The following is a 45,521-nucleotide window of genomic DNA, read 5'->3' as shown; positions in this document are numbered from 1 at the left end:
GCAAATACGCACTATTTGCGAAACCAAATATCTGCGGTAATTACAGAAGGATTTATTCTGAGTTTCATTGGGACACTGCTATGGACAGGTGTACCTGGTTTACCTCGCCTCACGGTAGCAGGTTGGTTTGTCGCCGGAGCGATCGCAACTTTAAGTTTATGGTTAATAAGAACAGCACTAACGCGACGTGGTAACGAATTAGAGGTTATCTATGCAGTTGCAAGTGATCAATGGGCGATCGCCTTGTGTGGTTTTGAGTTGTTTGGTTTGACGCTGCACTCAGTGCTGATTTACTCAGGGTTCATTACTTCAGGATTTTTGTACTTAATTGCCACTGCGATCGCCTTGGCAGCCATTGTTTATCGCAGTTGGCAAGAACCGACAAATTGGGCATTTTATGGTGTAGGTTGGTGTTTGGAATTGTTGACTACCCAGGTGTTAGGCTTGGGGGAGGGTTCAACTGTTAGAATTGCGATCGTGGAGCGTGGCTTGCCAATCGCCAATATCGCTTTAGGTTTAATCGCTCAACTTGTCGGCGAGTGGTGGCGACGACGACATCAATTAGAAAGGCTTCCTAGCAGTTTTCACATTTTGCCCTTAATTTATGGTGCATTCAGTGTATTGCTGCGGGTGAACAGCTTCACCGAGTGGACTGGTTTGTATTCCTTGGGTGTAGCTTTAATTATCATTGGCGTGGGGCGACGCCGCGAGAACTTTAAACCCTTGCTGTATTTAGGAATCATTGGCGTATCCATTTCTGCTTATGAACTTTTGTTCTATCAAATGTTACAAGCTTCAGGAGGAGGATTAGGTGATGGATTAATTGCCATGTCTGCCCTTGGTGCCACTATCATGTATGCTTACCGCATCCTGTCACCAAGGCTTGTCAGCTACTTACGCCTGACTCCCCAAGAACTTAAAGGAATTGCCCATCTTCACTGGGCTTGGAGTAGCTGCTTATTAATGGCTGCTATTCCTCTTCCCATTGGAGTTAACCGTTTGGTGGGATTAGGAACGGGGGTATTTTTGATTCGTTATGCCATCTTTCAGGGACGAAATTCGCGCACTTCCCCCAGCATCTTGGGAGGAATCACCATCGCCGAGATGTGGGTTTACCTGGGCTTATTAGAAGTAGCTGGGATGAGGATTTATTGGCGCGAGACAGCAGTAGGGCGATTTTGGGCTGGGCCATTAGTTCCTTGGAATGGTGCGATCGCTTGTGTGCTAGCCTATTTTCTATATATTCTACCTTGGGAAAGTTGGGGTTGGTCTAAAAGACCTTGGCAGCAAGCCGCCTACATCATACCACTGATCATTTTATGGGAAACCAGACTGCAAACTTACCCAATTACCTTGGGACTCGCAGCTGGATTTTACATCTTTTTAGCAAAGGTGGGTGAAAACATTCGTTTTACCTATATTAGTGTGGCGTTAATTGATTGGGCGCTTTACCGTTGGTTTGATTCCTTACGCCTGACTGATGCTTTATGGTATGTAACGCCAATTGGATTATCACTGCTTTATATTGCTCAAGTAGATACCCAACTGAAACTACCAGAGTACAAAGTCCCTCGTCATATTCTGCGAGTGCTAGGTAGTGGTTTCATTTGTGGATGGGCAATTTTATTTGATCAAAATACAGCCTGGATACCTGGAATTTTCAGCCTCATCGCCATTTTTGCGGGATTAGCTTTACGAGTGCGGGCTTTTCTCTACATTGGTACAGCCACTTTTTTAATCACTACAATCTACCAATCGGTAATTTTCAGTTTGCAGTACTCCTTTTTAAAATGGGTTGTTGGCTTGCTAGTTGGCATTTTACTGATTTACATCGCCGCCAACTTTGAAACCCGTCGCGCTCAAATCACTTCCTTAATTCGTAGCGCCATTGATGAATTTCAATCATGGGAATAGGTCTAAGTATTAAGCTAAGGAGTAAAATCGATCATATTATGGTGGTTGCTCATTACCCACCACCAAATTTTAAAAAACTTTTTCCCTTTCCCCCAGTACCAAGTATTGAGTCCATGCGAACGGCGTTCTTCTCTTAACAATTTACAACACCAACTTTTATGTATGGCGGGGGACTCCGACGCTCGTACCTCGCTTGCCGCCGGCGCTATCGCCGCGACCAGTTGAACTAATTAGGCAAGCGATCGCCTAAATTCAAGATGCCTGTAAAATTAAGCAAGAGCGATGGCTTTACCAAAGCTTTCTCTACGAGACGCTCCGCGAACGGCTAACGCATAGAAGCACAAAACAATGACACGGATTCCATTAACAGAAGCTCAACTTCGTTTACCCGAACTGATTGCAAGTCTGCAACCCGGTGAAGAAATGGAGATTTTTTCCGGCGATCGCACTGTTGCCAGACTGATTGGTGAACTCCAACCACCTCGGAAGCCTCGCCAGCCAGGTAGTGCAGTCGGAACCCTAATCATTTTATCCGAAGACGAAACCCACTTGGAAGACTTTCACGACTATATGCCATGAAGTTTCTGCTCGATACTCAGGCATTTCTCTGGTTTGTACTCAATGATCGCGCCCTTAGTCAAGTCGCCTGTGATTTGATTGTCGATCCCCTCAATGACATTTTGCTCAGTCCTGCTTCCTATTGGGAAATTTCTATCAAAGTTAGTATTGGTAAGTATCAAATTCCTGGAAATTTTGAAACGTGGATAGAACATCAAATCCAAGTTAACGAATTGGAAATATTACCGATTAAAGTTGCTCATGCAGCCGCGATTGTGACTCTGCCATTCCATCATAAAGATCCTTTTGATCGGCTTTTGGTTGCCCAAGCACTCACAGAAAAGATTCCGATCATTAGCGTGGATGCAGTGCTAGACAATTATGCAGTCACTCGTTATTGGTAAGTACGATAACCTGTCAGGACTTACGCACTCAAAACCTGAAAGCTCGATCCCCCTAACCCCCCAATTGGGGGGGATCTGAAAAGCCCCCAATTTATCGGGGGTTGGGGAATCTCCTATGTACCAGGGCTAGTGCGAACACGTACCTCTTGATTTTTCGTTAGTCCACGTAGGTGGACTTAGTTGATGTAGTAGCGAATTATATTCGCCCATTACTTTTCAAACGACCTCTTAGTAAACGATGCAAACAATCTTAATTTTGACAGCAAATCCTAAAGACACTTCATCACTACGTTTATATCAGGAGGTGCGAGATATTGCAGAAGGATTAAAGCGGGCAAAAAACCGCGATCGGTTTGTTCTAGAATCAAAGTTTGCAGTGCGACCGAGGGACATCCAGCGGGCTATGCTGGATATTAATCCTTCTATTGTTCATTTTTCTGGGCATGGAACAGGAAATGAGGGTTTAGTATTTGAAGATGAAACAGGTTCGCCAAAGCTAGTCGATGGAGAAGCTTTAGCGGGACTATTTGAACTATTTTCAAAGCAAGTTGAGTGTGTTGTTCTTAACGGCTGTTATTCGGAAGTGCAAGCAGAGGCGATCGCACAACACATTAACTATGTAATTGGCATGAAAGAGGCGATCGGTGATAAAGCAGCAATTGAATTTGCTGTGGGCTTTTACGATGCTTTAGGAGCAGGAGAATCTATTGAGCGTGCCCACAATTTAGGTTGCGTTGCAATTCGGTTGGCAGGTATTCTAGAGCAATCCACCCCGGTTCTCAAGAAGAAGCCAAATATTGACCCTGAGCCGTCGAAAAACGAACACCCCCAAGACAATCAAATTTATACCATAGTAACTGCTGGTGAGCTGGATTCAAATTGGCGTCTTAGTATGGAGGAAAATTCTGCTGCTTTGGGTACTCGCGCCATTACAAAATGGACTCAGAGAGTAGATATAAATAGTGAATTTAAACTGATTTACAGGGCAACTAATGATGCTTACGAGATTCGTCCGAGAGTTGAAATTAATGGTGATGCCTGTCTCACGACTTATCCTGACGGTGTTCTTAAACTTGATAAGTGCGATTACACATTGTACCAACAATTTGCGATTGCCTGCAAACAAAAAGATACCGCTGGTAATCTTTCAGGATGTTATATCGTTAATAAACAGACCAACATACCGATTGGTACACTATGGGATAATCCAGATAAATCAAAGAACCCACCAAATAAAGAATTAGAATCTTTTACCTCTGATAATGCTCGTTGGTGGGTGTTTGTAGTTCAGAATAACTGCTAAGTTGCTGCGTATTTAATTTGTATATTGAAAGCGGGGAAGATACCCGCACCACAATAATTTTGCTTTTTGGTGTTATACAATTTAGCAGGGTAAGACAGCTGTCCTACCCTGCTAATGTACAAATAGTTCCTAAAAAGAAATTAGGAGAATCGGAATACTTTTTAATACAAAGACTTAATCCATTGCCATTCCTTCGTCAAACCCTCTGTGAGGGAGACTTGGGGCTGATATCCGAGAATTTTCTGTGCTTTAGATACATCAGCAGCTGTGTGGCGGGCGTCTCCCATCGCTTTTTCTATGTGGTTTCTTTTGATTGGTTTCCCCACGATTTCTTCAATCGTGTCCAAGACTTCTGCTAAAACTACCCTGCTACCACCGCCAATATTAAAAATTTCTCCCACTGCTTGGGGTGCGATCGCGGCGGCTAAATTAGCGGCGATAATATCACTAACAAAGGTAAACTCTCGCGTTTGCTGTCCATCACCGTAAATCGGAATCGCCTCATCTTGCAAAATCGATTTAAAGAACTTATGAAATGCCATATCTGGGCGCTGCTTGGGGCCATAAACTGTGAAATAACGCAACGTCACAGAGGGCACACCAAAGTTTTTGTGATACAGTTCACACAAAAACTCCGATGCTAGCTTTGTAATGCCGTAAGGAGAAACTGGTTGAGGACAAATTCCCTCGTGAGTAGGTAATGTTTCCGCATCACCATATACACTTGATGAAGAAGCAAACACTAACCTTTTCAAGTTTTTAGCATCCTTAGCTGCTTCTAGTAAAACTTGTGTAGCATTAATATTTCGTTCTGTATAACCTCGAAAAGCTTTACCCCAACTCGCTCTAACACCTGCTTGTGCCGCTTGATGGTAAACTACATCAACATCTTCTAGGAGTTTCTGCCAATCTAAAAATTGCATATCTCCTTCGATTAATGTAAAGCCAGGTGACTGATGTAAGTGTGCAACATTTTTGAACTTTAACATCGGATCGTAGTAATCATTGAATTCATCAATCCCAATTACTTCTTCTCCTTGTTGTAGCAATGTTTCTGCAAGATGAGAACCAATAAAGCCAGCGGCTCCAGTAACAATAATTTTAGCCATGTCGCCTATTTTGTGATATTTTCATTAATCTCGATATTCACAGGTTAATACTTATAACCAATAATCGTCATTACCTGAAGATGATTTTTTTTGACTCAATTATTGAAATGCTTAAAAACCCATCATAAATACTTAAATGTTCTATTTATTTGAGAATAATATCAGTATATTTATTTAAATATTGCTACTGAGTAAAGTTATAATTATATGAATTTTCTAATAGCCTATCTATCAAGTAAATATTAAGTAGGGTGTGTTACGGCTGCGTAGGACTTTGAGGGTTTGAGAAAGTCTAATTTAGCCGCAGGGCACCATATTTCCAGGTGCGGTACACGAGAGCGATAACGCACCCGACAATTTAAGGTTTACTTTATAAATGGTCTCTAAGATTTACTTTATAAATACCCTCTTACGCAAAATAATGAAAAAACGAACTGCATTCGCGCAGCGTCTCCCCCTGGGAGAAGGACACAAAAGACACAAAATAATAAGAGTTTCAGAGAGTTGTTGCGTAAGTCCTAAATTGATGAAAAGATTGATCCGCGAGAGCCGAATCGGCGATTCTCGTTTCCCAAGGAACGCACGAGGAAATCAGTGAAAGTTTTAGTTGTAGGTAATGGGGGGCGCGAACACGCTCTGGCATGGAAACTGTTGCAATCTAAGCGAATTGAGCAAGTTATCTGTGTACCAGGGAATGGGGGCACAGCAAGTATGGAACGTTGCCAGAACCTGCCCCTAACAGTAGATGATTTTGAGGGTATGAGCCGATATGCTCTAGAACATGGCATAACTCTGGTAATAGTTGGGCCAGAAGTCCCCTTGGCGAAGGGAATCACAGATTACCTCCAAGACAAAGGACTGATGGTATTTGGCCCAGTCAGAGCCGGAGCGCAAATTGAGGCAAGTAAAGCTTGGGCAAAAGCTCTGATGCAAGAAGCCGGGATTCCGACGGCACGGGCTGCGGTATTTACGGAGGCAGCAGCAGCGAAATCTTATGTCAGAGCTACGGGAGCGCCAATAGTCGTTAAAGCTGATGGCTTGGCGGCTGGCAAGGGTGTAACGGTGGCTGAAACGGTTGAACAAGCAGAGAGTGCCGTTGATGCGATTTTTCAGGGACAATTTGGCAGTGCTGGCGAATTAGTCGTCATTGAAGAATGTTTGATTGGGCAAGAGGTATCAGTTTTAGCCTTAACCGATGGGTTAACAATTAGACCCTTGCTGCCAGCTCAAGACCATAAACGGATTGGTGACGGCGATACGGGGGAAAATACTGGCGGGATGGGAGCCTATGCCCCAGCACCCATCGCTACACCAGAGTTGATGGCACGCATTCAAACAGAAGTATTAGAAAGAGCGATCGCCACCTTACGAGCTAAAGGCATTGATTACCGAGGTGTGCTGTATGCTGGGTTAATGATTGCACCCGATGGCGACTTGAAGGTTTTGGAATTTAACTGTCGTTTTGGCGATCCAGAAACCCAAGTGATTTTGCCATTGTTAGAAACACCCCTAGAAGAGTTGCTTCTAGCCTGTGTACAGCAGCGATTAAGTGAATTGCCGCCCATTGCTTGGAAAGAGGGAGCATCTGCCACTGTCGTTGCAGCTTCTGGTGGTTATCCAGGAGAATATAAGCAAGGCCAGGTCATTACTGGCATTGGTGAGGCAGAGGCAACAGGAGTAACTGTATTTCATGCAGGTACGAAGTTGAACCAGCAACAAGAAGTAGTGACAGATGGGGGGCGAGTATTAAATGTGACTGGAATCGGAGAAAATTTTGAGCAGGCGATCGCCCAAGCCTACGCAGGAATCAAATATATCCAGTTTGAGGGCATATATTACCGGAGAGACATTGGGCATAGAGTGGTCAGCATGAAGCAGGGGGAGGAAACCCGATAAGCGTTAAAACTTCCCACTGGCTAGCTACGGTCAACAGACACCACCACATTTTCAATGGAATCAGCAGCTATCTGTAAAAGTGCTGTGTCTTCTGTGTTGAGATCACGAACCTTGATTAAGTATTTTTGCAAACGAGGCTGACTTATACTTAAGCTATGCCCAAGTTAGACATTATCCATAACGCGGTAAAAAACGCACTCATCAAGGACGGCTGGGCGATTACAGACGACCCCTACGTAATTCAGTATCGAAGAACAACCTTATACGCTGATCTTGGTGCTGAACGCCCAATTGGAGCTGAACGAGATGGGCAAAAACTTGTTGTTGAAGTGAAAAGTTTTGTTGGCGCATCAAAAATACAAGATTTGAAAGAAGCTCTCGGTCAGTATGACATCTACCGTTATCTTTTGGAGGAAACAGCGCCAAAGCGTAAACTTTACCTTGCTGTTGGTGCGATCGCTCATAAAAGTTTTTTTAACCAGGATGTGATTCAACTCATCCTCCACAAACATCAACTTCCACTCATTGTTGTCGATATAGAAACAGAGGAAATCACACAATGGATAAATTAACTGAGTATCCCAAAATAATTAAGCGTATCCTGACAGAGTATATAGAACTATGTAACCGTTGTCACAACCAAGACATCGAAACATTCTTGATTATGGATGAGCCAAAGGGTCACTATATTTGGATAAACCTTGGTTGGCAAAATGGCGAACGCATTACTGGTATGACTGTCTACGTTAGGATTCGAGATTGCAAATTTTGGATTGAAGAAGATTGGACTGAAGATGGAATCGCAACTGACCTAGTTCGTGCAGGTGTTGCCAAGGAAGATATCGTGTTGGCATTTCATGAGCCTAAGATGCGGCAGTACACAGATTTTGCAGTAGCATCGTAGCGATCGCGCGCCCTGCTCAAAATCTCTACAAGTGGGATTTTTGTTAGACTGCTCATCTGTGCGTAATCAATAGTCACAAAAATCGGGTTAAACCTGTGAATCCTTAACTGGATATCAACTGCGATCGCCCAAATGAGGTAAATTCGTTAATACCACCTTAACAGGGATACCCCCTGATACTCCCCCATTCCTCATGCCCCTAACATTTTTGCCAAATTAACTGTTAATTTTTTAGTTGTTGGGCTTTATAACAAAGACTACTAACAACTTTATTTAAGATGCTAAGTCTGTTAAAAACAATTCGAGATCCGATCGCAAGTTGGTGGTCGGAGTTCACACTCCAGACCAAACTGCTGGCTGTAGCCACATTGGTGGTTTCCTTGGTGATGAGTGGTCTGACCTTCTGGGCTGTGAATACAATTCAGCAGGATGCGCGGATGAATGACACCCGCTTCGGCCGCGACTTGGGGCTGCTGCTTGCTGCCAATGTTGCTCCCCTAGTTGCTGAGAATAATCTGACTGAGGTTGCCCAATTTTCCCAACGCTTCTACAGCAGCACCTCTAGTGTGCGTTATATGCTTTACGCCGATGAAACCGGGGAAATCTTTTTTGGCATTCCTTTTTGGGAAGCTGAGGTAGAAAACTCACTCACTATTAAACGACGGATACAATTGCCAGAAGATTACCCTGGTGATGGCGAAAAGCCGATGGTACGGCAACACATGACCCCAGATGGGGCAGTCACCGATGTATTTATTCCCCTGATCGTCAATAAAAAATATTTAGGTGTATTAGCGATCGGTATCAATCCCAATCAGACTGCTGTCATTTCCACCAATTTTACCCGCGATGTCACCATTGCTGTTTTTATCACGATTTGGGTAATGGTGATTTTGGCAGGAGTGATTAACGCCTTGACCATCACTAAGCCCATTAAAGAACTGCTGGTGGGAGTGAAGCAAATTGCTACCGGCAATTTCAAGCAGCGCATTAATTTACCTTTAGGGGGCGAACTGGGCGAATTAATTTTAAGCTTTAATGAAATGGCAGAGCGATTAGAGCGCTATGAAGAACAGAACATTGAGGAACTGACGGCAGAAAAAGCCAAGCTAGAAACCCTAGTTTCGACGATCGCAGATGGTGCTGTGTTAATTGATAACAATATGCAGGTGATTTTAGTCAACCCTACAGCACAGCGAATTTTTGGCTGGGAAGCTGCTGATGTGGTAGGCCGCAATGTCTTACATCACTTACCCCCATCAGTACAAGTGGAAATCACCCGTCCTTTGTACGAAATGGCCGCAGGCGAATGCGAAAGCGCTGAATTCCGAATTTTTATTAACCAACCCACCCCGCGAACGATCCGCATTCTCTTGACTACAGTACTTAACGTCCAAAGGGAGAGCATTAAAGGTATTGCGATTACTATTCAAGATATTACCCGTGAGGTCGAACTAAACGAGGCAAAAAGTCAATTTATCAGCAACGTTTCTCACGAACTGCGAACACCTCTATTCAATATCAAAACTTATATTGAAACCCTGCACGACTACGGCGAAGACTTAGCTTTGCAAGAACGACAAGAGTTTCTGCAAACAGTCAACCATGAAACTGATCGCTTAACCCGCCTAGTTAACGATGTTTTGGATTTGTCAAAACTCGAATCTGGTCGCAACTACAGCTTCGATGGCGTAGATTTAGCCCAAGCGATCGAGCAAACACTGCGTACTTACCAACTCAATGCTAAAGATAAAGGTGTTGAACTTCTTCAGGAAGTTGCTGCTAATTTGCCGCTAGTAATGGGTAATTATGATTTGTTAGTACAAGTGTTTGGCAACCTGATTGGTAATGCCCTTAAATTCACAAAAGCCGGTGGAAAAGTAGCAATCCGCGCCTACCAACTAGATTTTAAGCCCAGTCATACCCAATCTTCTCCAGTGCGGATTGAAATTTCTGATACTGGAATTGGCATTGCCACAGAAGATCAACACTCAATTTTTGAACGCTTTTTTCGCGTAGAAAACCGAGTTCACACCCTAGAAGGCACGGGTTTAGGTTTATCGATTGTCAGAAATATCATCGACAGACATCGTAGTAAAGTTCATCTCGTGAGTGAAGTTGGCATTGGCACAACTTTTTGGTTCGATTTAGCCGCCTTTGAGGAAAAAGCGCCAGCGATACAAGTTGAACCGATTGCGGAAGCATCCAAAATCACTACAGGTTGAAGGTTCGGGATTGGTTATTAGACGTCTTGTGAAAGTCCCCTAACACCCAATACGCTTAGGTTAAGGATTTTCTGGAGAACCATAGTCCTGTAGAGACGTTGCATTGCAACGTCTCTACACTGTCCACTGGACAAATGCTGATGATATCGGCCAAAAAACTGGGAATCATAGGAATAATTCCAGCAGACTAGGCTCACTCAAACCACCAAAACCTATGACGACCGAAGCAAGCACTTCCTCTGATGTATTGCCTAAAATTCCCGGCTATGCCATCGTCGAGCAATTGTACTTAGGTTCTCGCACAGCAGTGTATCGAGCAGTGGAAGTAGCCAACGAGCGTCCAGTGGTAATTAAAGTGTTGCGGCGTGAATATCCAAGTTTTGGTGAATTGGTGCAGTTTCGCAATCAATATACCATTGCTAAAAATCTGCCTATACCAGCGATTGTCCAACCCTTGAGTTTAGAACCATTGGGGAATAGCTATGCTCTAGTCATGGAAGATTTTGGTGGTGTGAGTCTAAGCAAGTACACTCAGCAGCAGTCATTGAGACTGATAGAGGTATTAGCGATCGCTCTACAAGTCGCCTACATCCTCCATGATTTGTGTCAGCATCGGGTAGTACATAAAGATATCAAACCAGCAAATATACTAATTTGTCCAGAATCAAAACAAGTCAAACTCATCGACTTTAGTATTGCGTCCTTGTTACCGAAAGAAACCCAAGAGATTCAAAGTCCCAATATTTTAGAAGGCACATTAGCATATTTAGCACCAGAACAAACTGGGCGAATGAATCGCGGTATAGATTATCGGGCTGACTTCTATGCTTTAGGCGTGACTCTGTATCAATTACTAACTGGAACATTACCATTCACATCAGATGATCCGTTGGAGTTGGTGCATTGTCACATCGCTAAACTTCCTGTTGCTGTAGATATTATCAAACCCGACGTGCCGAAAATGGTGGCGGCGATTGTTGGAAAACTGATGGCAAAAAATGCCGAAGATCGGTATCAAAGTGCATTGGGATTAAAGTATGACTTGCAGCAGTGTTTGAGCCAGTGGAAAGAAACGGGGAAAATTGCTGAGTTTGCATTGGGAGAGCGTGATTTGAGCGATCGCTTTCTCATCCCCGAAAAGCTGTACGGACGGGAAAATGAAGTCAAATCATTACTCGCCGCCTTCGAGCGTGTTGCTGATGGCGCGTCTGAATTGATTCTGGTTGCTGGATTTTCAGGTATTGGTAAAACAGCCGTCGTCAATGAAGTGCATAAGCCCATTGTTAGGCAACGGGGCTACTTTATTAAAGGTAAATTTGACCAATTCAATCGCAATATTCCCTTGTCTGCATTTGTCCAAGCCTTGCGGGATTTGATGGGGCAATTGCTCTCGGAATCTGACACCCAACTAGCGCAATGGCAAGCTCAGATTTTGTCTGCTGTGGGTGACAATGGACAAGTTTTAATTGAAGTAATTCCTGAACTAGAGCAGGTGATTGGCAAACAACCTGCTGTACCAGAATTATCGGGGAGCGCGGCACAAAATCGGTTTAATTTATTGTTTCAGAAATTCATTCAAGTATTTACCACGGTAGAGCATCCCTTGGTCATGTTTTTGGATGACTTGCAATGGGCTGATTCAGCTTCTTTACAGTTGATCAAACTACTGATGAATGACAATGGTTATCTCTTGATATTGGGGGCTTATCGTGACAATGAAGTATCACCCGCTCATCCATTTATTTTAACAGTAGAAGAACTCAAGAAAGCCCAGGCGATGGTTAATACCATTACTCTCGCACCCTTAGGATTTGCTGATACTAATCATCTGGTTGCAGATACGTTGAATTGTTCGAGAGAACTGGAGCAACCCTTGACTGAGTTAATTGATCGCAAAACCAAAGGCAATCCCTTTTTTACTACCCAATTTCTCAAAGCTTTGCACAACGATGGACAAATTATTTTTGATCATCATCGTCGTTATTGGGAATGTGATATTGCTCAAGTCAAGGCGCTGTCAGTTACCCATGATGTGGTGGAGTTTATGGCGGTGCAGTTGCAGAAGTTGCCACCGGAAACTCAACAGGTGCTGAAGTTGGCGGCTTGTGTGGGTAATCAGTTCGATTTGGCGACTTTGGCGATCGTTTGTGAGCAATCTCAAACAAATACGGCAACGGCATTGTGGAAGGCTTTACAGGAAGGACTGATTATCCCCACGAGCCAGGTTTACAAGTTCTTCCAGGATGGGGAACAGGCTGACACTCACCATAATGTGAATCCCACCTATCGATTTCTGCACGATCGCATCCAACAAGCTGCTTATTTCCTGATTCCTGAAGACCAGAAACAACAGACGCATTACCACATCGGAAAACTACTGCTGAGCAAGCTTTCTGAGGTCGAACAAAGTGAGACAATTTTTAAGATCGTCAACCACATCAACCTTGGTCAATCTCTTTTAAAGCAAAAAGATGAAAAAGAGAAGGTAGCACGGCTCAATTTGACTGCTGCTCAAAAAGCGATCGCCTCTACGGCTTATGAAGCGGGTATCAAATATCTTGAAACTAGCATTGGTTTGCTGGAAAAAGATGATTGGATTAGTCAGTATGATTTGATGTTCAACCTGTATCGTAACCTCTGTGCAGCCCAATTGAGCAGCGCCAGCTATGAACAACTGAGTGCAACAATCACGATCTCGCTCAAATACATTTCTTCTCCGGTCGATCGCGCAGAGATTTATGTTTTTCAAGTCACTCAATATACCGTGCAGGGTCAATGTGAGAAAGCAATTCAAATCGGTCTAATCGGATTAAATGATCTGGGTATTGAGATTAAAGGCAAAAATTTGACAGAATTAGTTCGTGAAGAGTCTGCTGCTGTTGTCAGAAGCTTAGAAGATCATTCAATCTCCTCACTTTTAAATTTACCGATTGCGATCGATCCGGTTATTCAAGCCACGATTAAATTATTAATGACTTTAGAGCCACCAGCCTATATCACGGCTAATATCGAACTTTACAGTTTTAACGCTTTAAGAGCAGTTCGTCTTTCAATTGAACATGGAAATATTGCTGAGTCAATCCTGGCTTATGCAGACTATGGTTTCTATTTGGGCGTGATGGAAGGGCAATACCAGCAAGGCTACGAGTTTGCAGATTTGGCTGTGCAGCTTAGCTATAAACTAAATAGTCAATCTCAACATTGCCAAGCTGCATTTCTGCTCGGAGCTTTTATTCACGTTTGGACAAAACCCATAGCAGGGGCAGCAGCTATTAACAATAAAGGTTTTCTGGCAGGCATGGAGTCGGGAGAAATTCAGTTTGCCGCCTATAACTTGGTTGGCAACATTTTTAATCGATTATTTCAAGGTGAATATTTAATAGCCGTTGCAGCAGATATTGAAAGATATGGGTTACTGGCAGAGCGGCATCAGGAGGAAGTTTTGAGAGTGGCACTTGCTGGAGCTAAAATTTTTGTCACAAGACTCGGCTTAGCGCAAGCACAGGAAGACGATCAGTCGTTCAGCAAGGCAGAAGCCATAATCCGTCAAGGTGAAACATCTCAAACACTGCTTTCAGTTTGTCTTTATTACATCCTCAGAATCTATCTTGCCTGCTTAACAGCAAATTTCGAGCAAGGCTACCATTATTTCATCGAAGCGGGAAAAATCTTAACTGCTGCCCTAGGATTCACAACTTATAGTGGCTATTACTACTACGGTTCTCTGATTTTACTCAACCTGTATCCGGGTCTATCTCAAGCAGAACAAAGTAAAGCTTTGGAACAAATTCGATCGCATCAAGAGCGCCTGAAAACCTGGTCGGATAACTGTCCAGAAAACTTTCTACACAAATATCTTTTAGTCGAAGCAGAACGCTGTCGGGTGCTGGGAAGTAAAAGCGACGCGATCAACCTCTACGATCTCGCTATTTCTGGAGCCAAAGCCAACGGTTATATCCAAGAAGAAGCCCTCGCCAACGAACTGGCGGCTAAATTCTACCTCAACTGGGGCAAAGAGAAAATTGCTGCCAGCTATATGCAGGATGCCTACTACGGCTATGCTCATTGGGGTGCAAAAGCCAAAGTCCAAGACCTAGAGCGCCGCTATGCCCATCTACTCGCGCCAATTTTGCAACAGCAGCGTACATCCTTGTCGGCAACAGAAACAGTGTTTGCACCAGATTCTCGAACCGAGCTTCAGGCTTCTGGCACTCATTCCTCCACCTCTGGCAACACCAGCATCTCTACTACCATCGACTTAGCAACCGTCCTCAAAGCATCTCAAACCCTGTCTAGTCAGATTCAACTCAACAAGCTCTTGGCAACATTACTACATCTGGTGCTGGAAAATGCCGGCGCAGACAAAGGTGCATTACTGATGCCTCGTGACAACCAGTGGTTTGTAGAAGCTATTGCCCCTGTTGATCAACCTGCACGAGTAGAAAGCATTATTTTGTCCAATAGTCAAGAGATTTCCCACGTCTTGATCAACACTGTTAAACGCAGTCTGCAACCAGTGGTGATTGTAGATGCAGCCATCCATCCCACCCTAGCAAAAGATGCCTACGTCGTGCAGCACCAACCCAAGAGTATGCTGTGTACGCCAATTCAGAACCAGGGTAAACTTGTTGCTATTTTGTATTTGGAGAATCATGTAACAGTTGGGGCATTTACGAGCGATCGCGTCGAACTGTTGAACATCCTCTGTGCCCAGATCGCAATTTCTTTAACAAATGCTCGACTTCACATTCAGGAACAGGAAAAGTCTCAACAATTGCAAGAATCCCTAGAACAACTTCAAAAATCGGAAACACATCTGCGACAATTATTTGAAGGTTCTGCTGATGCTATTTTACTGTTGGCAGATGGGATGTTTATTGATTGCAATCCAGCGACTGTTAACATGATGCACTGCCACAATAAACAAGAGTTTCTCTCGCTGCATCCATCCAAACTTTCGCCAGAACTACAACCCGATGGTCGTGCTTCGTTTGAGAAAGCCAATGAAATGATTGCCACTGCTTTTCAAAAAGGCACTCATCGGTTTGAGTGGATGCATCGTCGTGTTGACGGTGAAGACTTTTGGGTTGAGGTTGTGTTGACAGTCATGTCTTATAAAGGCAAAACAATTCTCCACACAGTGTGGCGGGAAATTGGCGATCGCAAAGCCTCTGAGACGCTGATTCAAGAAAAAAACAAAGCCTTAGAGCAAGCACTCACTCAACTCCAACAAAGCCAAGCCCAAGTTGTGCAATCTGAAAAAATGTCGGCTTTAGGAAATCTCGTCGCCGGTGTAGCTCACGAAATTAATAACCCCATCGGATTCCTCAATGGCAGTATCAACAATGCTCAAGATTATGTGCAGGATATGATTGGTCATCTTGCCCTATATCAGCAACATTATCCTGATCCTGCCGTACCTATTCAAGAAAATGCTGAAGATATTGACTTAGAGTTTCTCTGTCAAGACTTACCAAATTTGCTCAATTCGATGACTGGTGCAAGCGATCGCATCAAAGGTATCAGTAACAGCCTACGAACTTTTTCCCGCGCTGATACAGAATACAAAGTTAGTGCTAATCTCCATGAAGGCATTGATAGCACCTTGCTGATTCTCAAATATCGGCTCAAAGCTAATGAACATCGCCCTATGATTGAAGTTATTCAAGATTATGGGGATTTGCCAGCAATCCCATGTTTCCCTGGACAGTTAAATCAGGTGTTTATGAATATTCTGGCGAATGCGATCGATGTTTTTGATGAAATAGCTCAAACCCAGTCTTTTCAACAACTCCAAGCTCATCCCCAGCAAATCACTATTCGCACACAAGTGATTGCCAATCAAGTACAAATTACCATTCAAGATAATGGTAAAGGTATGAGCGCAGAGGTGAAAGGCAGGATTTTTGACCATTTGTTTACTACTAAAGCTGTAGGTAAAGGTACAGGATTAGGATTGGCGATCGCTCGTCAAATTGTCGTGGAAAAACATGGTGGGGCGATCCTTGTTGATTCCACTTTGGGGCAAGGGACAGAATTTACGATCCAACTGCCGATAAGATATTATTAGCAAGTAGGAATAACCATCATTAGGCAGGGGACTTAAACCCCCAAAGTTCGTTAAAGAATCTGCCTCTCTTTAGAGGGCAGAATGTCAAAAATCAAGACCTTAATATAACAAACAACAAACAGACCAATAATAAACCCAATACTAACAGCAAAGCCTGATTGCGCTTTAGCCAACTTTTCACATTTACTGCAAAACTGTTAGTGTAACGCTGCTGTTCCAACTCTAACTTTGTCTCTTCAATATTTTGGTAGAGGGTACACTCTTTGGCGTAGGGACGGTGGGGAAAATTGCAAGTATCATCAGCGTCATAGGTGCAGGTGTCGCACAGATACTTGTCCCCAGTGGCGCGGTGCAATGGAATACCGGGATGACCGTAAGCTTTGAGTGTTGTCCGGCAATAGGGACAACTAATAGCTTGACTATTAACAAGTTGATGGCAGTGGGGACAAGATACAGTAGCCAAAACCTTTAGCGCAAATAGGTAAACACTTTGATTCTAGCCATTTACAAGGCTAATGGGGAAATACATACCTAGCTAGGACTTACGCAACTGGCATATTATTTTTAGTTTGTAGTGAGGACTTTAGTCCTCAAAATCAGGGCTGAAGCCCTTACTACAAACTAAAAGCTTTATATTTTTTGTGACACTTGCGTAAGTCCTACTAGGGTGTTAATTTTGAATTTTCCCCAGAATGCTACCTGCGATCGCCTCTGTCCCATCTTTATGCCCGCAGGCACCAGGGTTTTGGGTATCATACCACTGACAATCTTTCGACAAAAGGGATGTATCAAGGACTCGGAATTGCTTTAATTGGAGGGTTAGCATTTTCCACCATCCTGACCCAGACTGTGGCTCTGGCATTGATGGCCCTGTTCCACGATTTAAATTCTCATCAGCAAAGAGGAACATTTCAATGATAGAAATGACCATGCAATCGTCAATCGCCAGCTTACATCCCCACCCTGTAGAGGGATGGGGTATTACGGTGTTCTGATAAACGTTTCAACCTATATGAGGTTTAACTCTGAGTTTTACCTGTACCTTACTCCCTAGGGCTTAGGCTTAGGCGTAGGCGTAGGCTTACTTGTACCTACACCTTGAGCGATCGCTATAGCTTGATTAGCTTTAACAATAACGTTAGCTATTGCTCTGAGACTAGGAGTACTCGCATCAGCAGAAGCTTGAGCCTGACCCAAAACGGTTACTGCTTGAGCTAACGCCGTAGCCGTTTCAAAATTATCTCCCTTCTTAGATGAACTTTCAGCTTTAGCTACAGACCCTACGGCAGCTTGAAGCTTCGGTAAAACAACATCTCTGAGGTTTGATGGGATGTTTACTGGTATGGTTCGTGCTACTGTTTGAGTTTGAGATACTACTGTATCTAATGCCTTCACCACAACGGCAACGGCAAAACCTACCGATATACTGTCCTTATTATTTTGAGCGATCACCAAATCGGCGTTACCCAATCCATCGCCATGACCTAAGTCTTTACTATTAGATGACAATGATAATGCCTGACCGGAAGAAATTACCAGCAAGCTCATCACTAGAAGAGGTACTTTACTAAAGTAATTGTTTTTCATTCTGCCCATCTCCTGATTGAAAAAACTAGAGGGTAGCCCCATGCTCTCTGAACTCAAGGGTTCGGTGGAACAGGGGAAACCCTCCCGTCAAAGTAATGCTTTATAGGTTGAATTGTGGTGACAAAAGTTGTTCTTCAATTCAACTGTCTCTTCATCTTCAATACATAGCGGTTCTCGCTTGGGTGCAGTACAGTTTTGACCTCACTTCCATTCCTCTCTCCTAACAGGAGAGAGGCTTTGAATCCTACTCCCCTTCCCTTGAAGGGAAGGGGCTGGGGGTTAGGTCTGTATTCCATGCAATTGAGAATCGCTATAGTTCACTGATCATCTCGACCCCATCCATTTTCACAAGACAAGTTTGCATAGTAGCTCACGTTCTTGGATTTGGATAAAGTCGAGATTAGAGGATGTTTTAAAGGTTGATTTTTGTCTATCTTGGCTATTAGAAATTGCAGGCCACTTGCTTCTCCGGCCGGAGACGCTGTGTAAACAACTCTCTTAACGCCTCCAAGGCTATTGCTTGGCTACACGAAACAAAAGCTGCTGACCCAGGTTAGAGAACCCTTGATTTGCATTAGTCCACCCAAGTGGACAAGAGCTTGTGTAGTAGCGAATTATATTTCCCAATGATTTTTAAAACATCCTCTTACTTTTACTTAGCAACGCTCTCAGCAATAGCAGTCGCATCGCCTGCAGCTGTTTTTGCAGCAGCTAGTGATCTAGCAACACTATTATTGGGACTAGTGGATTCAGCAGTGGCTAGAGCCAATGCATTACCAATAACTGATGTTGCTTTCGCTAGCGACTCAGCAGTTGCTTGTTTGTCACTTGAAGCAGTTGAAGTAGAAGTAGCAAGAGCATCACCTATTAAAGCTGAGGCGTCAGAGATAGCCTTAGCTACAGCGAGTTTATTTTTGCCACCAACAGCAGTCGCAGCAGCAGAAGCAGCAGCGTTACCCAATGCAGCTTGCGCAAGGGCTATGGATTTTGAGAACGCTACCAAATCCGATGCTTTTTTAGGAGGAGCTGGTTTAGTTGCTGGTTTTACAACTGGTGTTGGTTTTACAACTGTTGCTGTGGCAAAGGTCGAACCAGATAAACCAACGAGAGAAGCGAGAGTTAAAGCAGCAACTTTGCGGAAATTTCTGTTAATCATCTTTTTAGCTTTTGAGAGTTGGACTTTGATTTATGTAAAACTACTTGCACTATCGATTCCAGCAGTTTTTTGACCCTGGCTGGAGTTTTCTCGCAATCAACAGCAGGTATTTGCTCTTGATAAGCACTGTGCTTTTGTTACATGACTTTATCCTAGCATAGTTTCGTAAGTACGCAAGCATTAAATAATTAATTTATCTTATGTAATATAGCATAATTCCGGAGTAAAACACATTTTGTACTTGACTATCAGACTTAAATTGCGTATTTAACGGAGAAAGCCCATGTATAAACTCATAAATGGTCTGACTTGAAAATTTTCCCTTGGCACAAAGTAGTATTCAGAGTAGTTTCAGGCAATATTCTGTTTCTCAGCTAGTAATTATACGCAGAAAATATAAAGCATTTATGTATTTACCTATTTTTGTACTGAAATCCTGGGGGTATGAATGAATGACGGACATCAAGATTATGCGTAGGTGTAGCCAGCTTTTGGCATCGCCTGTCCAAAAAATTGTGTTTCCAACCCAGATTTATAATGCTGTCTGGGTTCTAAATTTTGTCTAAGATTTTTTATGCCACTAAAGTAATAAAAAAGCATTAAACCCATATACTGTGCTTCAAACTGTAATATACAATTACTTCATAAATAACTACTAAAATTAAGCAAATTTTTACGTATTAACACGTATTTTGTGTGGCAATACCCTGCTTGTGGTTATATGGCGTAGGCACGGCCCAACCTAGCGATCGCTATCTTTGGTAATCTAAATATATTACAATATGAAGTACAAAATATGGGGTAGTTCAGAATACCCATGAATAAAATTACAGCTATTTTCAGGTCAATAGACCACGGGGTAGGGGCACAGCAACGCTCATACGCCTTGGCGAAGGTCATTCGCGGCTATAGAGCCAAAGTCCGCCTGTGCGGACTAAGTACAACATTTCATTAATTCGTAGCGAATTCTCTTTGCGTTCCTACCCTACGGGAAGGCGAAGCGCCTATGCGCTTCCCTTTGCGCCCCTACCCTGCGGGAAGGCGAACGCGAGTGCGTCTCTAAGAGTTGCGCCTATGCGTTTAAATTTCAACCCTCAATTGGCCACGATTTTACGCTGCATCTGTACTAAGGTCAAATCAAGGTTTTGAAACCCAGGTCGGTGGGTGAGAGTTTGTGTAGACGCGATTTCTAACCGCCAGTTTCACGTTAAGTTGACTGTCAACTTAACGTGAAACCCCTGTAATCAAGTGATATTAAGTCCACTCGCTTACATAACTATCCGCGTCACCCCACCCCAGTTTTGTCTAAAGCCAAAACTTCCCCTCCTCGCTTGCGGGGAGGGGATTGAGGGGTGGGGTAAAATGACTGTGGAATGAGCTTGATGACTTAAGTTGACACCAATGGGACTTGCGCTCCTACAAATATACAAATAATTTTGGATAATTTATTTTTTGGAAGTCCCCAAGAGAAAAACTCGTAACTTACCCGATTGTGGTCTATAACTCAATACGCTTGGGTTAAGCATTTCTTCCTTCTCTTTGCGCCCTTAGCGTCCTTCTCCCAGGGGGAGACGCACTCGCGTTTGCGGTAGCCTGCGGCAAGCCGAAGCGTCTACGTTAAAAAAATTGACTTTAACAAAGAGTTTTAGCCTTAACCCAAGCGTATTGGTCTATAACTTTGGTGTAGGGATATAAGATATGCCATTGCTGACAGCTATTTTTACACTGGCTAGTAAATTAACAATAGCTGGTTTGCCAGACCCACTAATAGCATCTGACTTCGCTATAGCCAACGCATTATTAAGGGCTGCTTCTGCTGTAGTTAGCGAAAGAGCAATTGCCTTTATGTCACTTAGCGCAGTTGAATCACAAGTAGCAATAGCATTCCTCAGAAAAGATTTGGCATCAGCAATTGACTTAGCTAAAGCGTTTTTCCCGTTCCCAGCAATAGCTGCTGAATTAGCAGCAGCATAAGCATTCTGCAATGCAGTTTCCACAAAGCCTAGCCATTGAGAGAAGGCTGGATTATCCTTTAGAGGACATCTTTGTTGGGCAACAAGGATCTTGGTATCGGAGTTACCCAAATGTATTGCATGGTTTATTGCTTTAATATTAGATGTACTTGCAAACGTCGAACTAGAGAAAGCAACAACAGAAGCGAGAGTTACAGAGGCAACTTTGTGGAAACGTGTGTTGATCATGTTTTTTAGCTCTTGAGAGTTGGGCTTTGGTTGATGTAAAACTACTTACGCTATCGACTCCAGCAGTTTTTTGACCCTGGCTGCGTAGGTTTTGGCAAAAAAATAAAAAATGTGTAGGTTGGGGAGCCACTGTGCCCTTGCGGTTAAGAGACTTGTTCGCTTTTAGCGTTCCCGCAGGGTAGCACGTGGCGTTTGAGGAACGAAACCCAACCGAAGAGCGAGGTTTGTTGGGTAACGCAAAGCTCAACCCAACCTACAAATATTAAAAACCTACGCAGTATTGGGGAGTAATCAATAGCAGGTATTGACTCTCACTAGGCGGGCTGCTAACCTGATATTAACACCTTTTGCAACTGCAAAGCCAGACTTGCAGGGCGGGCGTTGTAATACCCACCTGTGGTAAATACTGCTTGGTTAAGTTATTACAAATGATTAGTTTTGGATGGTTACTTGCCAAGTGTTTAATGTCGTGCCAAGTAATAAGTCCAGGTTGGTCAAACTATTGAGATAGTTAATAGTTGCATCGAGTTCAGCATTTCTTGCTTCTACTAAAGCAGTTTGCTGTTGAATAATCTGGAATATTCCTGAACCTCTGCCCAATTTCTGTTTTTGCTGCTCAATATCAAGTTGTCTTTCAGATAATTTCGTGGCTTGTCGAGCTAGTTGAACTTGAGAAAAACTCAGATTAACATCTCTAATTCTGTCCGTTAATTCCAGTTCTAAACTTGACCGTGAATCTTCTAAAGATATTTCTGCTTTGCGTAAATCAATGCGCGATCGCTCCGGTCTTTGTTCTCGACTTAAATCGCCAAATGTCCGACTTAAGCTGATTCCGGTTCTAACATCAGTTGATATATTAGTAGCATTATTTAAGCTGACATTCAAATTTAAATCCCAGCGTTTATCATTATCTGCCAGCAACACTTCAATTTTACTTCTTTCCAGGTTTAGCTGTGATTGCAAATAATTAGGTTGATTTTTTAATGCTATTTCCTTGAGGTTATTAAATTCCAGATTTGTCGGTTTTATCGTCGGAAGTTCGGCTGCAAATATCTTGGTATTATTATCAATATCAAGAATTTGCAAAAGAGCTAATTTTCTCGACTCAAGCTGATTTTGAGCGGCTAACAGACTAACTTGCTGATTAGCTACAGATGCCTGGTTTTGGATAATAGCGATCGGTGCTTCTCTACCTGCGTTGATTAAAGCTTGGGTAATTTCTAATGATTCTTCAGCATTTTTTAGTGCCAGTTGCTGAATTTTCAGTCTTTCTTGTGCCTGAAGTAATTCGCGGTATGCTAGGATACCACTCGTAATCGTTTCACTTAATGTCGATTTTAACGCAATAATATTAATTTGTTCATTTAGTCGAGCAGTTTTAATATCAGCTTTGTTGATTTGAGTGCCGGCTCCCCTTAATAAAGGTTGCCTAAAACCTAAGCTTAAATTTTGTGTGGAGCCATTGTCATTAAGATTTGACAATCGATTATTGTTTGTCCATCCCAAACTAACGTCTGCACCTGTGGGAATTTTTACAGAAACTTGTGTATCTAGATCGAGTCCGGGATTACCTGATGTTATTCCATCAGCACCAAGTTGATCGATCCTAAATGACAAGCTTGGTGTGAAGTTAGGTGCAAATTTATTTTCTACAACTTGCAAGTCTTTTCTTTGAATAATTCTATCAAGATAGGCATTTTTAATTGTTCTGTTATTCGCCAAAACCAAGACAACAATATCAGCAAGTTTTATGCCAATTTCTTGGGTATTTGGTGTTTGATTAATCGGTGGATTTATCTGTTGATTAATCGGTGGATTTATCCGAGGATTAGTTTGATTGATTATTTGATTGTCTGTCTGATTCTGAGATGCTGACTGCTGTTGAGCTAGATTGAAGGAATTGTTCTGAGCTAATAGTAAAATTGGCTCTGGAAAAGCTGGCGCTACTTGCGGTTGGCTGTAGGGTTTCGGAATCAGAGATTGGGAATTGGTAAGTGGTGGTAAAGACGTTTTTGGTGGAGGTATTTTGGATAACTCCCCTTGGTTGTTCAAAAAATTAACAGGGGCAAATATTTGATTAAATGGTATGACTTCTTCAGCAAAGGGGATGGCGTTTTCTTTAGGGGTTTGAGGTTGCTGGCTTTGGCTAATATTATTTTTTGTTTCAATGATAGGCAGCAATTTTAGTGGCTGCTGAAGTTGAATTTGATTATTTTTTGTTGCAAATTTTTGCTTAGGTTTGACAATTAATTGTGTCCGAACGGCAGGAATAAACACTGCCACAACACCTAAAGTTGTCGCAATAACACCTACCCAATTAAGATGGTAAAACCAAACAGAAATAAAAGACCAACGGTTTGAGGATTGAGAATTTTCTTGAGGTTGCTGATGCATATTAATACCATTTCGGATTGCTAATTACTAATTGTGAATTGCTTTCCTTGTAATTTTGCTCATTCTTTACGCCTCACGCAATGCTTTAACTGGATCGAGTTCACTAGCGCGTAAAGCAGGGAGAAAACAAGCACCTACGCCTACCAGCAAAGCCGCACCCAATGATAATGCAGCAGTTTGGCTCTCAAATTCATAAGGCAATTCAAATGCATCAACAACCACCAATGTCAAGCTATATACTGTGATAATAGCGGCAATTCCGCCCACCAGACTTAAAATTGCTGCTTCCAAGATAAATTGCGACAAAATGTTAATTTTAGTTGCACCGATCGCTCGTCTTAAACCAATTTCTGAGGTTCGCTCAATGATGGCAGCTATGGTAATATTGGCAATACCCACACCGCCAATTAGTAGCGCAATTACCCCCACAACAGTTAGCGCCTGCGTTGCCATATCCAAAGTTTCTTTTTGCTGAAAAATTGCCTCCACGTTGCTTGTAGTGTAGACTTCCCCGCCTGGAAAGCGTTGCTTGAGTATTTTTTCTGCTTGCTCTTTGAGGTTTTTCATGTCTTCGACGTTTCGCGGACGCATTGAGATTGAGTTAATGGTTTCCCTGCCGGTCATTGCGCTGTAAGTTGACATAGGCATTAGTAAAGCACCTGTAGGTTTCTCGCCACCAAGTAGTGATTTGCTCTCCATAACTCCCACAACCAAACAGGGTCTTGTTTTAGTAAAAATCAGCTTACCTATAGGATTTTGACCTTGAAAAAGTTGCTGTGATAATAATTCATCAATCACCGCGACGGATCGGTAGTTGTCAAAATCAGCAGTTGAGAAGCCGCGACCTGCTTTAAGTTTTCGGCCTGAAGTCAGCAAGTAATCTTTGGTAACAGCCTGCACATTAGGCTGGGCTTCTCGACCGTCAAATGAAACTTGTTGAGAAGGCACATAACTAGAACCACTAACTCCTTGCAAATTTTTAAGTCGTTGGCGCAAGAATTGGATGTCTTCTAAGTTTGGCTCCCTGATTTGTTCTCCCATGACAAAAATCAGGATTTGAGGCGCTTCTGTTTCTGACAACTGTTTGGCAATCATCGCCCGACTAATGCTACCCACCTGTAGCGTCGCATTCACCGCCGCCACACCCATGAACACGCCAAGGGTGGTGAGGAAAGAACGCAGTACATTACTACGTAGTGAGTTACTGGTGAGGATGATCAGGTCTAGGGGAGAAAGGCTCATAAGCAGAATGGGCAGATGGGGAGTCAAGACAATTCGCAATTCGCAATTCGCAATTAATGCCCCAGGATAAATCCTGCGGCTTGAACCAAGCAAAGTTGAAAATTTATCTATCCATAAATCAATTTAGGGGCTTGTACTATCAAGGAATAATTGGTCAAGAAATAAAAAAATCGGGATATTCTATGATCAATGCGTCTTTTTTTTTCCCAACCTCAAAGGAAACCTGTAAGGGTTCATGATTGAGGACTGCTGGAATTTTTGTCACTTGCATTCCTGGTTGAAGCTCAATTTCAGGTGTAGGAAGGATGATTTTTTCACCTAGTTTTAAGCCAGATTTTATTTCTACCTTGGTTGGCCCCTCTAGTCCAAGGGTGACTTTTCGTTTTTGAACTAAGCCTTGGTTGTCCCGTACCCAGACAAAAGGCTCTGGTTCGGAGCGTTGAATTGCTTCTATGTTGACAGCTATTACCTTCTGGCGTTGCTGTACGATGATTTCGACGCTGACTTGACTACCAGGGATTAAAGTACCACTGGGTTTGTCTAACTTGATGGTTGCAGGGACTTTAGCTGAACCTGATGAACTAAAACTTCCACCGCTATCAGAACCAACAGCTAGGGGATATAACTTAGTGACTCGTCCGGTAAATTCTTGAGTATTGGGGCCAAGCACTTTGATCCGCACTCGTTGGTTGACTTTGGCTTTGGTAGCATCTAGACTCACTAGCTCCAGCTTCACAATTTCTTGCGTCGGATCGCCCAACATAAGTAACGCATCACCAGATTTTACACCATCCCCATCCTGGATTTTTAAGTCAAGGACTTTACCTGAGAAGGGTGCGGTGACGATATTTTGTTGCACTTCCTTCTGAAGATTTTCTCTCTCTATTTGTAGGCGTCGGAGTTCCTCGCTTTCAGTCTTGAGTGTTGAGGAAGCCTCTCGCAACTCTGACTGTGCATCCATGAACTTCTGTTGCTCTTCAGCTTGGCGCTTTAATTCAAAATTCAGACGCTGGAGTTTAAGCGTTTCGCTAGTGATTGCTAATTCAGCCTCTTTCACATTAGACCTTGTTTCACGGACTTTTTCTTGTTGCTGTTCGAGTTCATTGGTCGAAATAAAGCCTTTTGCTGCTAAAACTTCCACATCCTGAAGTTCTTTAACAGCCGAAGCTTGCTTTTGTTTTGCATCGACAACTCGATCGGCGCTACGCGCTAAGTTTAGCTGCTGTTCTTGAATTTCTAGCTGTTTTTGGATTGCAGGCTCCCGCAGTTCTTTTTCGGCTACGGCGAGCTTGTTTTGCGCTTCCACAACCTTCTGCCGACTGCGTAGTACGATGAGTTCCTGTTTGCGAATTTGGAAATCGGAGTCAGTAAGATTTTTTTGTCCTCCTGGGTTGCGGAAAATCACTAATTGCTGACCAGACTTAACGCGATCGCCCAGTTTGATTAACACTTTCTCGATCGCAACATCTCCCGGAGACTTGAGGATTTTTTGATTTCCCAATTCTAAGACGCCACTCTCATTGATTGTAGTTTCTACGTTATCAGAGTCTACGCTGATCGTAGGCAGTACTACGGGTTCAGTTGGTTTATTGAAATTTTTGACATAGAGCAACCAACTACCAGTACCCACCAAAGTTAGAATCGCAGACCAAACTAACCATTTAACTCCGGTTTGAAATTTATTTTTACTTTTACCGGGAAAATACATTATGAGTTATAAGTTTGAGGGCGAGGACATAATCCGCTTTCTGAGCGATAATCTTTTGGGCAATGTCGATCTGCGTTAATAAACGTCGCCGTCGGTGTTCTAAAGGTAGTAACAACAATAACATTGTTCAAGTTAGCCTAACACCAGAAGTGAAGAATTAAAAATAATTATTATTTTTACATAAAGTATACCACAATACTCTTGGTACTTTCTCTCTACACTCATAGCGATCGCTCTTTTTTACCATTGAGCAATGGCGATGCTAGTGCTACCAACTCTCAATCCCGGCGAGGTGATGGGCTATTTCAGCAGACATATTTTACTGCCATAAACAAGCCCCGCAACTTTCTGGGGATTATAAGGCAATACACTTGGGTTAAGCATTTCCTCCTTCTCCTTCTCTCTGTGTTCTCTGCGCCTCTGTGGTTCGTAAAAAAAGAGTTTCAGCCCTTTTGTGAACCGTATTGGATTATAAGGATTGAATGCAGGCGATCGCAATCTAGTTTCCCAACCCAATACTTTTCGGTTAAAGTCAAAAAGGGGTAGATCATGAGTTGTACTTCAGTATACTACACACTCGATTAAAATCTTGGTTATTAACTCGCATTTGGGCTTTAGTAGACATCTCCAAAAAAGAGACGTAGCAGTGCTACGTCTCTACAAGTGTTCTGGATAATGCGTATTTAATTTCACCAGATGTCTAAAGGGAAAGTCAAACGAACCACAGAAGACGCACAGAAGCCAGTGTGTTGGGCGGATTAAGAGACTTGTAACCCTTCGGGGAAGCAAGCTACAGCCAGCGTCTTTGCTTCTCCCACTCGTGAGAGGCTAGCGCCTTTTAGATAAGTAAGTCGGCAAAAATAAACCAAACTATATTGCGAAACGTAAATACACCTTAAATCCTTATAAATGACGAAGGACAAATGACAAATGACAGCCTTAGCTAGTTAGCTTTATTTGCGTCGCTCTACTTACTCAGAAATTTGTAAGCGTTGAGATATCTCCTCACCTTTATAGACTTTTTGGCATAATAAGCTTTCTAAAGGTTCAATGCATCCTTCAGGAGCCGAGAAATTCCATAAAATTTCTTTGAGAAAAATTAGAATTTTAAACTTGATTGCGATAATACGTTTAGCTAACTCAAAGCTGTTTATCCTAAACTGCTAAAGTTCTTTATACTATACGTAAGTAAAGCCAATGGCTGCTTCATCACCAGATAATTCCATAAGTTCATCAACCACTAATAGCCTAGATATAGCTAGGCAAGAGTATCAATATAACTACACCCATATTCCACCTATTGCTATGGTGGATCAGCTTTCTGCTGTGGAAGAGTTCACCACTAACTGGTATTTTTTATTAGCCCACCAGTTACGAGTTGTTTTTGTGAATACCTTGATTGTCAACAGAGGCAATCAGGGTTCTAAATCGATTCGTGATGATGTGCAAAGGTTTATTTTAGAAGCCTTGCTTAAAGGAGCAGTACCAGTCCGAATCACCATCCTGGCCAGAATCCTGCAAATTATCCCTCAGTTTCTGCTCAAAGGAATATCTAAGGATGTTAGAGAACTCGACGATCTTTTCTTTTCTATTCTAAAAGAAAACGGACTTGTGATCCTCAGAAATGCTCTAAATCGGATAATTACCCTTTTATATGAAGGACAGCCCACAGGACACGCAACCAGTCTTAAAGACTACGAAAATTTATTTCCGGTGATTGGTGTACCAGCGATCGCCAAAACTTACCAGGAAGATCAAGTATTTGCTTACATGAGAGTAGCTGGCTACAATCCCGTAATGATCGAGCGAGTAACGACTCCAGGCGATCGCTTCCCAGTCACAGACGAACATTACCAAGCAGTGATGGGAAGTGACGATTCATTAGCAGCCGCAGGACTTGAAGGAAGGCTCTACTTAGCAGACTATAAAATTTTAGACGGTGCAATCAACGGTACATTCCCACATGAGCAAAAATACCTCTATGCTCCCCTAGCACTGTTTACCTTACCCAAAGGCTCAGACCCCACCCGTCTATTGCGTCCGATCGCCATTCAATGCGGTCAGACCCCTGGCCCAGATTATCCCATCATTACCCCTAACTCCGGTAAATACTCTTGGCTTTTTGCCAAAACAGTTGTCCAAATAGCAGACGCTAACTTCCACGAACCTGTTACCCACCTAGCAAGAACTCACCTGTTTGTTGGTGTTTTTGCGATCGCAACCTATCGACAACTACCACTCACCCATCCCCTCAGAATTCTGCTGCGCCCGCATTTTGATAGTACCTTAGCAATTAACGATGCCGCCCAACGCATTCTCATTGCTCCTGGCGGTGGCGTCGATAGATTACTCTCAGCATCAATCGATAACTCTCGCGTTTTAACAGTGCTAGGATTACAAAGCTATGGTTTCAACAGTGCCATCTTACCCAAACAATTCCAACAGCGTGGTGTGGATGATCCTAACCTCTTACCTGTTTATCCTTACCGGGATGATGCACTATTAGTATGGGATGCCATTCATCAATGGGTTTGTGACTACCTGAATCTTTATTACACCACGGATGAAGACATTCAGAAAGACACAGCCCTGCAAGGGTGGACAGCCGAAATCTCAGCTTACGATGGTGGTCGCATCGCCGATTTTGGCGAAGATGGGAGCATCAAAACGCTCAATTACCTCATTGATGCCATTACGCTGATTATTTTCACTGCTAGCGCTCAACACGCTGCGGTTAACTTTCCGCAAAAAGATTTTATGAGCTACGCCGCAGCTATTCCAATGGCAGGTTATTTACCAGCCTCAACTCTCAAAAGAGAAGTTACTGAGCAAGACTACCTGAATTTGCTCCCACCCCTAGATCAGGCGCAACGGCAGTACAACCTACTCAGCTTGTTGGGGTCTGTATACTATAACAAGCTGGGCGACTATCAGCAAGGATACTTTACAGACCAGAAAGTAAAATCATTGTTACAAGTATTCCAGAGTAATCTTCAGCAGGTAGAAGAGACGATCAAGCAGCGTAATTTGCACCGTCCAACCTACGATTATCTGCTTCCTTCTAAAATCCCTCAGAGCATCAATATCTGAATTGGGGGAGTGAGGGAGAAGAATTCATAACCAATGACAAATGACAAATGACCAATGACCAATGACCAATGACCAATGACCAATGACAGTAAATATTATGACACTTAAAGATAAAGTTCTCAAAGGTCACGATCGCCAGCTTTGGCTTGCACCTATACTAGCCAAAGTAGGTTATGACACTGCGATCGGCAAGTTTCTACGCTTGATTGTTTATTACATGGATGCATCAATCATCCTTAACGCATGGCGGGACTTTCTCTACATCCGTAAGGACAATATTGGAGACAAGTATTTTGCAGTAGACCAAGCAATTATGCATTCCTCTCACTCCCAAGTGAGGGAACTAATGCAAACCCAACCACAACTGCGAGGAAATGATTTAGGCATCATTAGAATATTAGCTCCTAGCTACCTCCTCGATAATCCTCTGAGCTTGGGAACCAACGGCAACGAACACACAGGACTACGTACTGTAATCTTACAAGCCTTACCGGAACCGTCTCAAAAGATAGACTTTTTAGGAAATCTAGTTGAGCAAAGCCTGTTAGAAGCTGCTAAACAAGGCAAATTACACATCGGTAACGATTTGCCAAAGATCATTCTGTCGATTTTGCACCAACTGGTTTTTCAGATATCTTTATCTGAAGAAGAAATCACCGCATCAAGTGGTTACATTAATAATTTGGTTCTCGCATCGTTGCCAAATTTTATTAACAAATATTTGCTGGCAATATTAACAGCGCCAAAAATTCGGCATCGTCAACATTTAATCAAGCGATATCAACAATCGGCTTTATGGGCATCTTACTTTGAAACAGGCGCTCAGTACCAGTTGAACGAACACCAAATCGCTAATACCCTTTTCGATATGATTCATATCGCTGGAACTGCCGGCACGAGTGCGCTTCTGGGATCGGTTATTGGTGTTCTCTGCTTGGATAATACCCTCAGAAATAATGTAGTCTCAGAAGTGAATGCAATCTGGAATGGCAAGGAAAGTTTAGACCCAGACGCTCTAGAACGGTCAACACTTCTCAATCAAGTGATTCTGGAAACAGCTCGTCTCTATCCATCTGTGCGATTTGTTAGCCAACTCACCACTGAAGCGGGTGAAGTTGAGATTGGAGAACAAAAATGTCCATTCCAAAAAGGTACTCGCTTGCTTGGCTCTATTCTTACAGCTAATCGGGATGCCAATAGATACCAAAATCCAGATGATTTTGACCTAACACGGAATTTTTCAGATATCTTATCTTGGAACGGCGAAGGGCATGAGCGAGCTTGTCCTGGTAAATCCTTATCAATTGGCTTTATCAAAATTTTCTGCTTACATCTGTTCAAGAACTATCAATGGGATTCAATTACAGAAGTCAAATGGGATTTTGAAAAAGTGACTGCCGTTACTCCTAATAATTTAGTGCTACAAGGTTTTGCTCAACGACTGTGATACCAGAAATCGGGAGTTTTGAGTTAGAGGATGTTTCCTACGACAGATATGGTTCAAATACATAATTTCTACTGTAATTACGAATTACGTTAGCGAGTCTTGTCTGCAACACCCTACGCGTAGCTTGCCCGTAGGGGTACGAGCATAATTACTTTCCTTGTGCCGAAGGGAGTCGAGATATTACGAACTTGTGCCGACTTGTACTGAGTTTACGGTGAGCGCAGTTGAACTGCGTAGTCGAAGTAAGTCGAGGTATTACGAATTAATATGACTGAATTAATCGAGAAAAAACAACTTAATAATATTGCAACCTGGATGATTTCAATCAAACAAACAAACTTACCATCTGTCCTTAAAGGTGTGTTTTTTATGGATGGTAATCCACTGCCAGATACCTGCATCACTATGTATAATTTAGAATGGGACACACAGAACAGAACTTTGGTTTTGCCAGTCTTTGGGCCATTGCAGTGGACTTTTCATAACTCAATTGCTGGCTGGATATTACTACGTTTAACTCAATTGTTTCAGGTAAATTACAAAATTAAGTTTGAAGATGAAACTTTGCAGCAAGCTCAAATCATACCTGTTTTGCTAGGAATACCAATTTCAACATCAATTGTAAACATTACAATGTCCCAAGACAAAAATTCTCTCAATGGAGATATTTGGCACAGAAACAACGTTTGGTTCGGCGGACTTTCGAGAGCTGGTGAGTATACTCTCCGTAGAGTTGTTGATGAAAATGGTCGTTATACTCCGGCTTTTTACGATATGCTTACCAGGGTTCCAAATGAGTGTTTAGTGATTCCAATAAACTCAAAAGATTTGTAGGTTGGGTTGAGCGCAATGCGAAACCCAACAAACCCAGCAAAATGTTGGGTTTCGTTCCTCAACCCAACCTACACATTTTTTATTTTTTTGCCAAAACCTACGCAGTATTGAACTCCCAACTCCCAACTCCTAACTCCTAACTCCCAACTCCCAACTCCCAACTCCTAACTCCCAACTCCCAACTCCTAACTCCCAACTCCTAACTCCTAACTCCTAATAAAAAATCCCCACCCAGACAAATGCCTGAGTGGGTAATATGAGGTAGGACAAAACAATCTTGCCAAAAGAAGTAGGGGAATTATTTGCTCTCTGTAAAATCAGCGTCAATCACATCATCGCCGCTACCAGAGCTAGATGTGGAACCGCCATCTTGAGGTTCAGCACCAGGTGCAGCACCGCCACCAGCTTGTTGATAGATATTGCTACCAACGGCGAATAACGCTTGTTGCAATTCTGGGGTGAGCTTCTTAATTTGCTCATCATCTTCTTTCGCAACTGCTTCCCGCAGTTCTTTCACCAAACCTTCAACTTTGGTCTTGTCAGCATCGGGAACTTTATCGCCCAATTCTTGTAACTGCTTTTCAGCTTGGTATGCCAAAGAATCGGCTTGGTTCTTGCGTTCAATCTTCTCACGCCGCTCTTTGTCAGATGAAGCATTCTGTTCAGCTTCTCTTACCATCCGGTCAACGTCATTTTTATCCAGAGTGGAAGCGCCAGTTATGCTGATAGACTGTTCTTTACCAGTGCCTTTGTCCTTAGCGGTGACGTTAAGGATACCGTTAGCATCAATGTCGAACACCACCTCAATTTGAGGAACGCCGCGTGGTGCAGGAGGAATACCATCCAAGCGGAAGGTTCCCAAACTCTTGTTATCGTTAGAGAATTCGCGTTCACCTTGAAGGACGTGAATTTCTACGTTGGTTTGACCATCCACAGCAGTGGAGAAGACTTCTGATTTTTTGGTGGGAATTGTGGTATTGCGGGGGATAATTTTGGTCATCACGCCGCCCAATGTTTCCACACCCAAAGATAGGGGTGTCACGTCTAACAGCAAGATACCAGTTACATCACCAGCCAGTACCCCGGCTTGAATGGCTGCACCAACTGCTACGACTTCATCAGGGTTAACACTTTGGTTAGGGTCTTTACCCAATACCTGCTTGACAATCTGCTGTACAGCAGGAATGCGGGTAGAACCACCAACTAGCACCACTTCGTCAATATCACCTTTGCTTAACTTGGCATCCCGGAGGGCGTTTTCTACAGGAATACGACAACGGTCGATTAAGTCAGAGCAAAGTTCTTCAAACTGAGCGCGAGTTAGAGTTGTATCCAGGTGTTTCGGCCCATCCTGGGTTGCTGTGATAAATGGTAGGTTAATTTCTGCTTGGGAGACGCTAGAAAGCTCAATTTTGGCTTTTTCTGCGGCTTCAGTCAGACGTTGTAAGGCTTGTTTGTCTTTCCGGAGGTCAATACCTTCGGCTTTTTTGAACTTCTCAGCTAAGAAGTCAACTATTTTTTTATCGAAGTCGTCACCACCAAGGTGGGTATCACCAGATGTGGCTAGTACTTCAAAAACTCCATCTCCTACTTCCAGCACGGATACGTCGAAAGTACCACCACCAAGGTCAAATACGAGAATGGTTTCGTTACTCTTCTTATCAAATCCGTATGCCAAAGAAGCAGCAGTAGGCTCGTTGATAATCCGCAGAACTTCAATGCCGGCAATTTTTCCAGCGTCTTTTGTCGCTTGTCGCTGGGAATCGTTGAAGTATGCAGGAACAGTGATTACAGCTTGGGTGACAGTTTCGCCCAGGTATTTGCTAGCGTCTTCAACTAGTTTGCGAAGAACTTTTGCAGAAATTTCTTCAGGAGCAAACGGTTTACCAGCTATGGGACAATCTAATTTGACATTGCCGTTGCTGCTGAGGACTTTGTAAGAAACTTCCGTAGCTTCGTTACTCACTTCGTCGTAGCGGCGTCCGATAAAGCGTTTGACTGAGTAAAACGTATTTTCGGGGTTCATCACCGCTTGGCGTTTGGCGATTTGGCCAACCAAGTTGTCGCCATTTTTCGCAAATGCGACTACTGATGGCGTTGTCCGAAAACCTTCAGCATTAGCAATTACTGTGGGTTTACCACCTTCCATCACTGCCACGCAGGAGTTCGTTGTTCCTAAGTCAATTCCAACTACTTTTGCCATTTTAGGTGCTGGCTCCGTATAACTACAAATGAATGAATGAGAATATAAAGGACTAAATTTTGAACCAACAGGGTCAATAAATCAGCCAGTTCAGCATCAATACCTTTGATTTGGCTTTTCTGGGGCTAAAACTCCAGATTATGCTGATATATATACTGAAGCTTAGTGGTAGCCAGTCCATGAAGAGTGGTTTCCCGAACCTTGCTGGGGACGGTTAAACTAACTAAATTGTGTTTTTAGTTGGTTCATGGACTAATTTGCCTTCACTCTGTCTAATGTATGAGAATTAATACTTTCAGTAATTAGGGTGAACCGTAACGTCAGAGTGGTGTTTGCCGTCTTTAGAGGTAACAAAGTATAGAAACACTGAGCATAGGACGAGATTAAACCAATTCGCAATACCTCGACAACTCTTAGAGACGCTCTTCGCGTTCGCTCGACACAAGTTCGTAATAGAGATAAAGAAGAGAGGTTTTCCAGATGACCTGAATTGTCAGGACTATGCCAATACGCTTGGGTTAAGGCTAAGACTCTCAGTAAAAGTCAGTTTTTTAACGAACCGCAAACGCGAGTGCGTCTCCCCTTGGGAGAAGGACGCCAAGGACGCAAAGAGAAGAAAGAAATGCTTAACTGAACTGTATTGAGGACTACGCAACTTAAAGCCGAATGGCACTAAGTTAAGATACAGCCGTTGCCCTGACTGGTTCCCAACCTCCAGGTTGGGAACCGATTCTCTGAGGCTCCGCCTCCTCTTTCTTAACAAGAGGCAGCAGCCCTCTGGTCATACATTACAGCGATTTTCAGGTAAATGAACCACAATTATGAGACCTAACCCCCAGCCCCTTCCCTACAAGGGAAGGGGAGAAAATCAAGGGTACGTAGTCCTCAATAGAAATAGGAGTGAAACCCTTGTAGAGGTCTAGCAGTGCTAAGTCTCTACAGGGGTTTCAGGCAACGAATAATTAATTTCTGGAGATGCCCAATACTTCGACTTACCTCGACAACGCTTGCCACAAGTCGCTCAGTACAAGTGCCCAATGCCCAAATTTACAATCGATTAGTATCTTTTGTGACTAACTTCCAACCTTCAGCTTGGTCAACTAGCTTCATCGACTGTAGTTGAAGATTGTTGAAAGCAGATGCATGAAGTAGAAAGTAGGGTTGGCCGTTGTAGTGCCAATAATATTGGAGTTCACCAACAGAAGCGGGAATGATGGTGCGATCGCTATAATAATCCAACGAGGGACGATGGTAGGGAAAAGATGTGTAAATCTTCCTCGTAGCTGGATTTGCCCGCACGATCATGGCGGCGACTGGTTTAACTGGATAGGCTTCAGATAATTCCCAAACCCAGTAGTTAGATTTCATTAACAGCAGTAGCGAAATATAACTTCCCCAAAACAAAATCTTCAGAAATTGCCCGTCGCCTCGTTCTGCCAAAATAGCTGCTAAGGTCATAGTTAAAGCTACTGCGGCAAAAATCAGTTGTAAGTCTGTTTTCGGTGTTGTACCCAAACTGAAATAAATGCTACCAGCAGAAGCGACTATAGCAAGTATTGCCAAACCAGCAACCCAAGCACGGGGATAGGATGAGAGTAAAGGCGAATTTTCCGTTTCTGATAACTGGATACCAAAAGCTAAGGCTAAACTCGGGTAAATCGGGAATAAATACCAGGGAACTTTGGTAATCATCAAGGAAATTACCAGCAGGTAAACACCACTCCACACTATTACTAGTTTTGCCCAGCTAAGGTTGTGATTTTCCCAGGTTAAGCGGACAGTTTGTGGTAAGAATAATAACCACGGCCATGTGTACTTGAGAAGTTCAATCAGATAATACCAAGGTGGTTGAGAATTCGCCAGGGCAACAGAGTCAATTCGACCTAGTGATGGGTTTACAAGCCCAAATTGGGCGAAAGTGTAACCATAGTGAATTAGTTGGGCACTATACCAACCAGCGACAGGCAGAATACCAATTAAGATTGCGATCCAGAGATAGTAACAGGTGAGTAGTCGTGGCGTATCCCAAAACAGAAATACGATGGCGATCGCACCTAGCAATAGGCCTAGCAGTCCTTGAGTCAGACAAATTAACCCAAAGCTAACACCAACACCAAGGCAATAACGTAAATCTCGGCGCGATCGCAACACGCACAACATCATCACCATTAAAAAACTTACTATCGCCCCATCCAACATTGCTAACCGCCCATGACGCACCACAGGTAGCATTGTCAGGTAAATCAAGGCGCTGTAAATCGCTGCCCAACGCTGGCGAAATATCTCTCGAGCAATGCAATACAGTAAAGGTACAGATGTCGCTGTTAAAATTGCTCCAGGTAGACGCGTTGTCAACTCATTTTCGCCTCCTAAAGAATAAGCCCAAGCAATTAGCAAATGCATCAAAGGCGGCTTGTCATGATATGCTTGGCCTCCTAGCGTTGGGTAAAGCCAATGCATTGAACCTGCTGGTGCGTGCCAAATTTCACGAGCAACCTGTGCCACAGTACCTTCATCCCAATCTCGCAGTGGTAATCCTCCTAGATTGATGCTAAACAGTAACACTGCTGCCAACAGCAACACTATTAGCCATACCCAATCAATCCATCTACCAACCGTGCGATGCTGTTTTTCCAAATGACTCCAAATAAAGCTTCCTTCTTGCATATTCTCTGGTAATCATTTTACTTGCTGGTTTGATTACATAGAGACATCTAGCGAATCTCCAATGTTGCCACCCAGTAGCAACGTATATTCTTAACAATTGCTAGTTTCCAAGATTAACTCAACTTTCTCTAATTAGCGCTATTTTTTGAAAAATTTATCTTAGTTAATTAAAGAACATTTAAGCATATAACTGATAAAACAATACATTCAATAAATTATTTATTACCTGTTTAGGAGTCCGTAAATGAACTTGTATTTTATTTCTAATGTGACACGGAGTTTAATTTTTATCTACTTAGTTGTAAGTTGGCTAACTTCCGAAAATCAGGAAATAATTGTTACAGGGTTTCAATAGGGTGCTGAGAAGATAGTAATCTTCAGAATTTAATTTTAACAAAGTTTAGGAGTTTAATTCCTAGCCTTTGAAGGGCAGAACGTTTTCGGTCGGGGTCTAAATCCCCGTACGCTCTCTACGAGACGTTCTGCGCGTTCGCAGACTCGCTAATACCAATTCTCTATAAACTTGCACTTAATGATTATCCCTTTCTTCCTTGGCGTTCTTGGCGGTTCGTCATTAAAAAATTTAGTGCATCTTCATGAAGAATTGGTATAACACAAAACAAAATTTACGAATTACGAATTATTTTAATGTCTATGTTATGCCAGGGCTATTTCATTCTCATCTAGCCCGGCTCAGAATGAATTCTGAGTCTAATAGCGAAAGTAGTCTAAAGACTACTGAGAAAAGGTTATAGTCTAATACGCTTGGATTAAGCATTTCCTCCTTCTCTTTCTCTCTTCTCTCTGTGTTCTCTGCGCCTCTGTGGTTCGTAAAAAAAAAAGAGTTTCAGTCCTTTTGTGAACCGTATTGGGTTATAGTCCAATACGCTTGGGTTAGCGTCAAAAACCTTGTATTGCGTAGGTTGGGGAGCCACTGCGCCCTTGCGGTTAAGAGACTTGAAGCACGTGGCGTTTGAGGAACGAAACCCAACCCAAGAGCGGGGTTTGTTGGGTAACACTAAAGTTCAACCCAACCTACAATTATCCACAAAGCCAAGCGTATTGGGTTATAGTCCGTTAAAACGGACTTTAGCCATGAGCCAGGAACTTCAGTTCCGGGTGGTTTCTGTCTAGAATTAAATAGCCCTGATGTTATACAATTCGCTAACAGCACTTAATTACAAAAATAAGCAGCTATAAAATAATGGGAGCCTGTCAATGAACTTACCTGTAGTTGTCGATATTACTCTAGGTTTAGTTTTTATTTACTTGATTTTGAGCTTACTAGCTTCGGAAATTCAGGAATTGATTGCCACCTTTTTACAATGGAGAGTTAAACATTTAAAAAAATCACTTGAATTACTTTTAGCAGGTGGTAGCGAAACTGAGGAATCAGATGTTACTAAGGCGGCAAAATTGGTGGAGATGCTTTATAACGATCCTTTGATTAATACGTTGAATCAACAAGCTAAGGATAAAGTAGAAAAGCAGTTTCGGGAAATTAGTAAAAGCCTTGACAAAAAAGGGCTAGGAGAAAACAAACAAAGCGGCCCTTCCTATCTTCCTTCGGAAACATTTGCAATTACTTTGTTAGATACCTTAAAAATTCCCCAGTTAATTAATTATGTAAAGCATCCTAGCGAAGAATCTAAAACCAACTTGCAGATGATATTAGAATCTTACAAACAACTTAAACAAGGTATTAACGAAAATAGTGATAGCTACCAAAAAATTAAAGAAATTTATGGAGAGATGGACGAAAGTTTTATAAAATTTGTTAATGAAGAGTTAAAAGATTTACCTGATGATGTTCCTGATAATTTAATCAAGAGTCTTGCTGTGATTGCCCAACGGAGCAGGATAAAGATTGGCGGACTCACAGAAGAAATGAATCAGTTTAAAAATGAAGTCGAAACATGGTTTGATCGTTCTATGGATCGAGCTAGTGGTGTGTATAAGCGTAATGCCAAAGGAGTTGCTATTTTAATTGGAATATCAATTGCCATATTAACCAATACTGATACATTTCATCTGGTCAAAAGGCTGTCGCAGGATTCGGTTATCCGCTCTACGATTGCTCAAAGTGCAAGTCAACGAGTCGATTATATCAAAGACCCAGAAGCCAGAAGGGAAATTGAAAACCTATTAGTAAATGCTTCTGTACCCATTGGATGGCAAAACCTCAATCAACAGTTTGAGCCGAATAGTGGAAACGTTTTATTAATCAGAAGTTGGCAGGTTTTTAAATTAATTTGCGGTTGGATAGTGAGTGGTTTAGCGATTGCAATGGGTGCGCCTTTTTGGTTTGATATCCTCAATAAAGTTATTAATGTGCGGAATGCAGGGCCAAAACCTGTTGCCTATACTAAGGATCAACCGTCTCAAAAATAGTGTTTTACAAACCAAACCCAACATTTTCTTTCTCTTTGTTGGGTTTCACTACCTTCAACTCAACCGACAAATCTTCTTAAGGGGCAATAGGGTTCACAAAAGGGCTGAAACTCTTTTTTTTTTACGAACCACAGAGGCGCAGAGAACACAGAGAGAAGAGAGAAGGAGGAAATGCTTAACCCAAGTGTATTGGAGCAGTATTGGTTTGTAACCGCCCTTTTAACTTAAAAAATAAAAATAACTTGTAGTTTTAATTCTTTATTCGGAAAAATAACCTCAATTTGCTTGATAAATTCTCGAAAGTAAAATCGGCGCTCTGTTTCCGACAAATCTAACCAAAATTGTGGTATGGAAACGGCTTGTGCAACAGAACGCAAGTTAACTGGGGGAAGAGTCGCCCACTTTGCTTCGAGTGCAGAAATTTCTGTGCGGAGTTTGTAAGCCCTTAACTTTGCTGTTTCGGCATCTAAAATTCCAGTTTCAATTAAAGCGGGTAACTGAGCGAGTATTTCTTGCTGACGAGCGATCGCTTGCCCTAAACTATTCTTGATTGCATCCAATTGGGGAAAATTCATCCCCGCTACAGCTAAGGGTAAATCACGGCAAACTGTTTCAATTGTATGTTCCAACACCTCTTGGTAGGGAATAGCCTTACACTTGGGGCGTTGGGGACAGCTAGTAGAACGTAAATAAAGATACTCCTGATCTTGGTTGCGTTGGGTGACACGAGTAACTGTCAGATGTAACTGACACTCAGCACAGACAACCAACCCAGCTAGAGAACGGGGCGCACTAGCAGTTCGGGATGGTAAACGGCTGTTACGGCGTAAAAGTCGGTCAATTTGAGCTGCTTCTTCCTTAGAAATGATCGCAATATGGGTATTGGAAATAATTTCACCATTTTGGTAAGCTGTATTGCCGCGATAGACTGGATTAGTTAGCCAGCGTCTTCCTGTAGTGACAGAGATTTTCTTGCCGTATTTTTTCGCCAAGTAACGCACTGAACCCCGCAGGGAACCATAAAGTAAAAAGTGTTCAAAAAAATCTTTGACTACTGGTGAAGTACTGCGGTCAATGGTATATTTTCCCTTACCTCTGCGATAGCCGTAGGGAACTTTGCCAGGTGGCGGTGCAACATCGAGACGATTACGGGCGTGTCCTTGACGAATACGACGACTACGTTGTTGCCGTTGGATTGCGTGTAGCAAATTCAACAAGTTAGCGCCCAGAGGGTAATTTTCCGAAGTGTAGGGCTGTTCAGTGGCGATTACTGCTATTCCCATGACTTCGAGTTGATTTAAGCGATCGCTAATTTCCTCTACAGTATCCCCCAATTCTTCTAACCGCCGAATCAGGAGATAATCTGCTCTTTCAGTTTGACAATCTGTGAATAATTGTTGTAATTGCGATCGTCCAGAAGACTCTTGCTTGCCCAAATCTTCATAAACTCCATCCACCTCCCATCCCCAATCAGCTTGATCGGGAGAAGATTCTAATAGCGGATCGGTGTAAGAGTAGGCAATTATTCTCATTTGTCATTTGTCATTGGTCATTGGTCATTGGTCATTGGTCATTGGTCATTGGTCATTGGTCATTGCTGACTCAACTCGATAATATTCCCGTCAGGATCTTGAGTGAACAGGGCAGCGCGACCGGAAGCGCTGGCTTGTATGGGATAATTATGATTGAGGAACTCCTGTTTGGCGGTGTCTAAGTCAGCAACAAAGAACGCAATGTGGGGATTACGTCCCCATTTTTCGTTTGGGTTTTCGGTGGGGACAGTGGTTGCGACTATCAGGTGAATTTGATAGTTGCCAACTTGATACCATGCACCAGCGTAGTTTAGGGAACGATCTATTTTGGATAATCCCAATACTTTGCCATAAAAATGTTCCGAGCGTTCTAAGTCAGTTACAAGAATCGCTGTATGGAGACTTTGGGTAATCTGCATTGTCGGTAAGATGCGATCGGGTTTATTTAAATTTTGCACTCAACTGCTGACAGTTCCTAAATTGTAAGCAAATTCTCTCTGCCATGTTGCGTGCCCCAATCCCAAAATCAGAAAATCCGGACTTTTTCTTGATCACAGACTACTATTTTTAGTTGCATAAACGCATAATAGTAATGTGACTGATCTGTTCGCCCCTTTACAATCTCTCAAACAAGGTGACTGGTTCAAGCTGATCTGCGGAGCCAGCTTCCAGCATTTGCCGGCAGTCAGAAGTTTAACCTTAGCCTATACTTTGGCGGGCGCTGACTGCATAGATGTTGCAGCTGATCCAGCAGTGATTGCAGCAGCGCAAGCAGCCCTACGAGTAGCTAAATCTCTGGCTAGGGATGCTCAAAAGCGAGGCTTTGACTACAAAGGCAACTCACCATTTTTGATGGTCAGCCTCAACGATGGAGAAGACCCCCATTTTCGGAAAGCACAATTTAATCCTGCTGAATGTCCTACAGACTGCCCTAGACCCTGTGAACGGATTTGTCCAGCACAAGCAATTGTGTTTAACAGTATAAAAGAAGACTTTTCCGGAGTAGTATCCGAAAAGTGCTACGGCTGCGGTCGTTGCATACCAATTTGTCCTTATGGTATAATTGATACATTATCGTCTGCGTCAACGCCGGGAGCGATCGCGCCATTGGTAATGTCAACGGGGATAGATGCCGTAGAAATCCATACAAAAGTCGGGCGTTTGGCAGAATTTGAGCAATTATGGCAAGTCATTTCACCGTGGGCAGATCAACTAAAGGTACTAGCAATCAGCTGTCCTGATGGCGAGGGATTTACTGAGTATTTAAAAGCATTGCATGACCTGATTGCTCCACTCAAGAGTGCTTTAATTTGGCAAACCGATGGTCGTCCCATGAGTGGTGACATTGGCGATGGCACTACTTTAGCGGCGGTGAAATTAGGGCAAAAAGTTTTGGCAGCTAAGTTACCGGGATATGTGCAGTTAGCAGGCGGCACTAATAGCTATACCATTGCTAAGTTAAAGGCAATGGGACTGCTGAAGAAAGCAGGGGGGGATGAGGGAGCAGGGGGGGATGAGGGAGCAGGGGGAGCAACAACTTCCTCACCCCCCTCATCCCCGATTTCCGGCGTCGCCTACGGTAGCTACGCCCGTGTACTGCTGTCACCAATTCTCGAACAGTTAGAGAATAAGGAGGTAAGTAACACCAAGGATAAGGCGGCTGTTCGCCTAGAAGAAGATGACGTATTACTTTGGCAAGCTGTAGAACTTGCCCATTCTCTTGTTTCCCAGATCAAGTCACAGTACGGGCGCTAATCGCTATATGTTTTGAGCATTAGGATGAGCATCTAAGAAAGAGCAAAGACTGAAAGTATTGATTTACGTTGTTTCCGTCACTAATAGAAAGCATGACGATTACAGACGATCTCCAAAAGTTATTAGATATTTTGCCCCAAGACCTGCGACAAGTACTAGAGAGTCATCCTAAACGAGATAGTTTAGTAGAAGTGGTCTTGGATTTGGGTCGTCGCCCAGAGGCTCGCTTTCCTAATCAAGCAGAGTATTTGAGCGAAGTACCCGTTACTCAAGAACAGATAGATGATTGCATTCAACGAGTCGGAATCTTTGGCGGAGATAATCGAGCAGGAATTGAGCAAACTTTGCATCGGATCAGCGCCATCCGCAACCGCACCGGCAAGATTATTGGCTTGACCTGTCGCGTCGGTCGAGCGATATTCGGAACTATTGGCATGATCCGCGATTTGGTAGAAACGGGTAAATCGATTCTCATGCTGGGACGTCCAGGCGTGGGCAAAACTACTGCTTTACGGGAGATTGCCCGTGTTTTAGCGGATGATCTACATAAAAGAGTGGTGATTATTGACACCTCCAACGAAATCGCTGGGGATGGTGATGTTGCTCACCCCGCCATTGGTCGCGCTCGGCGGATGCAAGTGGCTCATCCAAATCAACAGCATCAAGTGATGATTGAGGCAGTGGAAAACCATATGCCAGAGGTGATTATCATTGATGAAATTGGCACGGAACTGGAAGCTTTAGCGGCTCGTACCATTGCGGAACGGGGTGTACAGTTGGTAGGTACTGCCCACGGAAATCAGATTGAAAACCTGATTAAAAACCCCACCCTGGCTGATTTAGTTGGGGGTATCCAAGCTGTGACACTGGGAGACGACGAAGCCAGACGGCGGGGCAGTCAAAAGACTGTTTTGGAGCGTAAAGCCCCACCTACCTTTGAAATTGCTGTGGAAATGTTGGAACGCCAACGCTGGACAGTACACGAAAGTGTTGCTGACACCGTAGATAATCTGCTGCGGGGGCGTCAGCCTACTCCACAAACGAGAACCGTTGATGACCAGGGCAAAATCGGTGTTACACGCCAGTTAGCTGTTGTCAACGGTCGCAGTGGACAGCTAGCGACAGTGGAAGAATCTTTTCCACCGGCGCGACCGTCTAATGGCTGGCGTTCATCTGGGCAAATGGTAGCACTGCCGCAATTGCCAGTAGAGCGGGTAACTGGACGCAGTGAATTTGACCGTTTGCTGGATGAATCCTTCAATTATTCTGAGAGCATTGATTTCGATGCTGCTACCAGACAGCCCGGCCCCAATGGTGAAGATTTGCCATTGCACATTTACCCCTATGGCGTTAGCCGCCACCAACTAGAACAGGTAATTAGTGTATTAACTTTGCCCGTGGTCTTGACAAAAGATATAGATAGTGCTGATGCAATTTTAGCACTGCGATCGCACGTCAAAAACCACGCCAAATTACGTCAAATGGCCAAAGCCCGTCATGTACCCATCCACATGATTAAGTCCAGCACCATACCCCAAATTACCCGTGGTTTGCGGCGGTTGCTGAACATGGACGATCCGGAAATGGCCGATGACCTAGAATTGCAACTGTTTTTGCACAATGGTAGCGATGATGAGATGGATGCCTTGGAAGAAGCGAGACTTGCTGTTGAGCAAATTGTCATTCCTAAAGGACAGCCAGTGGAGTTATTGCCGCGTTCTCCCCAAGTCCGCAAAATGCAACATGAGTTGGTAGAACATTATCGCCTCAAGTCGCATAGTTTTGGCGAAGAACCAAATAGAAGATTGCGGATTTATCCGGCGTAACCTCACCCCCAGCCCCTCTCCGAAAAGGAGAGGGGATGCACTAGGAGACACTTAATGTCCTATAGAGAGTTTTCTTTAAGAAAAGTCAAACAAGACTTTAATCTCACCTTAGTAGAAGGTGGGAGATTTTTACCTACTATACAACCAATTTCACCTAGTCCCCTATTGGCTGAATTTTTAGCAGAAAGTATCCAGCTAGCAATTGCAATGGGTTCTGAGAAAGCTAGATCAGAATTGATTATCAGCCCAATATTGTTTGAAGTCCGTAAAATTCTCAACAGACAAATCAGTTTTTTTTCTGGAGAAGAATTTAATGTTGAACCAGATGTTGGACTGGCAGGATTTTGCGACTTTCTGATTAGCCTTTCGCCAGAACAGTTATTTATTGAAGCGCCAGCCGTGGTGATTGTGGAAGCCAAAAAAGAAAATCTTAAAGGTGGTTTGGGGCAGTGTATCGCAGAAATGATCGCCGCCCAAAGGTTTAATGTTAAATACGAAAAACCTATTACCACTATCTATGGTAGTGTTACTAGTGGTAACTTGTGGACGTTCCTAAAGTTAGAGGATAGCACTATAACTATTGATTTAACTGAATACTTAATTAGCCCAGTAGAGCAAATCTTAGGTATTTTAGTATGGATGATTAGGTCACAATCAACTTAAGTTTAGGTTGTGCTAAGAGGGTGTTTGAAAAGTCCTAAGTACAGCTTTGCGTAAAATCGTGGCCAATTGAGGGTTGAAATTTAAACGCAAAGGGGCGCAAAGGGAAGCGCAAAGGAACGCAAAGACAATTCGCTACGAATTAATGAAATGTTGTACTAAGAGACTCGAATAATATCCCATCCTTCCCCTTGCAACGCAGCTACAGTCTGAGGTGAAATGTTCATGTCTAAACTAGCAGACCGAGTAAGTAGGTTGGCGCAATTAAAGTTAACTGGCTAAGGCTGTCATTTGTCCTTTGTCATTGGTCATTAGTAACCCACATTCCGCACCCACAACTGTCACACCCCAAGGAGACGGATATATTTAGTACATAAGAACTATTTATTAGGAGAATTTACTAGAGCTAAATAGGAATTACTATTATTAAGCTGGATGTATAGCT

At 43.0% G+C, this 45,521-nt stretch carries 28 protein-coding genes and 1 pseudogene; 17 read left to right on the top strand and 12 right to left on the bottom strand.

Annotated features, from left to right (window positions below; all coding sequences use genetic code 11):
• From LC605_RS11145 to LC605_RS11130, 4 genes and pseudogenes are all read left to right on the top strand, one after another.
• Positions 1-1,914, top strand: a pseudogene (locus LC605_RS11145) (DUF2157 domain-containing protein); the annotation flags it as partial.
• A 348-nt stretch (positions 1,915-2,262) separates the two neighbouring features.
• Positions 2,263-2,493 (top strand): type II toxin-antitoxin system Phd/YefM family antitoxin, encoded by a 231-nt coding sequence (locus LC605_RS11140; protein ID WP_229547612.1) that lies wholly within the window; start codon positions 2,263-2,265, stop codon positions 2,491-2,493.
• Positions 2,490-2,876 (top strand): type II toxin-antitoxin system VapC family toxin, encoded by a 387-nt coding sequence (locus LC605_RS11135; RefSeq protein WP_229547611.1) that lies wholly within the window; start codon positions 2,490-2,492, stop codon positions 2,874-2,876. Before LC605_RS11140 ends, LC605_RS11135 begins: the two co-directional genes overlap by 4 nt.
• A 238-nt stretch (positions 2,877-3,114) precedes the next feature.
• Positions 3,115-4,179: a CHAT domain-containing protein gene (locus tag LC605_RS11130; protein WP_229547610.1), complete on the top strand. Its 1,065-nt coding sequence runs from the start codon at positions 3,115-3,117 to the stop codon at positions 4,177-4,179.
• Positions 4,180-4,340: 161 nt separating this feature from the next.
• Here the strand turns inward: LC605_RS11130 and LC605_RS11125 are convergent, their stop codons facing one another.
• Positions 4,341-5,288 carry an NAD-dependent epimerase/dehydratase family protein gene (locus tag LC605_RS11125; protein WP_229547609.1) on the bottom strand — a complete coding sequence of 316 codons (948 nt, stop codon included), beginning with the start codon at positions 5,286-5,288 and terminating at the stop codon, positions 4,341-4,343.
• A 594-nt stretch (positions 5,289-5,882) separates the two neighbouring features.
• Between LC605_RS11125 and purD the strand changes: the two genes are divergently transcribed.
• The 5 genes from purD (at position 5,883) to LC605_RS11100 (ending at position 16,383) form a co-directional block, all read left to right on the top strand.
• A complete protein-coding gene (gene purD, locus LC605_RS11120) occupies positions 5,883-7,184 on the top strand; it encodes a phosphoribosylamine--glycine ligase (RefSeq protein WP_229547608.1) in 1,302 nt (433 codons plus the stop codon).
• 155 nt (positions 7,185-7,339) lie between these two features.
• On the top strand, positions 7,340-7,756 hold the full coding sequence (locus LC605_RS11115) for a XisH family protein (RefSeq protein WP_229547607.1): 417 nt from the start codon (positions 7,340-7,342) through the stop codon (positions 7,754-7,756).
• Positions 7,744-8,088, top strand: coding sequence for a XisI protein (locus LC605_RS11110; RefSeq protein WP_229547606.1), 345 nt, complete (start codon positions 7,744-7,746; stop codon positions 8,086-8,088). Before LC605_RS11115 ends, LC605_RS11110 begins: the two co-directional genes overlap by 13 nt.
• Before the next feature lie 278 nt (positions 8,089-8,366).
• Positions 8,367-10,313: a two-component system sensor histidine kinase NblS gene (gene nblS / locus LC605_RS11105; RefSeq protein ID WP_229547605.1), complete on the top strand. Its 1,947-nt coding sequence runs from the start codon at positions 8,367-8,369 to the stop codon at positions 10,311-10,313.
• Between the two features lie 103 nt (positions 10,314-10,416).
• Positions 10,417-16,383 (top strand): ATP-binding sensor histidine kinase, encoded by a 5,967-nt coding sequence (locus LC605_RS11100; protein WP_306426855.1) that lies wholly within the window; start codon positions 10,417-10,419, stop codon positions 16,381-16,383.
• Positions 16,384-16,474: 91 nt separating this feature from the next.
• Here LC605_RS11100 and LC605_RS11095 read toward each other — a convergent pair whose 3' ends face one another.
• The 3 genes from LC605_RS11095 to LC605_RS11085 all read right to left on the bottom strand — a co-directional run bounded on the left by LC605_RS11095 (position 16,475) and on the right by LC605_RS11085 (position 17,970).
• Complete coding sequence (locus tag LC605_RS11095) at positions 16,475-16,846, bottom strand: zinc ribbon domain-containing protein (RefSeq protein ID WP_229547604.1); 372 nt, start codon at positions 16,844-16,846, stop codon at positions 16,475-16,477.
• 207 nt (positions 16,847-17,053) lie between these two features.
• Positions 17,054-17,314, bottom strand: a complete 261-nt coding sequence (locus LC605_RS33275; protein ID WP_306426854.1) for a hypothetical protein — start codon at positions 17,312-17,314, stop codon at positions 17,054-17,056.
• Between the two features lie 119 nt (positions 17,315-17,433).
• Positions 17,434-17,970, bottom strand: coding sequence for a hypothetical protein (locus tag LC605_RS11085; RefSeq protein ID WP_229547603.1), 537 nt, complete (start codon positions 17,968-17,970; stop codon positions 17,434-17,436).
• Positions 17,971-18,596: 626 nt separating this feature from the next.
• Between LC605_RS11085 and LC605_RS11080 the strand changes: the two genes are divergently transcribed.
• Positions 18,597-19,199: a hypothetical protein gene (locus LC605_RS11080; protein WP_229547602.1), complete on the top strand. Its 603-nt coding sequence runs from the start codon at positions 18,597-18,599 to the stop codon at positions 19,197-19,199.
• 1,597 nt (positions 19,200-20,796) lie between these two features.
• Here LC605_RS11080 and LC605_RS11075 read toward each other — a convergent pair.
• From LC605_RS11075 to LC605_RS11060, 4 genes are all read right to left on the bottom strand, one after another.
• Positions 20,797-21,327 (bottom strand): hypothetical protein, encoded by a 531-nt coding sequence (locus tag LC605_RS11075; RefSeq protein ID WP_229547601.1) that lies wholly within the window; start codon positions 21,325-21,327, stop codon positions 20,797-20,799.
• Positions 21,328-21,759: 432 nt separating this feature from the next.
• The gene (locus LC605_RS11070) at positions 21,760-23,721 is read right to left on the bottom strand and encodes a TolC family protein (RefSeq protein ID WP_229547600.1); all 1,962 of its coding nucleotides are present in this window, start codon (positions 23,719-23,721) and stop codon (positions 21,760-21,762) included.
• Positions 23,722-23,787: 66 nt separating this feature from the next.
• Entirely contained in the window at positions 23,788-24,963 is a 1,176-nt protein-coding gene (locus LC605_RS11065) for an ABC transporter permease (RefSeq protein ID WP_229547599.1), read from the bottom strand.
• Positions 24,964-25,117: 154 nt separating this feature from the next.
• On the bottom strand, positions 25,118-26,671 hold the full coding sequence (locus tag LC605_RS11060; RefSeq protein ID WP_229547598.1) for an efflux RND transporter periplasmic adaptor subunit: 1,554 nt from the start codon (positions 26,669-26,671) through the stop codon (positions 25,118-25,120).
• A 1,197-nt stretch (positions 26,672-27,868) separates the two neighbouring features.
• Here LC605_RS11060 and LC605_RS11055 point away from each other — a divergent pair.
• The 3 genes from LC605_RS11055 to LC605_RS11045 all read left to right on the top strand — a co-directional run bounded on the left by LC605_RS11055 (position 27,869) and on the right by LC605_RS11045 (position 32,042).
• A complete protein-coding gene (locus LC605_RS11055) occupies positions 27,869-29,761 on the top strand; it encodes a lipoxygenase family protein (protein ID WP_229547597.1) in 1,893 nt (630 codons plus the stop codon).
• A 97-nt stretch (positions 29,762-29,858) separates the two neighbouring features.
• Complete coding sequence (locus LC605_RS11050) at positions 29,859-31,208, top strand: cytochrome P450 (protein WP_229547596.1); 1,350 nt, start codon at positions 29,859-29,861, stop codon at positions 31,206-31,208.
• 267 nt (positions 31,209-31,475) lie between these two features.
• Positions 31,476-32,042 carry a hypothetical protein gene (locus LC605_RS11045; RefSeq protein ID WP_229547595.1) on the top strand — a complete coding sequence of 189 codons (567 nt, stop codon included), beginning with the start codon at positions 31,476-31,478 and terminating at the stop codon, positions 32,040-32,042.
• A 298-nt stretch (positions 32,043-32,340) separates the two neighbouring features.
• Here the strand turns inward: LC605_RS11045 and dnaK are convergent, their stop codons facing one another.
• Together dnaK and LC605_RS11035 are read right to left on the bottom strand one after the other, a co-directional pair.
• The gene (dnaK, locus tag LC605_RS11040) at positions 32,341-34,245 is read right to left on the bottom strand and encodes a molecular chaperone DnaK (protein ID WP_229547594.1); all 1,905 of its coding nucleotides are present in this window, start codon (positions 34,243-34,245) and stop codon (positions 32,341-32,343) included.
• 1,047 nt (positions 34,246-35,292) lie between these two features.
• On the bottom strand, positions 35,293-36,912 hold the full coding sequence (locus tag LC605_RS11035) for a glycosyltransferase family 39 protein (protein WP_229547593.1): 1,620 nt from the start codon (positions 36,910-36,912) through the stop codon (positions 35,293-35,295).
• Between the two features lie 1,218 nt (positions 36,913-38,130).
• On the opposite strand from LC605_RS11035, the gene LC605_RS11030 reads away from it, so the two are divergent.
• Positions 38,131-39,303 carry a hypothetical protein gene (locus LC605_RS11030; protein ID WP_229547592.1) on the top strand — a complete coding sequence of 391 codons (1,173 nt, stop codon included), beginning with the start codon at positions 38,131-38,133 and terminating at the stop codon, positions 39,301-39,303.
• A 224-nt stretch (positions 39,304-39,527) separates the two neighbouring features.
• Here the strand turns inward: LC605_RS11030 and LC605_RS11025 are convergent, their stop codons facing one another.
• Together LC605_RS11025 and LC605_RS11020 are read right to left on the bottom strand one after the other, a co-directional pair.
• On the bottom strand, positions 39,528-40,835 hold the full coding sequence (locus LC605_RS11025) for a recombinase family protein (protein ID WP_229547591.1): 1,308 nt from the start codon (positions 40,833-40,835) through the stop codon (positions 39,528-39,530).
• A 59-nt stretch (positions 40,836-40,894) separates the two neighbouring features.
• Positions 40,895-41,254: a VOC family protein gene (locus tag LC605_RS11020; protein ID WP_229547613.1), complete on the bottom strand. Its 360-nt coding sequence runs from the start codon at positions 41,252-41,254 to the stop codon at positions 40,895-40,897.
• A gap of 175 nt (positions 41,255-41,429) precedes the next feature.
• Between LC605_RS11020 and ldpA the strand changes: the two genes are divergently transcribed.
• From ldpA to LC605_RS11005, 3 genes are all read left to right on the top strand, one after another.
• On the top strand, positions 41,430-42,590 hold the full coding sequence (gene ldpA, locus LC605_RS11015; protein ID WP_229547590.1) for a circadian clock protein LdpA: 1,161 nt from the start codon (positions 41,430-41,432) through the stop codon (positions 42,588-42,590).
• Positions 42,591-42,682: 92 nt separating this feature from the next.
• Positions 42,683-44,416: a R3H domain-containing nucleic acid-binding protein gene (locus LC605_RS11010; RefSeq protein ID WP_229547589.1), complete on the top strand. Its 1,734-nt coding sequence runs from the start codon at positions 42,683-42,685 to the stop codon at positions 44,414-44,416.
• A 54-nt stretch (positions 44,417-44,470) separates the two neighbouring features.
• On the top strand, positions 44,471-45,079 hold the full coding sequence (locus LC605_RS11005; RefSeq protein WP_229547588.1) for a hypothetical protein: 609 nt from the start codon (positions 44,471-44,473) through the stop codon (positions 45,077-45,079).
• Positions 45,080-45,521 lie beyond the last annotated feature (442 nt).

The sequence above is a fragment of the Nostoc sp. CHAB 5836 genome, from assembly GCF_020829445.1.
GTDB lineage: Bacteria > Cyanobacteriota > Cyanobacteriia > Cyanobacteriales > Nostocaceae > Nostoc.
The sequence above is the reverse complement of the archived record's forward strand: the minus strand, read 5'-3'. Positions and strand labels throughout refer to the sequence as shown.

Coding starts and splice junctions, on each gene's coding strand:
- LC605_RS11110 (WP_229547606.1), top strand. CDS start 7,744: ATGGATAAATTAACTGAGTATCCCAAAATAATTAAGCGTATCCTGACA.
- dnaK (WP_229547594.1), bottom strand. CDS start 34,245: ATGGCAAAAGTAGTTGGAATTGACTTAGGAACAACGAACTCCTGCGTG.
- LC605_RS33275 (WP_306426854.1), bottom strand. CDS start 17,314: ATGGTCATTTCTATCATTGAAATGTTCCTCTTTGCTGATGAGAATTTA.
- LC605_RS11010 (WP_229547589.1), top strand. CDS start 42,683: ATGACGATTACAGACGATCTCCAAAAGTTATTAGATATTTTGCCCCAA.
- LC605_RS11085 (WP_229547603.1), bottom strand. CDS start 17,970: ATGAAAAACAATTACTTTAGTAAAGTACCTCTTCTAGTGATGAGCTTG.
- LC605_RS11080 (WP_229547602.1), top strand. CDS start 18,597: ATGATTTTTAAAACATCCTCTTACTTTTACTTAGCAACGCTCTCAGCA.
- nblS (WP_229547605.1), top strand. CDS start 8,367: ATGCTAAGTCTGTTAAAAACAATTCGAGATCCGATCGCAAGTTGGTGG.
- LC605_RS11075 (WP_229547601.1), bottom strand. CDS start 21,327: ATGATCAACACACGTTTCCACAAAGTTGCCTCTGTAACTCTCGCTTCT.
- LC605_RS11130 (WP_229547610.1), top strand. CDS start 3,115: ATGCAAACAATCTTAATTTTGACAGCAAATCCTAAAGACACTTCATCA.
- LC605_RS11065 (WP_229547599.1), bottom strand. CDS start 24,963: ATGAGCCTTTCTCCCCTAGACCTGATCATCCTCACCAGTAACTCACTA.
- LC605_RS11005 (WP_229547588.1), top strand. CDS start 44,471: ATGTCCTATAGAGAGTTTTCTTTAAGAAAAGTCAAACAAGACTTTAAT.
- LC605_RS11070 (WP_229547600.1), bottom strand. CDS start 23,721: ATGCATCAGCAACCTCAAGAAAATTCTCAATCCTCAAACCGTTGGTCT.
- LC605_RS11050 (WP_229547596.1), top strand. CDS start 29,859: ATGACACTTAAAGATAAAGTTCTCAAAGGTCACGATCGCCAGCTTTGG.
- LC605_RS11115 (WP_229547607.1), top strand. CDS start 7,340: ATGCCCAAGTTAGACATTATCCATAACGCGGTAAAAAACGCACTCATC.
- LC605_RS11135 (WP_229547611.1), top strand. CDS start 2,490: ATGAAGTTTCTGCTCGATACTCAGGCATTTCTCTGGTTTGTACTCAAT.
- LC605_RS11140 (WP_229547612.1), top strand. CDS start 2,263: ATGACACGGATTCCATTAACAGAAGCTCAACTTCGTTTACCCGAACTG.
- LC605_RS11060 (WP_229547598.1), bottom strand. CDS start 26,671: ATGTATTTTCCCGGTAAAAGTAAAAATAAATTTCAAACCGGAGTTAAA.
- LC605_RS11020 (WP_229547613.1), bottom strand. CDS start 41,254: ATGCAGATTACCCAAAGTCTCCATACAGCGATTCTTGTAACTGACTTA.
- LC605_RS11025 (WP_229547591.1), bottom strand. CDS start 40,835: ATGAGAATAATTGCCTACTCTTACACCGATCCGCTATTAGAATCTTCT.
- LC605_RS11055 (WP_229547597.1), top strand. CDS start 27,869: ATGGCTGCTTCATCACCAGATAATTCCATAAGTTCATCAACCACTAAT.
- LC605_RS11030 (WP_229547592.1), top strand. CDS start 38,131: ATGAACTTACCTGTAGTTGTCGATATTACTCTAGGTTTAGTTTTTATT.
- LC605_RS11125 (WP_229547609.1), bottom strand. CDS start 5,288: ATGGCTAAAATTATTGTTACTGGAGCCGCTGGCTTTATTGGTTCTCAT.
- LC605_RS11035 (WP_229547593.1), bottom strand. CDS start 36,912: ATGCAAGAAGGAAGCTTTATTTGGAGTCATTTGGAAAAACAGCATCGC.
- LC605_RS11045 (WP_229547595.1), top strand. CDS start 31,476: ATGACTGAATTAATCGAGAAAAAACAACTTAATAATATTGCAACCTGG.